The 57,671-nt window shown below is 58.4% G+C and carries 52 protein-coding genes (2 of these 52 only partly in view); 16 read left to right on the top strand and 36 right to left on the bottom strand.

Annotated elements, in window-relative coordinates; translation table 11 throughout:
• The 5 genes from ADG881_RS11660 to ADG881_RS11640 form a co-directional block, all read right to left on the bottom strand.
• Nucleotides 1-374: the 5' portion of an MATE family efflux transporter gene (locus tag ADG881_RS11660; protein ID WP_007150904.1), read on the bottom strand. Its footprint begins 898 nt before the window's first position; 374 of the gene's 1,272 nt are visible here — the first part of the coding sequence; it begins with the start codon at nt 372-374; its stop codon lies off the left edge, out of view.
• Between the two features lie 152 nt (nt 375-526).
• On the bottom strand, nt 527-1,609 hold the full coding sequence (locus tag ADG881_RS11655; protein ID WP_007151069.1) for a hypothetical protein: 1,083 nt from the start codon (nt 1,607-1,609) through the stop codon (nt 527-529).
• A gap of 135 nt (nt 1,610-1,744) precedes the next feature.
• Nucleotides 1,745-2,647, bottom strand: a complete 903-nt coding sequence (locus tag ADG881_RS11650) for an alpha/beta fold hydrolase (RefSeq protein ID WP_039926670.1) — start codon at nt 2,645-2,647, stop codon at nt 1,745-1,747.
• Between the two features lie 65 nt (nt 2,648-2,712).
• Entirely contained in the window at nt 2,713-2,997 is a 285-nt protein-coding gene (locus tag ADG881_RS11645; RefSeq protein WP_007150934.1) for a pyrimidine/purine nucleoside phosphorylase, read from the bottom strand.
• Nucleotides 2,998-3,059: 62 nt separating this feature from the next.
• The gene (locus tag ADG881_RS11640) at nt 3,060-3,446 is read right to left on the bottom strand and encodes an OsmC family protein (protein ID WP_007149540.1); all 387 of its coding nucleotides are present in this window, start codon (nt 3,444-3,446) and stop codon (nt 3,060-3,062) included.
• Nucleotides 3,447-3,543: 97 nt separating this feature from the next.
• Here ADG881_RS11640 and ADG881_RS11635 point away from each other — a divergent pair, with 97 nt between their 5' ends.
• Nucleotides 3,544-4,491 (top strand): pirin family protein, encoded by a 948-nt coding sequence (locus ADG881_RS11635; RefSeq protein ID WP_007150990.1) that lies wholly within the window; start codon nt 3,544-3,546, stop codon nt 4,489-4,491.
• Nucleotides 4,492-4,622: 131 nt separating this feature from the next.
• On the opposite strand, the gene ADG881_RS11630 is transcribed toward ADG881_RS11635, so the two are convergent.
• The 7 genes from ADG881_RS11630 to ADG881_RS11600 all read right to left on the bottom strand — a co-directional run bounded on the left by ADG881_RS11630 (nt 4,623) and on the right by ADG881_RS11600 (nt 13,403).
• Nucleotides 4,623-5,336: a DUF4397 domain-containing protein gene (locus ADG881_RS11630; RefSeq protein WP_083787481.1), complete on the bottom strand. Its 714-nt coding sequence runs from the start codon at nt 5,334-5,336 to the stop codon at nt 4,623-4,625.
• Nucleotides 5,337-5,445: 109 nt separating this feature from the next.
• Entirely contained in the window at nt 5,446-6,198 is a 753-nt protein-coding gene (locus tag ADG881_RS11625; RefSeq protein WP_007149680.1) for a hypothetical protein, read from the bottom strand.
• 2 nt (nt 6,199-6,200) lie between these two features.
• Nucleotides 6,201-7,316, bottom strand: a complete 1,116-nt coding sequence (locus ADG881_RS11620; RefSeq protein ID WP_007149841.1) for an AI-2E family transporter — start codon at nt 7,314-7,316, stop codon at nt 6,201-6,203.
• Nucleotides 7,317-7,396: 80 nt separating this feature from the next.
• The gene (locus ADG881_RS11615) at nt 7,397-8,374 is read right to left on the bottom strand and encodes a calcium/sodium antiporter (protein WP_007148973.1); all 978 of its coding nucleotides are present in this window, start codon (nt 8,372-8,374) and stop codon (nt 7,397-7,399) included.
• Nucleotides 8,375-8,547: 173 nt separating this feature from the next.
• Entirely contained in the window at nt 8,548-11,616 is a 3,069-nt protein-coding gene (locus ADG881_RS11610; protein WP_007149301.1) for an efflux RND transporter permease subunit, read from the bottom strand.
• 3 nt (nt 11,617-11,619) lie between these two features.
• Nucleotides 11,620-12,684, bottom strand: a complete 1,065-nt coding sequence (locus ADG881_RS11605; RefSeq protein ID WP_007151094.1) for an efflux RND transporter periplasmic adaptor subunit — start codon at nt 12,682-12,684, stop codon at nt 11,620-11,622.
• 272 nt (nt 12,685-12,956) lie between these two features.
• Entirely contained in the window at nt 12,957-13,403 is a 447-nt protein-coding gene (locus ADG881_RS11600; RefSeq protein ID WP_007149511.1) for a Dps family protein, read from the bottom strand.
• 309 nt (nt 13,404-13,712) lie between these two features.
• Between ADG881_RS11600 and ADG881_RS11595 the strand changes: the two genes are divergently transcribed.
• From ADG881_RS11595 to ADG881_RS11580, 4 genes are all read left to right on the top strand, one after another.
• Nucleotides 13,713-14,387, top strand: coding sequence for a hemolysin III family protein (locus ADG881_RS11595; protein ID WP_007150512.1), 675 nt, complete (start codon nt 13,713-13,715; stop codon nt 14,385-14,387).
• Nucleotides 14,388-14,487: 100 nt separating this feature from the next.
• Nucleotides 14,488-14,799: a metalloregulator ArsR/SmtB family transcription factor gene (locus ADG881_RS11590; protein WP_007151421.1), complete on the top strand. Its 312-nt coding sequence runs from the start codon at nt 14,488-14,490 to the stop codon at nt 14,797-14,799.
• Nucleotides 14,796-15,236 carry a YeeE/YedE family protein gene (locus tag ADG881_RS11585; RefSeq protein ID WP_007148816.1) on the top strand — a complete coding sequence of 147 codons (441 nt, stop codon included), beginning with the start codon at nt 14,796-14,798 and terminating at the stop codon, nt 15,234-15,236. The genes ADG881_RS11590 and ADG881_RS11585 overlap by 4 nt, the downstream gene beginning before the upstream one ends.
• Nucleotides 15,233-15,658 (top strand): YeeE/YedE family protein, encoded by a 426-nt coding sequence (locus ADG881_RS11580; protein ID WP_007151116.1) that lies wholly within the window; start codon nt 15,233-15,235, stop codon nt 15,656-15,658. The genes ADG881_RS11585 and ADG881_RS11580 overlap by 4 nt, the downstream gene beginning before the upstream one ends.
• Before the next feature lie 115 nt (nt 15,659-15,773).
• On the opposite strand, the gene ADG881_RS11575 is transcribed toward ADG881_RS11580, so the two are convergent.
• Nucleotides 15,774-16,256, bottom strand: coding sequence for a glutathione peroxidase (locus tag ADG881_RS11575; RefSeq protein WP_007150806.1), 483 nt, complete (start codon nt 16,254-16,256; stop codon nt 15,774-15,776).
• Nucleotides 16,257-16,411: 155 nt separating this feature from the next.
• Complete coding sequence (locus ADG881_RS11570) at nt 16,412-17,086, bottom strand: type 1 glutamine amidotransferase domain-containing protein (RefSeq protein ID WP_007150813.1); 675 nt, start codon at nt 17,084-17,086, stop codon at nt 16,412-16,414.
• 122 nt (nt 17,087-17,208) lie between these two features.
• On the opposite strand from ADG881_RS11570, the gene ADG881_RS11565 reads away from it, so the two are divergent.
• Nucleotides 17,209-18,561: a deoxyguanosinetriphosphate triphosphohydrolase gene (locus tag ADG881_RS11565; RefSeq protein ID WP_007150578.1), complete on the top strand. Its 1,353-nt coding sequence runs from the start codon at nt 17,209-17,211 to the stop codon at nt 18,559-18,561.
• A gap of 86 nt (nt 18,562-18,647) precedes the next feature.
• Here the strand turns inward: ADG881_RS11565 and ADG881_RS11560 are convergent, their stop codons facing one another.
• From ADG881_RS11560 to ADG881_RS11550, 3 genes are all read right to left on the bottom strand, one after another.
• Nucleotides 18,648-19,298, bottom strand: a complete 651-nt coding sequence (locus tag ADG881_RS11560) for a hypothetical protein (protein WP_007148852.1) — start codon at nt 19,296-19,298, stop codon at nt 18,648-18,650.
• Nucleotides 19,299-19,338: 40 nt separating this feature from the next.
• Nucleotides 19,339-21,525 carry a hypothetical protein gene (locus tag ADG881_RS11555; protein WP_007150627.1) on the bottom strand — a complete coding sequence of 729 codons (2,187 nt, stop codon included), beginning with the start codon at nt 21,523-21,525 and terminating at the stop codon, nt 19,339-19,341.
• A gap of 211 nt (nt 21,526-21,736) precedes the next feature.
• A complete protein-coding gene (locus ADG881_RS11550; protein ID WP_007149139.1) occupies nt 21,737-22,498 on the bottom strand; it encodes an alpha/beta fold hydrolase in 762 nt (253 codons plus the stop codon).
• Nucleotides 22,499-22,596: 98 nt separating this feature from the next.
• On the opposite strand from ADG881_RS11550, the gene ADG881_RS11545 reads away from it, so the two are divergent.
• Nucleotides 22,597-23,793 carry a helix-turn-helix transcriptional regulator gene (locus ADG881_RS11545; protein ID WP_039926667.1) on the top strand — a complete coding sequence of 399 codons (1,197 nt, stop codon included), beginning with the start codon at nt 22,597-22,599 and terminating at the stop codon, nt 23,791-23,793.
• Here the strand turns inward: ADG881_RS11545 and ADG881_RS17255 are convergent.
• The 5 genes from ADG881_RS17255 to ADG881_RS11520 all read right to left on the bottom strand — a co-directional run bounded on the left by ADG881_RS17255 (nt 23,732) and on the right by ADG881_RS11520 (nt 27,064).
• Nucleotides 23,732-24,268 carry an NUDIX hydrolase gene (locus tag ADG881_RS17255; protein ID WP_050760154.1) on the bottom strand — a complete coding sequence of 179 codons (537 nt, stop codon included), beginning with the start codon at nt 24,266-24,268 and terminating at the stop codon, nt 23,732-23,734. The two genes, ADG881_RS11545 and ADG881_RS17255, sit on opposite strands and share 62 nt — an antisense overlap.
• 116 nt (nt 24,269-24,384) lie before the next feature.
• The gene (locus ADG881_RS11535) at nt 24,385-25,287 is read right to left on the bottom strand and encodes an endonuclease/exonuclease/phosphatase family protein (protein ID WP_007151599.1); all 903 of its coding nucleotides are present in this window, start codon (nt 25,285-25,287) and stop codon (nt 24,385-24,387) included.
• 3 nt (nt 25,288-25,290) lie between these two features.
• A complete protein-coding gene (locus tag ADG881_RS11530) occupies nt 25,291-25,926 on the bottom strand; it encodes a thiol:disulfide interchange protein DsbA/DsbL (RefSeq protein ID WP_039926666.1) in 636 nt (211 codons plus the stop codon).
• Between the two features lie 167 nt (nt 25,927-26,093).
• Nucleotides 26,094-26,747 carry a cytochrome c gene (locus ADG881_RS11525; RefSeq protein ID WP_007148875.1) on the bottom strand — a complete coding sequence of 218 codons (654 nt, stop codon included), beginning with the start codon at nt 26,745-26,747 and terminating at the stop codon, nt 26,094-26,096.
• Nucleotides 26,748-26,770: 23 nt separating this feature from the next.
• Nucleotides 26,771-27,064 (bottom strand): cytochrome c5 family protein, encoded by a 294-nt coding sequence (locus ADG881_RS11520; RefSeq protein ID WP_039926665.1) that lies wholly within the window; start codon nt 27,062-27,064, stop codon nt 26,771-26,773.
• Nucleotides 27,065-27,404: 340 nt separating this feature from the next.
• On the opposite strand from ADG881_RS11520, the gene yihA reads away from it, so the two are divergent.
• Nucleotides 27,405-28,016 carry a ribosome biogenesis GTP-binding protein YihA/YsxC gene (yihA, locus tag ADG881_RS11515; protein WP_007149431.1) on the top strand — a complete coding sequence of 204 codons (612 nt, stop codon included), beginning with the start codon at nt 27,405-27,407 and terminating at the stop codon, nt 28,014-28,016.
• A 979-nt stretch (nt 28,017-28,995) separates the two neighbouring features.
• Here the strand turns inward: yihA and ADG881_RS11510 are convergent.
• The 6 genes from ADG881_RS11510 to ADG881_RS11485 all read right to left on the bottom strand — a co-directional run bounded on the left by ADG881_RS11510 (nt 28,996) and on the right by ADG881_RS11485 (nt 34,782).
• Nucleotides 28,996-29,328 (bottom strand): Na+/H+ antiporter subunit G, encoded by a 333-nt coding sequence (locus tag ADG881_RS11510; protein WP_039927428.1) that lies wholly within the window; start codon nt 29,326-29,328, stop codon nt 28,996-28,998.
• Between the two features lie 85 nt (nt 29,329-29,413).
• Entirely contained in the window at nt 29,414-29,683 is a 270-nt protein-coding gene (locus tag ADG881_RS11505; protein ID WP_007148419.1) for a K+/H+ antiporter subunit F, read from the bottom strand.
• The gene (locus ADG881_RS11500) at nt 29,677-30,171 is read right to left on the bottom strand and encodes a Na+/H+ antiporter subunit E (protein ID WP_007150422.1); all 495 of its coding nucleotides are present in this window, start codon (nt 30,169-30,171) and stop codon (nt 29,677-29,679) included. Before ADG881_RS11500 ends, ADG881_RS11505 begins: the two co-directional genes overlap by 7 nt.
• Nucleotides 30,168-31,649 carry a monovalent cation/H+ antiporter subunit D gene (locus ADG881_RS11495; protein WP_007148426.1) on the bottom strand — a complete coding sequence of 494 codons (1,482 nt, stop codon included), beginning with the start codon at nt 31,647-31,649 and terminating at the stop codon, nt 30,168-30,170. The genes ADG881_RS11500 and ADG881_RS11495 overlap by 4 nt, the downstream gene beginning before the upstream one ends.
• Nucleotides 31,646-31,984 carry a Na+/H+ antiporter subunit C gene (locus ADG881_RS11490; RefSeq protein ID WP_007151081.1) on the bottom strand — a complete coding sequence of 113 codons (339 nt, stop codon included), beginning with the start codon at nt 31,982-31,984 and terminating at the stop codon, nt 31,646-31,648. The genes ADG881_RS11495 and ADG881_RS11490 overlap by 4 nt, the downstream gene beginning before the upstream one ends.
• Complete coding sequence (locus ADG881_RS11485; RefSeq protein WP_007151250.1) at nt 31,984-34,782, bottom strand: monovalent cation/H+ antiporter subunit A; 2,799 nt, start codon at nt 34,780-34,782, stop codon at nt 31,984-31,986. The genes ADG881_RS11490 and ADG881_RS11485 overlap by 1 nt, the downstream gene beginning before the upstream one ends.
• 494 nt (nt 34,783-35,276) lie before the next feature.
• Here ADG881_RS11485 and polA point away from each other — a divergent pair, with 494 nt between their 5' ends.
• The 3 genes from polA (at nt 35,277) to ADG881_RS11470 (ending at nt 39,706) form a co-directional block, all read left to right on the top strand.
• Nucleotides 35,277-38,042, top strand: a complete 2,766-nt coding sequence (gene polA / locus ADG881_RS11480; RefSeq protein WP_007148892.1) for a DNA polymerase I — start codon at nt 35,277-35,279, stop codon at nt 38,040-38,042.
• 130 nt (nt 38,043-38,172) lie between these two features.
• Nucleotides 38,173-38,406, top strand: a complete 234-nt coding sequence (locus tag ADG881_RS11475) for a hypothetical protein (RefSeq protein ID WP_039926664.1) — start codon at nt 38,173-38,175, stop codon at nt 38,404-38,406.
• Nucleotides 38,407-38,476: 70 nt separating this feature from the next.
• A complete protein-coding gene (locus tag ADG881_RS11470) occupies nt 38,477-39,706 on the top strand; it encodes a hypothetical protein (RefSeq protein ID WP_156790400.1) in 1,230 nt (409 codons plus the stop codon).
• A gap of 256 nt (nt 39,707-39,962) precedes the next feature.
• On the opposite strand, the gene ADG881_RS11465 is transcribed toward ADG881_RS11470, so the two are convergent.
• The gene (locus ADG881_RS11465; RefSeq protein ID WP_156790399.1) at nt 39,963-40,805 is read right to left on the bottom strand and encodes an AraC family transcriptional regulator; all 843 of its coding nucleotides are present in this window, start codon (nt 40,803-40,805) and stop codon (nt 39,963-39,965) included.
• Between the two features lie 160 nt (nt 40,806-40,965).
• On the opposite strand from ADG881_RS11465, the gene ADG881_RS11460 reads away from it, so the two are divergent.
• Nucleotides 40,966-41,817, top strand: a complete 852-nt coding sequence (locus tag ADG881_RS11460) for a transposase (protein WP_007151573.1) — start codon at nt 40,966-40,968, stop codon at nt 41,815-41,817.
• A gap of 21 nt (nt 41,818-41,838) precedes the next feature.
• On the opposite strand, the gene ADG881_RS11455 is transcribed toward ADG881_RS11460, so the two are convergent.
• From ADG881_RS11455 to ADG881_RS11435, 5 genes are all read right to left on the bottom strand, one after another.
• Nucleotides 41,839-42,621, bottom strand: a complete 783-nt coding sequence (locus ADG881_RS11455; protein ID WP_039926662.1) for a hypothetical protein — start codon at nt 42,619-42,621, stop codon at nt 41,839-41,841.
• A 322-nt stretch (nt 42,622-42,943) separates the two neighbouring features.
• Entirely contained in the window at nt 42,944-44,350 is a 1,407-nt protein-coding gene (locus ADG881_RS11450; RefSeq protein WP_156790398.1) for a hypothetical protein, read from the bottom strand.
• Between the two features lie 51 nt (nt 44,351-44,401).
• Nucleotides 44,402-45,571 (bottom strand): hypothetical protein, encoded by a 1,170-nt coding sequence (locus tag ADG881_RS11445; protein ID WP_007150162.1) that lies wholly within the window; start codon nt 45,569-45,571, stop codon nt 44,402-44,404.
• Nucleotides 45,572-45,583: 12 nt separating this feature from the next.
• Complete coding sequence (locus ADG881_RS11440; protein ID WP_007150292.1) at nt 45,584-46,312, bottom strand: hypothetical protein; 729 nt, start codon at nt 46,310-46,312, stop codon at nt 45,584-45,586.
• Nucleotides 46,313-46,439: 127 nt separating this feature from the next.
• On the bottom strand, nt 46,440-47,003 hold the full coding sequence (locus tag ADG881_RS11435; protein ID WP_007151371.1) for a CoA pyrophosphatase: 564 nt from the start codon (nt 47,001-47,003) through the stop codon (nt 46,440-46,442).
• Nucleotides 47,004-47,312: 309 nt separating this feature from the next.
• Between ADG881_RS11435 and ADG881_RS11430 the strand changes: the two genes are divergently transcribed.
• The 3 genes from ADG881_RS11430 to katG (ADG881_RS11420) all read left to right on the top strand — a co-directional run bounded on the left by ADG881_RS11430 (nt 47,313) and on the right by katG (ADG881_RS11420) (nt 53,290).
• Nucleotides 47,313-47,519: a cold-shock protein gene (locus tag ADG881_RS11430; protein WP_007149147.1), complete on the top strand. Its 207-nt coding sequence runs from the start codon at nt 47,313-47,315 to the stop codon at nt 47,517-47,519.
• Between the two features lie 332 nt (nt 47,520-47,851).
• The gene (locus ADG881_RS17250; protein ID WP_050760153.1) at nt 47,852-50,560 is read left to right on the top strand and encodes a hypothetical protein; all 2,709 of its coding nucleotides are present in this window, start codon (nt 47,852-47,854) and stop codon (nt 50,558-50,560) included.
• A 471-nt stretch (nt 50,561-51,031) separates the two neighbouring features.
• Nucleotides 51,032-53,290 (top strand): catalase/peroxidase HPI, encoded by a 2,259-nt coding sequence (gene katG / locus ADG881_RS11420; protein ID WP_007151101.1) that lies wholly within the window; start codon nt 51,032-51,034, stop codon nt 53,288-53,290.
• Nucleotides 53,291-53,380: 90 nt separating this feature from the next.
• On the opposite strand, the gene ADG881_RS11415 is transcribed toward katG (ADG881_RS11420), so the two are convergent.
• Both ADG881_RS11415 and katG (ADG881_RS11410) read right to left on the bottom strand, forming a co-directional pair.
• Nucleotides 53,381-54,235, bottom strand: coding sequence for a crotonase/enoyl-CoA hydratase family protein (locus tag ADG881_RS11415; protein WP_039927422.1), 855 nt, complete (start codon nt 54,233-54,235; stop codon nt 53,381-53,383).
• Between the two features lie 417 nt (nt 54,236-54,652).
• Nucleotides 54,653-56,818 (bottom strand): catalase/peroxidase HPI, encoded by a 2,166-nt coding sequence (katG, locus tag ADG881_RS11410; RefSeq protein ID WP_039926659.1) that lies wholly within the window; start codon nt 56,816-56,818, stop codon nt 54,653-54,655.
• Nucleotides 56,819-57,123: 305 nt separating this feature from the next.
• On the opposite strand from katG (ADG881_RS11410), the gene ADG881_RS11405 reads away from it, so the two are divergent.
• A protein-coding gene (locus ADG881_RS11405) for an efflux RND transporter periplasmic adaptor subunit (RefSeq protein ID WP_007149883.1) crosses the window boundary here: on the top strand, nt 57,124-57,671 show its start. 655 nt of this gene lie beyond the right edge of the window; 548 of the gene's 1,203 nt are visible here — the first part of the coding sequence; its start codon is at nt 57,124-57,126; its stop codon lies beyond the right edge, outside the window.

Here is a 57,671-nt window from a genome sequence, read left to right as displayed (position 1 = left end):
CCACCGACCCACATGGCCGGCACCTGCAAGGCCCAGAAGGGCCGGATCATGGCGCGAATCTCTTCACTGGCGCCGAGCAACGCAAAGGCAGGCTCCTGGATCAACCACAGCACCAGCACCAGCACACCCTGCAGCACACCACCGCCGACCAGCACTAGCGCCCCCAGCCGGTTGGCCTGCTCCTGCTGGCCGGCACCGATGGCCCGGGAGATCAGCGCGGCAATGGCAATGCCGATACCCACCTGCACACCGATGACCAGAAATGCCAATGGAAAAGTGAACGACTGGGCCGCCAGCGGTGCCGTACCCAACCGGGCCACGAAGATACTGTCGACCAGATAAAAGCCCAGCAGGGACATCACGCCCATGGCCATAGGCCAGGTCTGCTGCCATAGCTGGCGGACAAGAGTCATTGTTGAGGGGCTGGATTCAGTCACGGGCGATCCGGGTCATGGAGGCATGGAGGGAAACGTGGCGAGAGTAACACGTTCCCCCGCAGGAGCGGCGTTCCTACGGGAGAGGATCTTTACAGCGGCTGCAGGCGGTCCACCAGTTTGCCGGTTTCCACCAGCTCCAGAAATTCATCTCCCAGCCGCTGGCTTTCGGTTACCGCCTTGCGCCAATACGCCTCACGGCCGGCATCATCGCCCAGGTAATGTTTGAAGTCCGTGCGGTCGGGCAGCTTGCCGTGGGGCAGGCTCGCCAGATACTCCCGGGATGGGGACACCAGCAACAGGCGTCGCAAGCGCTGAGGATCACCGTTGCGCCAGCGCAAGGGTTTGTCGAACCAGCCGGGAATCACCCGGTCGGTGAAGTGCGGGTACAGCACGATGCCGTCACTCTGGTACGGCAGGTCCAGGTGATAGTCGAGCATACCGCCATCGCGATACACACCATCCGGCGCACCGGGCAGGGTGGTCACGCCATCGAGCACCATGGGAATGGCGGCACTGGCCAACAACGCGGCGCGCAGATTGTCTGCCTGCAAATCCACATGGTGGGTGGTGAAATCATTGAGCGGGCCCATCGGCAAATCGTCCCCTGCCGGATAGACCAACCCACGCTCCATAAATAACCCCGTGGCACGGCGACTGAGCAGATTGGTACCGATCAACCCCGCCAGCCCGAGCCCCAGGCCGAGACCACCGCGACGGGCCATCAGCCCGCGGCTGCGAATCACCACGATCACCAGGCGATAATCCGGATTGTGCAGAACTCGCTGATCGCGATCCTGCAGCAGCTCCGACAACATCTGCTCGCAGCGATGGCTGACGTCTTTCGCCGTTATCCCCTTGGGAAAACGCTGCCGGGTGTAGAGGTCGGCCAGCCGGGACAGGCCACTGCGCGCATCATCGCCCATGGTGATGGCTGCAAAGCGCCAGCTGCCGATGGAGGCGCCAATCAAGGTACGCGGGCGTGGCGCCGCCGGCAGGAAGTCGCCGAACACCGCCTGATCCAGGCCGTTGATGCCCAGCGCCTTGGGGCCACCAGCCGCCCCGGGAACGATGTCCACGTCGGCGGCCCGCAGGCCATGCTCACGTAAATGCGCGATGGCATCACTGCCCGCGCGCAAGGTCAGCGCAGGGGCTGAGGTATGAATGGCGACCACCCGATCTCTCCGAATCCGCTCCAGAAGGGTTCGTATGCTAGCGAGAAATGCAGGCAGAGCGAAATAACATTCCACTATCAGAAAAGAGAAGCAGCACGCACCAAGCCGCACGCGACACGCAAAAGGGTCAGGCTATCACTCTGTGTCGGCCAGAAAGTCACCCAGTGCGCGGGTAAACGCCAATGGCTGGCTCATCAGCGGCACATGCCCCGATCTGGGCAGAACAACGTGGCGGGCACCGATCAACCGGGCAAACTCGGCCTGCCCCTCGGCGGGATACAGTGGTGAGCGGGCGCCGGTAATCACCGTGGCCGGCACACCAAAACCGGCCGCCGAGGGCCGGTAGTCATGGGCACCAAACAGGTAGGCATTCAGGTACGCACGGATATCCGCCAGTTCCGTCACCGGCAACACCCGCGCCCACAGCGACGACCAACGGGCCGTGGCGCTGAAGGCGGAATGCAGCCCCCGGCGCCCGGCGATCTGACCGAGGATATCTGTCAGTCTCAGCAGGATGGCCGCGCGCAATCCCGGCGCCAGGCTGGCAATGCGGCCCTGGTCCGGCGCACCGTCCAGCAGGGCCAGCAACTCGCGCAACTGGGCGTAGAAATGCCCCTGCCGTTCCCCGAACAGCCCGTGGGGCCAGTCCGCCTTGTTATCCGTGCAGGGCGACTGATCAATGTGCAGGTAGCGTTTTACCGGGGAAAAATCCCCATGAGCATGCCAATGCAGGCTCGTGGTCGCCCCCAGGGAATAACCCACCAACGGGAAATCCCGCAGGCCGAAATGGTGAACCAGATCTTCCATGTCCTGCATGTGATTGTGGAACACGTCCGCCTGGTTGAAACGGGCCGCAGCGGAACCGCCAGCACCGCGCAAATCGGGAATCACAAACTGGAAACGGCGCAGAAAGGGGAACACGAAGGGAAGCCAGTCACGCCCCTGCATTCCCAGGCCATGCAGCATCAGCACCGGCTGACCACGGCCCAGCAAACGCACGCGTAGCGTGGCGCCATCCCTGGCAGGAAATAATGGCATCAGGCTCCCCCTGGTGTTGGCGCCTGTTTTGACAGGCGCTCTTATTCTTCTACTGACCGATCGAATTATTCGCCGTACAGGCAAAGATAGGCCGTATCGATGGCCACTTTTACCTGAAATTTCTGGTTAGCCTCAATCTCGAAAGTCTCACCGGCAGCAAACGTCTGCCAGTCGGCACTGCCCGGCAGCTTTACTGTCAGGGCCCCGCTGGTCACAGTCATGGTTTCGTACTCACTGGTGCCGAATTCATAATCCCCCGGCGCCATCACACCCACGGTGGCCGGCTTGGACTCGGTTTGAAAGGCAATGGATGCCACCTTGGCATCGAAGTATTCGTTGACCTTGAACATACAAGGGACTCCGCTGATTCAATGGAGGCGCGAGTATGCCAAAAGCCGGGGCAAATCGCCGCTTATTTCCACATGCTGGTAATGGCAACGCCCTGCCGAACCGTTTTGGTCACCGGCGTTTTGGCGGCGATTTCCAGCAAGCGCTGCCGCTGCTCATCGCTGAGGGGTGCGCTGCAGACCAGGGTACGGTCGATATGCTCGCCGCCCTCTTCATCCCGGTAAAAATCCAGACGAACATCAATATCGCCCAGCTCCCAGCCTTTGCGCTCGGCATACATGCGCAAGGTAATCGAGGTACAGGCACCGAGCCCGGACAGCAATAGTTCATAAGGGTTGGGGCCGCTGTCTTCGCCCCCCATTGCCGCGCCTTCATCCGCGTTGAGTCGATGCTGGCGTACGTTGATTTGCTGGGCATAATGATGATGGCTGTGAAGGCTGACTGTGGCCATGAGGCGTGTCCTTTCCCTTGCTTTCCATTGTTGTCACCGCGTTCCATACTCGAAGCGCAGTGACACCCCGCACTTGGACTATGCCACGGAGACAGCCATGAGCAATACCCACGCCAGCGGCGAAACGGTGGAATGCCCCAACCTTGCCAGCCAGCCTACCCTTAAGCCCGTGGATTCGCGCAAAAGCATCCTCGGCAGTGGCCTGCCAATCATTCGGCATTTGCCCAGCCGCTCGCAACGGCTGATTGGTCCCTGGTGTTTTCTCGACCATATCGGCCCCACCGACCTGACCACCGATAACGCGGTCGATGTGGGCACCCACCCGCACATCGGGCTACAAACCGTGACCTGGTTGTTCGAAGGCGCACTGCTGCACAAGGACAGCCTGGGTTATGAGCAGGTTATCGCCCCCGGCCAACTGAATCTGATGACCGCCGGCCATGGCATCTGCCATTCCGAGGAAAGCCCGCCAGGATTCAGCGGCCCCATGCACGGCCTGCAATTTTGGATCGCGTTGCCCGCCGAGTATGAGGACACTCCGCCGGCCTTTGCCCACCACACCGACTTGCCCCAGTGGCAACAGGATGGCGCCGAGATCACTCTGGTGGTGGGAGAGCTGGCCGGCCACCGCTCTCCTGCGACGGTTTTCTCGCCACTGGTGGGCGCCGATATTGTGGCCACACAAGCCTGTCGGCTGACCTTGCCCGTCCCTGCCGATTTTGAGCTGGGGCTGTGTATCAATGAAGGCCATGCTGAACTGGAAGGGGAAACCCTGAAGACCGGCGAGCTCTACTATCTGGGCCAGGGCCGCGACACCCTGATTCTCACTCTCTCCGCCGGCAGCCGCATCATGCTGCTGGGCGGCGAGCCGCTGGGGCAGCCGGTACTGTTGTGGTGGAATTTTGTCGGGCGGGACCAAGAGCGGCTGAATCAGGCGGTGAGCGACTGGCAACAATGGCCCAACGATCGCTTTGGCGAGGTCTCCGCTTACCAGGGCGCACCGTTGACGGCGCCTACACTGGATCCGTCGGTGCGATTGAAATAAGCGCGGGGTAGATCGCCCTCCCCGGTAGGTCGAATTAGCCTGAAAGGCGTAATCCGACATTCAGCGATGAGGCAAATAGCAAGGTGGGTTGTCGGCTTACGGCTACGCCCTAAGCCGACTTACACAATCAATTAACTGCCTTCAACCTGCTGGCAGAACATCGCCATGTCGGGATCAGCAAACCCTTTGTGAGTAATGATGGCATCGTAAACCTTGCCTGCCTGAACCGGACAAGACACCGTCGCAATCAGGCTGTCATCCGCAGCATCTTTCACTTCCACTTCCAGACGGCTGCTACCATTGGGGGTATCCGAAAAATAAGCTGTGGCTTTGCCATACTGCAGATCTGGAATTGTGCCGATAGAGAAAGCAATGCCTGCCTGCTGACTCATGGCATGAATAAAGCGCACCCCAACGTTTGATGCCATCACAGAAGGCGTCTCTTGACGGAAAGCGTTCAGTAGCGGAGAGCTGTCTGCCAAATCCCCCATCAAGACGAGGGTGTAATTCCCACCCGCTGCCAGCGATATGTCTTTATCCGGTAAATCCACAGTGCTTCTGCGTGGCTGAAAATTGACGGTTTCGTTATCGGCATCCAGTTTCAGGTTCATCCCGCCTTGTTCATCGGTGGAATACCCCACATCTTCAAACAGCGGGTCTGAGGCCTTATTGGTGACCACATCCACACGAATACTTGCTGCATCCGGAGCGGTAAAATCCGTCAGCTGATTGTGGAAATAGAGACTGGCTGGTGCACGCAGCAAATCTTCCACGTCATCATCGGCACCGCCACAGCCGGACAAGACTACTGCGCTGGCTACCGCCAGCATTCCGATCATTCGCATAGATCCTCCCGAGGCAAACGCGAAAGGGGCATCGTAATCATACCGATGCCCCGTTTTTTGGTATTGGTTGGCAGTTCAGAGGTTTTTCGTAGTGAGAAGTTCCCGCCGCTCAGTTACTGAACGGCTGGCAATACAGGGAAATCTGGTCGTCGTCGCTGTCGAATTCCGTGTACGCAATAATGGCGTCGTAGCTGCGGCCGCTGCTGACGCTGCAGCTCACATCATCGATGATCACGCCCTGGGTTTCGTTGTTGACGGTCACCGCCAGGTTGCTGCCGGCACTCAGAGACACGTAGCTGCTGCCGTCGGCATATTCCAGCCCGCTGACCAACGCCTGGCCACCGGGGGCGCTACCACTGGCGGTGACGCTCAGCTCATCGCCAGACAGGCGTGACAGTGTGTTGATAAAACGCACCCGGATCTGCCCGCTGCCCACATCCATTTTCTGGTGGCTGAACGTTTTCAGCTGGCGGTTATCCAGGGTGGTATCGCCCATCAAAACCACCGTGTAGCGGTTGCCCCCGGTCAGTGTCCGGTTGATCGGGCCGTTAACCAGAGTGCTGCCAGAACTGACCCCGCGGGCATCGAACGCCACGGACTCACTGTCATCGTCCAGCTCCAGGCTGTTGGAACTCACGCTGCCCCGGGTGGTGTAATCCACACCACTTTCCACCGCAGTGGTCTGATTATCCACGAACAGGTCCACGGTAATATCGTCTTCGCTGCCGCCGCCCACCTGGGTGAGCTGGTTATGGAAGTACAGCTGGGCGCTGTCGTTGGAGAAAACATCCTCGTCTTCGTCACAACCAAAGGCGGATAACCCGGCCACGGAGGCCGCCAGCACCAATCGTAGAAAAATCATCGTTACGCACTCCCGGAAGGGGTCTCATCCGGCTCGCTTTCAACCGGCAATGCAGCGACACCTTCCTCGTTAAATTCACGGATAAAGATACCCCAGAATGCCACGAAAAGCGCCGCCAGCAACGGCCCCACGGCAAAGCCAGTAATGCCGAACATGGCCAGCCCGCCCAGGGTGGAAAACAACACCACATAGTCGGGCAGCTTGGTATCGCGACCCACCAGAATCGGGCGCAGCAGATTATCCACCAGACCGATGACGAACACCCCGAACAGAATCAGGATCGTCGCTTCCTTCATGTCCCCCACGGCGTAGAGGTACAGCGCCACGGGAAACCAGATCAGGCCCGCACCCACCGCCGGAATCAACGACAGCACGGCCATCACCACGCCCCACAGCAAGGCTCCGGGAATGCCCAGCCACCAGAAGATCAGGCCACCCAGCGCGCCCTGGGTAATCGCTACCAGCAGGTTACCCTTAATGGTGGCGCGGGTGACTTCGGCAAACTTGGCAAACAGCAACTTTTCACGCTCATCCCCTAACGGCAGGGCGCGAATCAGCATGGCCACCATGGAGTCGCCATCGCGGATCAGGAAAAACGCCAGGTACAGCATCAGGCCCAGATTGAGGAAAAACTGGAAGGTGTTCTGCCCCACCGCAAGCGCCCGCTTGGCGAGGAACTGGCCCGCCCCGGTGAATGCCTTGACCGCCTGTTCCTTGATTTTCTCCAGGTCTACATCAAAGCGCTCTGCCAGCGACTGCACACCCGGAAAGGCATGCTTGATCTTGTCCACATAGCTGGCCAGATCAATTTCCCCGCTTTGCACTTTCTGGAACAAGCCAACGCCTTCGGATACGAACGACGTGGCCACCGCCAGCACCGGGATAACGACTAACACCACGCACAGTAGCAAGGTGAACAACGCCACCAGGTTGCGCCGTTGCGGCCAGCGGGCCAGCAACCTTTTGTGGAAAGGATAGAAAATAACGCTAATGGCGCAGGCCCAGAAAATGGGCGCGAAGAAAGGCTGAATCAGCAGGGCAAAGACGGCGCTGACCGCCACCAGGGAGAACAGAAAAGCGCGCTGCTCCAGTTTTTCCGATATTCCCGTATCCCGCATACCCTGCCGCTTCCTTGTCTTTCGTCATTAGGTGTCATGCTATTAGCATCAGTGTCGGCCACTGCTTACGCCGGCGGGGATCAGCCCCCCGTCAGCATAGTCGACCCCAGATAGGCCATGTACGCCACATAAACCACCAGCAAGGCGATGCCGTTGTTCCGGGTAATTTGCCCTTTGCGCCCCCACAGGCCAAAACCCATGACGAACAACACCAGCGTCAGCCCCATCATCAGGGACCAGTCACGCTGCAGGACCCCCGCATCCACCGACATGGGCTTGATAGCGCCAGCGATACCGACCACCGCCAGGGTGTTAAACAAATTCGAGCCTAGCACGTTACCAAAGGCAATATCGTGCTCACCCTTGCGCACCGCCGCAATGCTGGAAGCCAGCTCCGGCAGGGAGGTGCCGATGGCGACAATGGTGAGGCCGATGATCAGGTCACTGACCCCCAGAGACTGGGCAATCAGCACCGCCCCCCAGACCAGCGCCCGGGAGCTGACCACCAGCAGGATCAGGCCCACGACCAGCCAGAACAGGGATTGCTTCAGCGGCAGCGGATGTTCTGCCAGGTCCGTTTCCACTTCCCCGGCCAGCACGTCCCCCTTGCCGGTCATGGCCGCATAAATGGACCAGCCCATCAGCACCGCCAGCACGCCAATCAATATCCAGGCGTCCATGCGGGAAATGTGCCCGTCGATAAGCTGGTAGCCCGCCAGCAAGGTGATCAGAGTGAGAATCGGCAGTTCTTTCTTGAGAATGGCGGAGTTCACCAGAATCGGACTCATCACCGCCACCACCCCGAGAATCAGGGCGATGTTGGAAATGTTGGAACCGTAGGCATTCCCCAGCGCCAGCGACGGGTTGCCTTCCAGCGCCGCCAGCGCCGACACCACCATCTCCGGTGCCGAGGTGCCAAAGCCGACAATCAGCATGCCGATCAACAACGGCGGCATGCCGGCGTGGGCGGCGGTGCCCGCGGCCCCTTCAACGAACTTGTCCGCACTCCATACCAGCAGTATCAGCCCGCCAATCACGGCGGCAATGGCCAGCAACATCGGCACTCCTTGGGATCATCAATGTGAGGTGTTCAATTTGGGATGGTCAATAATGTCAGGCGGGCACATTGTGGCAGAGAGGAAGGAGGCTGGCACCTCCAGAGACGCAACACTCATCATGCCCCATGCAGCACACCGCCAGGGGACGTGCTGCATGGGGCATGCCGCGTCATTCAGACATGCTGGTCCTTACCGGGTTTGATGCCATAGACGAGGGTGTAGAGCACCGGAATCACGATCAAGGTGAGCACGGTGGCGAAGCCCAGGCCAAACATGATCACTACCGCCATGGATTCGAAGAACGCATCGAATAGCAGCGGCACCATGCCAAGGATGGTGGTAATCGCTGCCATACACACCGGCCTCACCCGTGAAATGGATGCCAGCACCACCGCGTCGAATGGCTCCCGGCTTTCCATTTCCAGCTTGATCTGCTCCACCAGCACGATGCCATTTTTTACCAGCATGCCGGACAGGCTGAGGAAGCCCAGCAGCGCCATGAAACCAAACGGCGCATTCAGCAACAACAGCCCCATGGTCACCCCGATGATGGCCAACGGCACCGTGGCCCAGATCACCAACGGCTGGCGCAGGGAATCGAACAGCAACATGGTGATGATGAACATGAACAGGTAGCCCATGGGCAGGCTGCCAAAGACCGCTTCCTGGGCATCCCGGGATGCCTCGTACTCGCCGCCCCAGGTCAGGGAATAGCCCGGCGGCAGCTCCAGCGCTTCAATCTCCGGGCGAATCCGCCGCAGAACATGATCCGCGGTTTCCTCACCCAGTACATCCGGTTCCGCCTGCACGGTAAGCGTGCGCTTGCGGTCGCGGCGCATGACCAAGGCGTTTTCCCATTCGGTATCAAAATCACCGACCACCTGACTGATGGGGATATAGGTGGAGTACACAGGCGACCACACCTGCACATCATTCAGGTTATTGGCACTGAGTCGCTCATCGTCCGGTGGCCGCGCCACGATGGGCAGCAACTTGCTGCCGTCGCGGTACAACCCCACGGTACGGCCACTGAAGTTGAGCGCCAGGGTATTATCCAGATCCTCGCGGCTAATCCCGGCTCGGCGGGCCTGGGCTTCAAGAAACTGCGGCCGGATCACCTTTTCCTGCTGGCGCCAATCATGGCGAATGCTTTCCAGCGCACCGTCGGCGGCCATGATGGCCTGGGCCTTGAGCCCCAGATCACGCAATATTTTCGGATCCGGGCCGCTGAAGCGCGCTTCGATGGACGCCGCCGGGCTCGGCCCGATCATCAGGCGCTTCACCTTGGCGAAGGCCTGCAGGTGTTCCTCACGGATCAGATCACGGGTGGCCGCCAGGGCCGGATTAATACTCTCCCGATCCTTCACCTGAACAATCAGCTGGGCATAGCTGGGATAACTCTTTTCTGGCGCATAAGGCAGCATGAACCGCGCTGCCCCCTGGCCAATGGTGCTGGTCACCTGGGTGACGCTGTCCATCTCCAGCAACGACGCTTCCAGCTCACTCACCGCCTCACGGGTGGCGCGAATATCACTGCCCTGGGGCAACCAGTAATCCACCAGATACATGGGTGTATTGGAAGGAGGGAAGAAGGCCTGCTTGACGAAGCCAAAGCCCAGCACCGCCACCACCAACAGCACAAACATGCCTGACAGGGTTAACACCCGGTGATGAATAGCGCGATCCAGCAGGCGGCGATAGAGCACAAACACCCGCCCCTTGTAGGGATCTTCCCCTTCACCGTCTTCGCCACCCACGTCCTTGTCACTGAAGAACTGTTCGGCAAAGAAAGGGACTAGAGTGATAGCGGTAATCCAGCTCAGCATCAAGGAGATCAACAGCACCCAGAACAGGCTGTTGGTGTACTCCCCGGTGGAATCATCTGACAAGCCGATGGGGGCAAAGGCCATGATGGCAATCACCGTGGCCCCCAGCAGCGGCCAGATCGTTTGTTTCACCACCAGACTGGCCGCCTGCAATTTGGACAGGCCACGTTTCATGCCTACCAAAATACCTTCGGTAACCACGATGGCGTTATCCACCAGCATCCCCAAAGCGATGATCAGCGCCCCCAGGGAGATCCGCTGCAGGTCGATGGCCATCATCTTCATGAGGATGAAGGTGCCCAGGATAGTCAGCAGCAACACGCCGCCCATCAGCACCCCGGAACGCAGGCCCATGAATACCAGCAGCACGGCGATCACAATGGCCACCGCTTCACCCAGGTTGAGCATGAAGGCACTGACCGACTTATCCACTTCCTGGGGCTGGTTATAGATAGTGGCCAGCTCCATACCCACCGGACGCTGGTATTGCAGTTCCTTGAGGCGCTGATCCACCCGCGCGCCCACATCCACCACATTGATGCCGGAGGCAAAGGAAATACCCAGGGTCAGGGCCGGGCCGCCATTGAATCGATAAAGATGGTTGGGAACTTCGGCATACCCCCGCTCAATGGACGCCACATCACGCAGGTAAACCAGCTCATTCGCACCGGGCTCGGAAATCAGCAGGTTGCCCATGGCCTGGACAGAGGGAAACTCCCCGGTGGGATAAATGCGGATGTACTCATTTCCCACCCGGACCTTGCCCGCCGGGTTCACGGTATTCTGGGTTTGTAGCAAACCAAAGATGCGGTCCGGGCTGATCCCCAGCGAGGCCAGCCGGGCACGGGAAATTTCCACCAGCACCTGCTCCTCGCGCTGGCCACCAATCGTCACCTTGCCAACCCCTTCCACCAGCACCAGGTCACGGGTCAGATAGTCAGCATAATCCTGCAGCTCCTGATAGCTGTAACCTTCACCGGTAATGGCCATGAGGATGCCGTAAACATCACCAAAGTCATCGATTACCTGAATCGTGCCCGCCCCTGGCGGCAGCTGCGATTGCAGGTCGGTCATCTTGTTACGCAGCTCATCCCAGATCTGTTTTAACTCGTGCGCCTTGTATTTGGGCTTGATCTCAACCTGGATCTGGGACAGCCCGTTGCTGGAGATGGAAGTGACGTTTTTCACGTAAGGCAGAGTCTGGATGGCCTTCTCAACCGGCAGGGTCACTTCTTCTTCCACCTGCCGAGGTGAAGCACCGCCATAATGGGTAATGACCATGGCGATCTTGAGGGTGAATTCCGGGTCTTCCAGCTGCCCGAGGCGGGTAAAACTGATCACCCCGCCGACCAGCAGGATCACGGTGAACAACCAGCTCACCACTTTGTGGCGGATGCTGTACTCAGCGATATTCATCGATTACAGGCCCCGCTCTTTCACCAGTTCACGAACCTCCTGGCCTTCCTTGAGGTGGTGCACTCCGGCGCCGACCACCTTGTCGCCGGTTTCCAGCCCAGCGGTGATCTCAACGCCATTGCCAATCACCTGGCCAAGGGTCACCGGCACCGCCGACACCGTGCCGTCTTCCGGGTTGAACCGCCAAACGTGGGCACTGTCCTTGCCATCCGGATTAAACACTGCCTCCACTGGTACCTGGGGCCACGCAGTGGCTTTACGCATGATCTTGCTCAGATCGATGGCCACATCCACGCTCATCCCCGGCAACACCAGAATGCCTTCCGGGTTGGGCATGGTCAGGGTAATGATGTAGGTCTGGGTACGATCGTCAGCGCTGGCCTCATGCTCCTTGTAACTGGCCTTGAACACCTTGTCCGGGGCGCCTTCAAAGCGCAGCTCCGGCTGGTAATCCTCACCATCCTTTTTCAGGTTCGCCAAGAAACGCTCGGAGACGGCAAATTCGATATCAATATTCTTGTCGCCCTGCAGGTAAAGAATGGGCTGCTTGGCTTGCACGAATTGGTAATTTTCGACTTCGGTGCGGGCCACCGTACCACCGTAGGGAGCCTTCAAGCGCGTGTAGTTCACATTGTCCCGGGCCAGACTCAGGGCCGCCTGGGCCTGCCGGCGCTTGGCTTCAATTTCATCGAACTGGGCTTCAGAAATAACCCCCCGATCACGCAGACTGATGCCTCGCTGATACTGGCTTTCGGCCAGATCATACTGGGCCTGCCGATCGGCCAGTTGGTTCCTGAAATCCGATGGGTCCAGCGCGGCCAGCAACTGCCCTTTCTTCACCTGCTCGCCCGCCCGCACCGGGAAACGCTCCAGCTGACCGGACACCCGGAATGCCAGCTCGGACCCTTCTGTCGCCACCACCTTGCCCGGGTAGTGACGTAAAGCGCCATCGCCGCCATCAACGACTTGCAGCTTTACCGGTTGCGGCATGGGAGCATCCTGCTGTGGCTCATCACTGCAGCCCCACAGGGCCAGCGCCAGGCCCAGGGTTACCCAAAAACGTTGCATCGTGCTCTCCCCGATCTAAACGGTACTTATTAGTACCAATTGTCGCACAAGTACGCGCGTATCAGGTGAAGCTTTTTCACCCGCAGCGAGATTTTGACCTTATCAGACGATGGGCGCGCAGGCGTTAGCGGGCCAAGCGGCGAGCCAGGCAGGCTCAGACAGGGAACCGGCTCGGGAACAAACCCGGGCCAACAAGCGATGCACCACAAAAAGGGCCGACTGACGTCGGCCCCGGTAACGAGTAGAACACTGAATGTGTGCCCAGAGGGCGATCAGCCCAGGTGGGCGGACAACATCCAGGCGGATTTTTCATGAATCTCGATGCGGTCACTGGCCACCGCGCCAGAGCCTTCATCTTCATGCTCGCCTGCCAGCTTCAATACCCGATTGGCACGCTCGGCCACCGTGCGGTGGTCCGCAGCCAGCTCCTTGATCATGCCGGACGCATCCGGATCGCCCGTGGCGTCCTCCACCGTGGACAACTTGGCAAACTCCGCATAGCTGCCCGGAGCCTTCCAGCCCAGCGCGCGAATCCGCTCGGCAATGGTGTCCACCGCCTCCGCCAGCTCGGTGTACTGCTGTTCGAACAGCAGGTGCAGGCTATGGAACATGGGGCCGGTTACATTCCAATGGTATTTGTGGGTCTTGAGATAGAGGGTGTAACTCTCGGCCAGTAACTTGCTCAGTTCTTCCGCGACCTGCTTGTTGTGTTCAATCATGGAGTGTCTCCTTTTCCAGTATTGTCCTTGCCCGCAGAGCCAGGGGAGTGCCCGTTGTTTGCCGGGACTACCTGACACCATTGGGTCCGCAAAAGGCATTTCAATGGCGGCGCCCTTCCGGCCTCCTGCTTTTGTTTCTCCATAATGAGACGCGACGCCGCCACAGACGTTCCTGGACTGGCGAGGTATTTGCGTTATCGCTCACATAGGGAAATTCAATATGCCGCTCTGTCCGATTTGGCGCTTTACACTCAGGCCGGCGTCTCGGCATGATGCAACTTCTTCCCTCAACCGAAAGCAGATTCGCCAATGGCCGTAGCCCCCAATCCTGAACCGCCCTATTCGATTCTGGAGGAATGGCTCAATGGCCTGACCCATGGCATCGGCGCGGCGTTGAGTATCGCCGGCACGGTGATCCTGGTGGTGGCGGCCAGCCTGCTGGGGGACCCCTGGAAAATCGTCAGCTTCAGCATTTTCGGCGCCAGCCTGATTCTGCTCTACAGCGCCAGTGCGCTCTATCACAGCCTGCGCAGCCCGAAATGGCGCGCCGTATTCAAAATGCTGGACCACTGCGCCATTTACGGCTTGATCGCGGGCACCTACACCCCCTTTCTACTGGTCAACCTGCGTGGCCAGACCGGCTGGATTTTGTTTGCCGTGATCTGGGCCCTGGCCCTCACCGGCATCGCCCTGAAAGCGCTCTATGGTCACCGCTTCAAGCTCATGCGGGTGGGTATTTACCTGGCCATGGGCTGGCTGATTCTGGTGGCCTCCAACGACCTGACCAGCAAACTCAACGACACCGGCTTCTGGCTGATCCTGGCCGGCGGCATTACCTACACCGTGGGCGTCATCTTCTACTTGGCCGACCGGTTTATTCCCTTCAACCACGCCATCTGGCACCTCTTCGTCATGGGCGGCAGCCTCTGCCATTTCTTTGCGGTCTATTACGGAGTATTGCCGTTTACCGCACCCATCAGATGACGCAAATCACATATTATGAACATAATTCAAGAAAGTACTTGTGATTGCCTCAACAAAAATATACTTTTTATTTAAATATATATTGTTGGACCCGTGCACCATGCTCACTATCGACCCGGACGCCCTGCGCGACAATGCCGCCCAGGCCAGCCAGTTACTCAAAGCCCTGTCCCACCCAGATCGTCTGATGCTGCTGTGCCGCCTCGCGGAAGGCGAACGCAGCGTTAGCGAACTGGAGCCGCTCGTGGAGGTTTACCAACCCTCACTCTCCCAGCAGTTGGGCATCTTGCGCCGTGAAGGGCTGGTCAGCAGCCGCCGGGAAGGCAAGCAGATGTTCTATCAGGTCGCCAACCCGGACGCCCTGGCCGTGCTGAACGTGCTGTACCAACGCTTCTGCGGCGACACCCCATGAACATCGACTGGGGTGCCTTCACCCCCTGGACGTCCCTGGCTGGCGGCGCCTTGATTGGCCTGTCTGCCCTGCTCTTTCTGCTCGCCAACGGCCGCATTGCCGGCATCAGCGGCGTTCTCGGTGGCTTGCTGAGCCCCGGCGGGGACGGTCGTCATTGGCGAGTGGCATTCGTGCTGGGGCTGGTGCTCGCTCCGCTATTCTGGCGTCTGGCGGCAGACCTGCCACCGCTGGTCGTCGACGCGAACTGGCCACTGCTGATTGGTGCCGGTTTGCTGGTGGGCATCAGCACCCGCTACGGAGCCGGGTGCACCAGCGGCCACGGCGTCTGCGGCGTCTCCCGCCTGTCCCCTCGCTCACTGGTTGCCACCCTGGCATTCATGGCCAGCGGGTTTGCCACCGTGTACGTGGTTCGTCACTTGCTGGGAGCGCCGCTATGAACCGGTCATTGCTTACGGCTTTTCTCAGCGGTCTGATCTTTGGCGTTGGCCTGTTGCTGGCCGGCATGGCCAATCCGGCCAAGGTATTGGCCTTTCTGGATATTGCCGGTCACTGGGACCCGTCCCTGGCCCTGGTGATGGGGGGAGCCATTCCAGTGTCAGCCATCGGCTTCTATCTGGCTCGCCACCGCACCGCGCCACTGTTCAGCAAACGCTTTCAGCTACCCACCAACACCCGGCTGGACAAACGTCTGGTGCTGGGCTCACTGGGTTTCGGTGCAGGCTGGGGCCTGGCCGGCTTCTGCCCGGGCCCGGCACTGGCTGCCCTGGGTAGCGGCAATCTCAAGGGCATAGTCTTCGTCGCCGCCATGCTCAGCGGGATGGTGATCTTTGAAAGGCTGGAAAAGCGCAAAAGCGCGTAGAAGCAGTTGCGAGTTGCGAGTTGCAAGTTGCGAAGATCAAAACCGAAGGCCGCTAACCCTCAAAGGGTTTGTGCTGTTGCCTTTCGAAACTCACTCCTCGCAACTCGTCATTCCGTCAGGCTTCCAGCAACTTCTCAATATCCTTGCGGATGGCTTCCGGCTTGTCCGTGGGCGCGTAGCGCTTCACGACTTTGCCATCCTTGCCCACCAGGAACTTGGTAAAGTTCCACTTGATGCCCTTGCTGCCCATCACGCCCGGCGCGGCTTTCTTGAGGTAATCGTACAGCGGGTGGGCGCCACTGCCATTCACGTCTACCTTGTCGAACATGGTAAAGCTGACACCGTAGTTCTTTTCACAGAAGGCACCGATTTCATCCGCCGCGCCCGGCTCCTGCTTACCGAACTGGTTACACGGGAAACCAAGAATCTCCAGCCCCTTGGGCTGCAGGGTTTCATACAGACTTTCCAGTCCCTTGTACTGGGGGGTAAACCCGCATTTGCTGGCCGTATTGACGATCAGCAACACCTTGCCCTGAAACTCGGACAAGGACTTTTCTTCACCACTCAAGGTGGTGGCGCTGTAATCATAGATCCCCATGTTCTCTCCTGACGATGAAACCCAAACAATGAATAATACGGCGCCCGCCGGGAGTGGCAACCACCACCGCCACTCACCACACACCACCAAGGCGGTGGCCTAACAATACGGCATGCCCTGGCGGCCTGCGAGAGCACATTGTCTATCAGCAGGCGCTATTCGCTGTAAAGCTGCGCGATCACCGCCTCGGCCACCACACGGCTGGACTGTGGGTTCTGCCCGGTGACCAGTTTGCCGTCCGTGACCGCATGGGGGGTGAAATCGTCCGCCAGATCGAGACGGGCACCCAGCTCTTCAAGCCGGGTGGCCAACAGAAACGGCATGATCTCATCCAGCCCCACTTCCCGCTCTTCGCTATTGGTAAAGCAGGCCAGCGTCTTGTTCTGCACCAGTGGTGCGCGCTCTTCATTGCGCAAGCCCACCAATGCGGCGGGGCCATGACACACCGCCCCTAACAGGCCGCCCTGTGCCCAGGTCCGCTCCATGACGGCCGCCACCAGAGGGTTGTCCGGCATATCGAACATGGCGCCATGGCCACCGGGTACAAAGACACCGCAGTAGCCATCTTCCCAGACAGCTTCCAACTCCCGGGTATCCTGCAAGGCGGCAATGGCATCGGCCCAGGCCTCTTTCTCGCTGTCATCCGGCACCGAATTGGGATCCACCGGAATCTTGCCCCCTTTCGGGCTGGCCACCACCACGGGAATATTGTTTTCCCGGAACAACAAATACGGCACGGCGAATTCTTCCAGCCACAGACCGGTCTGTTGCCCCTGGCCCATTTGCGATGCACTGGTGACCAACATCAGCAGCGGTTTATCCAGATTCATAAATGCCTCCGAAAATTCGCAACGAGAGATGCAATATGCACAGAGGGTGTGGCACAAAGTCGTCGCATGCAAGGATAGCCTGCGTGTAGCATGTTGCGTGCAAGCGTGTAGCGGGGAACCTCATGGATTGGCATCAATTACTGAACAAGGCCCGCCTGGGCGGACGCAGCGCCAAGGATGAAAGTGGTCGTACCGCCTTTCTGCGCGACCACGACAAGATCATTTTTTCCGGCGCCTTCCGGCGGCTGGCCCGCAAGACCCAGGTCCATCCGCTGGCCACCAATGACCACGTGCACAATCGCCTTACCCACTCGCTGGAAGTTTCCTGCGTGGGGCGCACTCTCGGTATTCGCGTGGGAGAACGCCTGCAACAGCGCCAGCTGCTCCCCGACACCGTCAGCGCCACCGATTTCGGCGATATTGTTCAGTCCGCCTGTCTGGCCCACGACATCGGCAACCCGCCCTTTGGTCACACCGGTGAGCGCGCCATTCGCGCCTGGTTTCAGGAACGGGGGCAACGGTTTCTGGATATGCTCCCCGCCCACCAGCAAAGCGACCTGACTTTTTTTGAAGGCAACGCCCAGGGCTTTCGCATTATTACCAAAAGCGAATATCACCAGTACGACGGCGGCATGCGCCTGACCTACGCCACCCTGGCCACGTTTTTGAAATACCCCTGGCTGTCCGCCGATGCGGGCAGCGCCAGCAGCAAACCTGGCAAGTACAGCGCCTTTGTGTCGGAAACCGAGGCATTCCACGAAGTGGCTCATGCCACCGGCCTGCTTCAACACAGCCCCGGACGTTTTTGCCGCCACCCACTGGCGTACCTGATGGAGGCGGCCGATGACTTCTGCTACGCCATCATTGATCTGGAAGATGGCCTGGAAATGGATTTGCTGCACTGGGATGAGGTGTATGCACTACTGCAACCGGCCCTGCCAGACAGTGAGGAAGTACGCGAGCTGATCCATTCGGATATCCGCGATGGCCGCAAAGCTGCCCTGCTGCGAGGCAAGATTATCGAACGGTTTATCGAGGCAGGCGTAGAGGCATTTGTCGCCAATCACGAACGGTTACTGCAGGGGCGCATGGAAGGCGACCTGATCAGTCACTGCGAACCGGCGGTGCGCGATGTGGTGGAAAACGCCAAGCAACTTTCCCGCTCGAAAGTCTTCGAACATCCGCGAAAAATCGAACTGGAAATTGGTGCCTTTGAAGTGATGGGCGCATTACTGGATGGTTTGATAGAAGCCGCCGTATCCCATGCCTGCAACAGCACAAAAAACTATCGGCATGAACGCATTATCGATTTGATTGGCCGACACAGCTTTCCGGAAAACCTGGAGCAACTACCGGAACAGGAAAGAATTTATCAGTGCATCATGCGGGCACTGGATTTTCTGGCAGGCATGACGGACAACTACGCGACCTATTTGGCCAAGCAGTTTTCCGGGATGGCGGAAACACGCTACTAGCCGCCTGCTTTCCGCATCCCTGCAACGAAAAACGCCCTGACCAATCAGGGCGTTTCTCGTTTTCTACTCGTTTTAATCCTCGCAGCCTAGTCGGCCAGCCTTACACCCACTGCCACGAACGTCTCCAAACCGGAGGTACCGTCGCCTTCATCCAGGTCACCTCCTCCAGACGTGATGATCTTGCCATCAGAAGAGAGCGTGAAGGCTTCGGAGCCACCGTCGCTCCAGGTAACATTGAGCGTCTGCCCGGTTACGGACCAGGAACCGCCACCGGTTTCGTTATCATTCCAGGTATCAACATAGTGCTCACAGCTGAAACTCTCACCTTCGCCGCTACACTGATTGGCATCCAGACTGATAAACCGGCCCTGCTCACTGAACGTTTCGTTGAGCGAACCATCACTGTTGAACGTCAGATCGGCAGTGCCGCCGAAACGTTCCAGATTGGCACCCCCACCGTCATCCAGCTCGATGATACCGCCAGAAAAATACAGCTTGTAGGAAGCATCGCTAACGATGTCGTTCAGGTCTGCCACCTCACCGCTTGCTGCTTCAAGGGCGGTAATACGACTGTTGTTGTCGTTGATCGCAGTGATCAATGCCTGGAAATTGGCATCCACACCGGCCGCCGTTGCGGCCTGGCCGGATTGCGGTGCGGTATAACCCGTCACTTCAGAAGCCATCGCGTTGGCGCTCAGCACAGCAGCGGTGAGGCCTGTCAGAATCATCTTTTTCATGTCTCTTACCCTCTAAGGTTATGTCCTTTAACCAATGGCCTCACTGCCAGTTGGCTTGATCCCAGTTAAATTGATTCCAGACGGCGGCGGCGGGGCCGGATCCGTCTTCCACAAAACTCACACTCACAGCACAATCTTCAGTGATGACATCGGTGGTGTAGGTATTGCCCGCAAGCGTGCCGCCACAACCGGAGATCGTATTCACCTCAAAGCCTTCATCCGGCGTCACCGTCAGCTCGCGAGTCTCACCATGAACAATGTTTTCCAGGTTCTGCCCGACGATCATGCCGTTTTCGCCCTGCACCGTAGCCGTAACGGTGTACGTCTTCTGGGCAAAGCTGGCGGTTACCGAACAGGCTGCAGTAATCGTTGCCGTGGTGAAGGTGTTGCCATCCAGGGTTCCACCACAGCCGTCCACCCCGGTGAGTTCATAGCCATCATCCGCAGATACGGTAAAGACCTGGGTCTGGCCGTGATCGACCATGGGGTTGGCCGGAGAGAAGGAACCATTGGCTGCAATCGTGGTGATCGGGTACTGAATGGGTTCGAATTCCACGGCAACCGTACAGGCACCGGTGATACCGGCCGTAGTGAAAGTCGTGCCATCCTGTATGCCACCACAGCCACTGGCCACGGCAACCTGATGCCCCTCATCCGGGCTCAGTGCAAACGCGGTTGTGCTGCCGTGTTCGACCACCACCGTACCCGGCGACACCGTCCCGTTACCGCTCACCGCCGTATTCACGGTATAGCTCAACAGACTGAAGCTGGCGTCCACCTGACAGGCCGACGTCATCGGCCCTACGGTATATTCACCCGGCGACGCAGACGCAGCCACTTCACAGGCATCTCCCGTCACCGAATCCACCTGGAACCCGAAAGCCGGAGTGACCGTGAGCGTGCCATTCTGACCATGCGCCACCGTCAGGCTTTCCGGCTCGAAACTGCCGGTGCCGGCCGCCACATTGGTGGTTACCGCATATTCTTTTAGCGCGAACGCCGGCGTGATGGCGCAAGCGCCGACAATCGCTCCCGTAGTGTAGGTGGTGCCTGCCAGCGAACCGTCACAGCCTTCCACGCTGACAACGTCATAACCCTCATCCGCCACGATTTCGAACTGGGTGGTATCACCGTGATCCACCACCGCCGCCTCCGGCATCACCTGACCACCGGTTACGCTGGTGGTGCTGACGGTGTACTCATTGATGGAAAAGGTAACGGACAGATCACACTCGCCTTCAAGTGCACTGGTGGTAAACGACTGGCCATCCAGCGAGCCGGCACAACCGGTTACTTCATCGATGCTGTAACCGGTATCCGGTGTCACCGTGAAGTTCGCACTGGCCCCGCCCAGCAAGGACACTGACGTGGGCGACACGCTGCCGTTGGCACCCGCGCTGGCGGTTACCTCGAAGCTGGTCACGCCAAGTTCCTCGTTATCCTCGGCGTAGTCATTAATCGCGTCAGCCAGGTCCGCACTGCTGGTGGGCGGCAGGGTGCCGGCATTGTCACCGATGGTGATCGCACCACCGTTTTTCTTGCCGTCAACGACGCCATCCGAAGCATCGTCGATCAGGGCAATCACCGTTTCAAACGGGTCCGTTGTGCCGCTCAGATTGTTGGCCTGGGTGGACAAGCCCCCCAGCACGGCAGCGTACTGTTTTGCCGCCGCATCATCGCCACTGGTGGCCGGCACCGTGGTCAGCGGATCAAAGGACACACCCAGCACATCATCCAGCACATCGCGCCCGGCGTTCACGCCATCTTCCAGCGATGCACCGACATTGTCGGCAAGATGCTCACGGGCGGAGCGCACCAACAGTTCGCTCAATGGCGTAACCGCAGCGGTTTGTGCACCCTCAGGCAGGAAAGAATTAAGATTACCGGCCGTGACGTCAGCACCGGTTGCTTCATCCGTGTAGGTGCCGCCGCTGGATTCGATCAGTAGCGGTCGCGGCACAGAATCCGGTACCTGCACGGACCAGGAGCCATCCGCTTCGGTAACGATCGGGCCCGCTACCGCGTCGCCGGTTTTGTTGCCGGCCGCGTCCATGGCGTAAAGATAAAGAGTTGCGCCCCCGACAGGGCCCTTGGTTACCGCACCGGCTACGGTGGATTTGGGCGCCGCTGGCGTCGATCCTCCTCCGCCACTGCTACCACCACCTCCGCCGCAACCAGCAATGGCCACCGCCACTGCCAGGCCGGCAATTCTGAATGTTCCCTTCATGTGTGATATCTCCGATCACCCCAGTTTTTTGGTAGAACACCAAACTAAACCGAAGCCACAAGAGCGCACATCACCCATATAGGGTATGAAAATAAAAAATAATGCCGAACCGAAATAACGAAAACATGCACAACACAACCGCCGCCCCACTCATCACCCATCAAGCCTGCGGCGGTGAATAAACATGCGGTGGCGGTCCAGCCACGCCCGCTTAGCCGCAGGCCATCAACACCTTCGCAAGCGTATGCGCAAAAATGCCTGGCTGCTCCATTTGCGGAAAATGCCAGGTACCCGGCTGTAACCACTCGGTCACACGGGGCGCGCAACGCGCACGCGCGGCATCCCCGACAAGGTCACCGTTGATTGCATGAATCGGGCATTGGATATCCGAAAAAGCCGCCTCCGGGGACCAGCGCAACAGGTCAGACCACAGTGGCAATATGGCCTCCTGACGCGCCGCAGCCATATCATTCTCCAGACTCTGCCTGGCCTGCCCACTCAAATCCGGCCCCGCATTGTTGGCAACCAGGTTGGCAATGCCGGACGCAAAGTTTTCCTGAAAAGGCGTTTCAATCTGGCGTGCAGTGTCTTCGTCAAGATCCCCGTAGGGAATAACAAAGGTATCCACCAACACCACGGCTTTGACCAGCTTTAGCCGGGCCGCTTCCAGGACGACAGCACCGCCCATGGAGTGCCCCACCAATACCGGATTGTCGATGCCGTCCAGCGCCGCCACCAGCGCCCGTGCCTGCGCCGTCACCGTCCAGGCAGGCAAGGTAACATCGCGCGCGTCTCCATGGCCGGGCAGGTCCACGGCAATCAATCGCGTTCCATCCGGCGCCGAATCCAGCAGTGGCTGCCAGTGCTTGCGGTTGCAGGTCCAGCCATGCACCAACACCACAGGCTGCGTGCCGTTACCGGCTTCGGTGACCGGCAAAGCCTGTTCATCGTCGATTGTCAGGGTGGGTTCCACCGGTTTCTCCTGTTCACGAAATTGTGATCGAGTTTGTTTACATTCAATTTTCGACCGAGATCGGATAAGTTAGAGATTCACAAGGGGAACAACAACTCATGACTCAGCCAATCTTGGATGGATTGCTGGGCAACGAGCGCGGGGACCTGCTCGACACCCTGTATGAGGCGCCACAGGCTCCTGATGCCTGGCCGCGTTTCCTTGCGCAAGCCGTCAGCGCGACCCGGTCACGCTCTGCCCGCATGCTGGTGCTTGATCGCCGGGCACAGACTGTACTGTCCAGCATCAAGCACAACATTGATGACAGTGATCACCAGGCCTACGTGGATCACTACGTGAACGCCTGCCCGTGGCGCCCGGAATTGAAGGACAAACCTCCCGGCCAGCTGTACTCCACCTTTCTCGATTTTTCCTGTCGGCAAAAGGCCTTCTACAACACCGAATTCTACAATGACTGGGCCCGCACCCAGGATATCCACCATGGCGTGTGCGGCACCGTCTGGCAGGATGAAGACCATACCGTGCAGCTGCTGATTCAACGCACCCGGGATCAGGGCCACTACACCCGGGAAGAAACCGACCAGATCAATGACCTGGTCATGCATGTGCGCCGTGCCGTGCGGCTGCAGACCCAATTCAGCGCGCTCAAGCACCAGCAGCAGGCTCTGGAGCAGGCCCTGGACATTCAGGCACAGCCCTTTGCCCTGCTCGATGCGCAAGGCACCCTGGTGTATATCAGCCAGGAGGCGGAGCAACTGGTGGCCTCGCACCCTCACATCGCGCTGGAAAAACACAGGCTGACCTTCCTGGATTCCCGGCGACAGTGCGCGCTTTTACAGCAACTGGCCCAGGTCACTCACCCCAATCCGGCCCTGCGAGGCAGCGGCGAGGTCATTGCCATTCCGCTCAACAGCCACCTGACAACCCGCTGCCTGGTGTCCCCCATGCATCCCCATTCAGCCCCCAGCGGCTTCAATACGCACCCCACCCCCCTGGCCATTGTCTATTTCCAGGACCCACTGGGCGATATCGATATCGACCTGGACAGCCTGATGCAGCTGTTTGATCTGTCAGAAGCCGAAGCCCGGGTCGCCGCAGGCATTGCCCAGGGCCAGTCGCCACAACAGATTGCCGACAGCCATTTTCTGTCGGTGCATACCGTGCGTACCCAGCTCAAAAGCACATTCCAGAAAACCGGCACCATGCGCCAGTCCGAGCTTGCCAAGTTAATGCTTACTTCCCCTGCCGCCCGGCGCTGGCGCCGCCCCCCTGTGAATCTGAGCTGCTCTGCATAGCCTGGCGGGCCACCTTCAAAAACAGATCAAACTGATACGCAAAGCGCCAATCGGCCCGGCGTAAATCCGCCAGGGAGTACCAGCCGATATCACTGACCTCCAGGCGGGCCGCCGCCGGCAACGACAGCGGCACCTCCTCCTGCAAAGGCTCGGCGGGCATGCAACGATAGAGATGGAAGCCGTTCTTCATCACCTGCAAACGCTCCCCCACAACAACCTGCACCCCCGTTTCTTCCAGGGTCTCCCGGTGCGCCGTGCATTGGGCCAGCTCTTCCGGCTCCAGGGTCCCACCGGGCACCCCCAGCTTGCCGCCCCAGCGATGGGTAATCAGCAGTACCTGCTGGTCGCGGACGATCAGGCAGCCGGCATTGGCCCGCCGGTCATCTTCCTGCCCGGGCACACGGGGGCAATCCGCCAGCACCTGCAGAGGCAGCCATATCAGGAAAAAAATTATCAGGGCGCGGGAATTCATCATGAATACAGCCTGCCCCGTCACGATGACGGTGTCATGGCATTTTGGCGCAGGAAAGAGGAGCGATCACAGCACCACGATCTTCCTTCTACCTTCCTTTCGCCTTCCTTCTGCAGACTTCAGCTGATCAGCGGCAGGCGATGCTCCCGGGTAGCCGCGACAACCTCATCGGGAATGACGATTTCCGTGGCCAGGGGCAGGTGATCCGACAGCAGGCAGTCGGTCAGCACACGGGTATGCCGGCTTTCCAGATCCGGCGACAGCAGGATGTGATCGATATGGCGGTCCGGCGCCCAACTGGGGTACGTGTTGAGGTTATCCGCCTGCACGGTCTGCAACCCCAAGGCTGCCAGCGGCGAATTATCCAGATGAGTCAGGCGGCAATTAAAGTCGCCCATCATCACCACGTACTTGTAGTCCGCCAACAAGCGGGCCAGGTAGGACAACTGGGTATTGCGCACCTTCTCACCCAGCGCCAGGTGCGCCACGACCACAACCAATGGCTGGATCGGGTGGCCGTACTTGATCACGATGGCACCGCGACCGGGCAACCCGGGCAATCGGTGGTCGGTGATTTCAAACGGCTGGTGTCGGCTGAGAAAGCCATTACTGAACTGGCCAAGGCGGCCAAGATTACGGTTCAACTGCTGATGCCAGAAGGGGAAATCGGCCATGGACGCCAGGTGCACCAGCTGGTTCATGTTGCGCGAACGCAGGCTGCCGCCATCCACTTCCTGCAGCCCCACCACATCAAAGTGGCTTAGCACCTCGGCGATCTGCTCGATGGTTTCCACGCTGCGCGGATGCGCCACCAGATGCTTCCAGCTACCGGTGATGTAATCACCGAATTTCTGGCTGCCGATGCCTGCCTGGATATTGAAGCTCATCAGCTTCACGGTATCCGGTGGCAGTAACACTTCCCGGGTCTGGCGGGTCTTTCTTACGCCTTGCCTGGCGAAGGAAAAGCCCGCAGGGCGGGCTTTCCAGTCACGATAGGCCAGTCTGGCACGGTCCAGCAGCATGTATCAGCTGCCTTTCTTTTCCTTGTTCGCCAGGTACTCAATCACGGCGAACAACTCTTTATCGCTCTTCAGGTTCTCACGCAGCACCAGGTACTTGCCGTTCACCACGAAGTTCGGCACCCCGGGGATCTGGTATGCCTTGGTCAGCGCGTCGGCCTGACGGATCTTGGTGGACACGCCGAAGGAGCCGTACAGCTTGTTGAACTCGGCAGGCTCCACATCGTACTTGCGGAAGAAATTGGCCAGCGCCGGCTCATTGAACAGGGGCTCACGGTGCTTGTGGATCGCGTCGAACAGCGGACCGTGGATTTCATCTACCAGGCCCAGGGCTTCTTCCACGTAATAGGCACGGGCCAGCGGCTCGGCATTACGCAGGAACAGCACCGGGGTGCGCACATAGTTGATGTAATCGGGTTTGGTTTTCAGCCAGGCGTTAACCGAAGGCTCCAGGGAATAGCAATGCGGGCAGGCATAGGAAAAGAATTCCCGCACTTCCACCTTGCTGGGGTCATCCACGGTGCCCGGTACATCCAGAATCTTGTAGTGGGTATCAACCGCAAAACGGGTGTGGTCCTCAGCGGCAGCAACTCCGGTCGCCAGCCCCAGGCTCAGCAGCAAAGCCGTCACAATGCGAAACATGCAATCCTCTCCTTTCTTGTTGGTTTCCGCCCACTGAGACAACCCGGACGGCATTTTTCTCCCTGGATGAGTGCAATCGGCACTCAATCAGAGCCATATCTTTTCATGTTGGCCATAAAAAAGGCAGCCCGCAGGCTGCCTTTTCTACAAACCGTAACCCAACCGCCCTATTTGGACAGCCCGGAGATGAAGCTTGCTACGGCCTTGATCTGGGTATCGGTCATTTTCGCCGCCACCGTCTGCATCATGCCCGGCGCATCGTTATCCGAGTCATTGGTGCGCTTGATGATGCCGTCGCCCAGATCGTTACGACCTGCCGCACGGAAGGCCTTCAGCTGGTCTTCCACGTATTGGGCGTTCTGGCCAGCCAGATGCGGGTACTTGGCCGCATCAATGCCCTGACCCGCCGGGCCATGGCAACCGGAACAGGCCGGAATGTCGTTGGCCATGTCGCCACCACGGTAGAGCTTTTCACCCTGCTCCACCCAATCAGCGCTGGCCTGCCCGGCTTCCGGGGTCAGGCTGGCGTAGAAGGCCGCCACGTCCTGCATGTCCTGCTCGCTCATGCCGGCCACCTGGCCTTGCATAACGGCGTTTTCACGGGTGCCGGACTTGAAATTTTCCAGCTGCTTAACCAGGTACTCTTCCCCCTGGCCAGCCAGTTTCGGGTACGTCCCGGTAAGGGTCTTGTTACCATCCTGACCGTGACACGCGGCGCAGGGGGCGGCTTTTGCTTTGCCTGCCTCAGCATCACCGGCCGCCATGGCCTGGGTGGCTGCCACAGCAGCAGCCATCAGCACGAACAGTTTGAAAAACTTCATGGCCTATCCTTCAGTACAGCGTCTTATTTGCTTTTGGACATGTACTCAATCAGAGCACGGTATTCTTCGTCGCTACAGTCGTTGCACATGCCTTTTGGCGGCATGGCGTTGAACCCTTCCTTGACGTGTTTCACCAGCGTATCCATACCTTTATCCAGGTGTGGCTTCCAGGCGGCTTCATCATGGGAAATCGGCGCTCCAGCAGCACCGGAGGCATGACAGAATGTACAGCTGCTGTTGTAACGTTCCTCTACAGTCGCTGCACTGGCAGCCCCCGTAACCAGAACCATTGCAAGACCTGCTACAAAACCCTTCATACGCTACCTCTGCTATGCTGGCGTCGCCGCTGGCGAAGTCCGTTTGCCGCTACCGGCAAACCGTTGTAGAACGTCGGCCGCCCTCAACATACCGCTAAATATGCCGTTAAGGGGCAAGCGGCCGGGATTATATACCAGTCCGGTGGGCGCCGTCATATTCCATGTGAAGGGTAGGGGTATAGTCCGGTCAAGTCACGCCCGCACCAGCAAAACAGCGGCAATAAAAGACGAAAGTGCCCATACTCTGCGCACTCATTTGCTCCACCGCACGGCTATGCATTGCCAGCCGCATGCCAGACAGCAAGAATAGCCCCCTGATGTGACCCAAAGGCACTTTGCTATGCCCCTGCACCCCATGGAAAAAATGCTCCACCAGGCCCTGTTCCTGCAGAGCGCCCAGCGCCTGGACCAATGCCCGCCCGATGAAGGGCTGGAAGTGGCTTTTGCCGGACGCTCCAACGCCGGCAAGTCCAGCGCCATCAACCGCCTCACCAGCCAGCGCACCCTGGCGCGGACGTCCAAGACCCCGGGGCGGACCCAGCTATTGAACTTCTTCCAGCTGGACGAGGAACGCCGCCTGGTGGATCTGCCCGGCTATGGCTACGCCAAAGTGGCCAAAAGCACGCGCAATGAATGGCAACAGCACCTGGACCATTACCTGTCTGAACGCCAGGCGCTGGTGGGCCTGGTGCTGATGATGGACATCCGCCACCCACTCAAGGATTTCGACCTGCTGATGCTGGAATGGTCGGCCCAGGCCAACATGCCCATCCATATCCTCATGACCAAGGCAGACAAACTGAAATTCGGCGCCGCCAAGTCCACCCTGCTGCAAGTGAAAAAACAGCTCAAGGACCACCCGGCCCCGCTGTCCCTGCAGCTGTTCTCCGCCACCAATGGCACCGGCTGTGACGAAGCCTGGGACAAACTGGGTGAATGGCTGGAAGTATAGAGAAACGCTGCACGCGGTACGCTTCATGCAACAGGCAGAACAACGCCGCGCGTGTTGCGTGGGGCGTGCTGGCATGTTGCGGGGGATAAAAAAATCCCTGGCAGCAATCTTGGGGGAAGGGAACGACTGTGCTGCCAGGGAGGCTTGCCACCCTGGCCTCTTTGGGGGAAAAGGCCAGGGTTATACAGCGACGGATCGGTGAGGGTACTGGGGGATCGGGGGTTCCAATCCGTCGCTATGTAGTGAGAGTGCGCCTTTTGCGAAAAAGTTCCAGCCCCTGAAAGTATTTTTCTTCTCAGCTGTCGATCTGCGTCACAAAACTGGCGCATTACGGCATATGCCGCCCGGGTCCCAGGCAGGCAAAACCCTGCCCATGCACGGACAAAGCGTCTATCTCGCTGATCACTAACAGGTAATTGGCGGGGGAGATAAAACTGGCACAGCGCTTGCTTACTCTTTAACCAGCAGGCCCAATAACCTGCAGCCGGCAGAAATGTCAGGCAAAAAAAATCCCTGGCAGCAATCTTGGGGGAAGGGAACGACTGTGCTGCCAGGGAGGCTTGCCGCCCTGATTTCGGGGGAGAAATCAGGGACTCCAAAAAACTACGGATCAGCGAGGGTACTGGGGGATCGGGGGTGCCAATCCGTAGCTATCAATAGGACCGCCGCTTTTTTCGGAAAGTTCCAGGCGGTTTTATTTTTTACAAATTTTACCTTCCAGCCCAACAGCCCTCCGTAGGAGCGTCGCTGGCGGCGCGATAATCCCAGTTTCGAGGTACGAGAAGCGAAAACCAAGACTTCCAGTGAAGGGTTTTGATTTTCGAAACTCGCTTCTCGTTACTCGTCTCTTTCGGGAATCGCGCCGCCACCGAGCGCAGCGAAGGAACGCCCGCAGGGCGGCCCGAAGGGTGAGCGTAGCGAATAACCGACGCTCCTACGCTATGGGTATGCGCCTGGCAGCTAGAAGTTCGCAGCTCTCCTATTGCTTCCAGGGCTCTCCCCGTGTGCCTTTCATCCGCTTCAACTGCCGGTGCATGGCCGCCTTGGCCAGCATGTGCGCCGACACCGGGGCGGTGATGAACAGGAACAGGGTAATCAGCACTTCATGCAGCTGCAGCCCACGCTCCTGCCAGGAAAAGAACAGTAGCGACGCCACGATCGTGCCGCCCACGCCCAGGGTGGTGGCCTTGGTCGGGCCGTGCAACCGGGTATAGAAATCCGGCAGCCGGGCCAGCCCAATGGACCCCACCAACGCAAACACCCCACCAATAATCACACTGGCCGACACCAGCCACTCAATCAGAGAATCCATCATTCGCTCCGCTCGCCTGACGCTCGAAGCCCAATGCCAGACGCAAACCCACTGCGTCCAGCGTCAGGCCTCAGGCATCCGGCGTTCATTCAATAATATCCCCGCGGGTGACGTACTTCGCCACGGCCACGGTGCTGACAAAGCCGATCAGTGCGATCAGCATGGCGGCTTCAAAATAGAGTTTGCTGTCCACCTGGATGCCGTACACCACGATCAACGCAATGCTGTTGATGTACATGGTATCCAGTGCCAGCACCCGGTCCGGCAGTGACGGGCCGATAATCAACCGGTACAGGTTCAATACCCAGGCCAGGGTGATCAGCGCCAGGGCAATGGAAAGGGCCGTGTCTAGCATTCGAAAATCTCCTTCAGCGGCCGCTCATAGCGCTGTTTGATCTCTGCCACCAGCGCCGCCGCATCATCCACATCCAGGGCATGCACCAGCAGGGTTCTGCGGTCCGGGCTCACGTCCGCCGAGACGGTGCCCGGGGTCAGGGAAATGGTGCTGGCCAGCAGGGCGATGGCGAAGTCATCCTCCAGCTCCAACGGCAACTCCACAAACCCCGGCCGCAAGGAACGCAACGGCCCCAGCACCTTGATCGCCACAGACACGTTGGCCACCACGATGTCGTACAGCACCACCACCACAAAACCAAGCAGCCGCGGCAGGTTACGAATGCGCGGCACATTCGGCCAGAACGGCCGGGTCCCCAGCGGCAACAGCACAGCCAGAATGGCACCCAGCACCGCATGACCCGCAGTGAAACCACTGAGCAACATCCAGGCAAACCACAGAATCAGGCTCAGGCTGGGATACGGCAGCACCCGATACATCAGCTTCATGCGTCACCTCCCAGCACCGCAGACAGATACAGATCCGGATCGCGCAACTGGTCCGCCACCGCCGTGGTCAGCTGCAACAGCGGCTCCGCATACACCGTCATCAACGGGCTCAACAGCAGCAGCCACAGCACCGCCACCAGATGCCGGCGCGCCGGGCGCAGGCCACTGCCTTCCCCGGTGGTACGCCAGAACAACGTGGAACCAGCCCGGCTCAGGGCGATCAGGCCACACAGCCCCGCTACCAGCAGCAACACCCAATAGGCCGGGTCCGGCACACTGCGCAACAGGGCTACCTTGCCCACAAAGCCGGACAGCGGCGGCAGCCCCACCACAGCGATAGCCGCCACAAAGAACAGCACCGACAGCCGCCCGCCATTCAGAATCGCCGGACCAATCTGCAAATCGTCGGCCACCTCGCCACGGCCCCGGGCGATCAAATCCGCAAGCAGGAACAGGCCGCCGCAAATCAGGGTGGAATGCAGCAGGTAATACAGGGCCGGCCCCAGCGCCTCCAGCTGACCAAAAGCCAGCGCCGCCACCAGTGTGCCCACAGACATCACCACCAGATAAGACACCAGCGTGCCCAGCCGTTTCGAACCCAGCACACCGACACAGGCCAGCGCCAGGGTCACCAGGGCCAGCCACCACAGGGCCGACTGCCCCAGCCCCGCAAAGGGGCCATCGGCAAACGCCAGGGCGTACACCCGCACCATGGCGTAGAAGCCCACCTTGGTCATGATCGCGAACAGGGCCGCCACCCCGGCCGTCGCCCCGGCATAGGCCGCCGGCAACCAGAAATACAGCGGGAACAGGGCCGCCTTGAGGCCGAACACCACCCACAACATCAACACCGCGATATTCAGCAGGGTGGCGTCCGTTCCCGTCAGCGCCTGCGCCTTCACCGCGAAGTCCGCCATGTTCAGCGTGCCGGTGGTGCCGTAGATCAGCCCCAGGGCAATCAGAAACAGCGCCGAGCCCACCAGGTTGAGCACCACATAATGCAGCCCCGCTTTCACCCGCTCCGGGCCACGCCCGTGCAGTGCCAGCCCATAGGACGCAATCAGCAACACCTCGAAGAACACAAACAGGTTGAACAAATCGCCCGTCAGGAAAGCGCCGTTGACCCCCATCAACTGGAACTGAAACAGGGCATGGAAATTAGCGCCCCTGCGGTCATCCCCGCAGCAGGCATAAAGCAGGGCCGGGAAGGCCAGCACCGCAGTCAGCACCAGCATCAATGCGCTGAGTTTATCCAGCACCAACACAATCCCGAACGGCGCCTGCCAGTTACCCAGCGCATAGACGGTGATTTCCCCACCCCAGGCCTGATCGCCCAGAAAAATGGCTGTCGCCAGCATCGCCGCACAGGACAACAAGCCGGTGATCCGCCGCAGCCGGTGGCGCTCACGCACCTCCAGCAACAGCAACATGCCCGCCAGGGCCGGAATCAGAACCGGCGCAATAATCCAGTGATTCATGAACGGCCTCCGTCATCCGGCTTGCCGTCCACATGATCGTTATGCAGCTCGCCCTGGCTGCGCAACGCCAGCACCACCAGAAACGCCGTCATCGCAAAGCCGATCACAATGGCCGTGAGCACCAACGCCTGGGGCAGGGGATCAGTGGGGTCCGGGCTCATGCCGACCACCGCCACCTGGTTCATCTTCAGCCCGCCCATGGCGAACAGAAACACGTTCACGCCGTAACTCAGCAGCGTCAGGCCCATGACCACCGGGAAGGTCCGCGCACGCAGGCACAGATACACTCCGGACGCCACCAGCACACCAATAATGATTGCTACCAGCAGTTCCATCAGGCGTTCTCCCTCTTGTCATCCAGCAACGACAACTTGCCCAGATTGGCCAGCATCAGCAGCGTTGACCCCACCACCGTGAGGAACACCCCGGTGTCGAACAGCATGGCCGTGGCCAACTCAAATTTGCCGATCACCGGCAGTGACACATAGGTGAACGAGCTGGTCAGGAAGGGGTAGCCAAAGGCCCAGCTACCCACCCCGGTCAGCCCGGCCAGCAACACACCCAGCGCCACCACCGGGTGGTAATCCCCAGGCATGCGGCTATGCACCCAGCCCACGCCGGATGCGACGTATTGCAGCACCAGTGCCACCGAGGTGATCAAGCCCGCCACAAAACCACCGCCGGGCAAGTTATGCCCCCGCAAGAAGATGTACACGGCAATCAACAAAGCCAATGGCAACAGCGGCCGGGAGATCGTTACCAGCACCAGCGGGTGGGCGTCTTTTGCCCAGGGCCGCCCCAGCGAATCGTATTTGGCCGACGCCAGATTCAGATCCTTGAGCAAGGCATAAATGCCCATGGCGGCAATCCCCAACACGGTGATTTCACCAAAGGTGTCGAAGCCGCGGAAGTCCACCAGGATCACATTCACCACATTGGTGCCGCCCCCGCCGGACTTGCTGTTATCCATAAAGAACTGACTGATGGTGGCGGTCTCGCCGGTCATCACCAGGAACGCCAGCACCGCAACACCACTCCCCACAATAAGCGCAAGCAGCACATCACGGACCACCCGCACCGACGAGGATTCCACCTTGGTACGCACCGGCAGGAAATACATGGCCAGCATCAGCAGCAACATGGTCACCACCTCTACCGACAACTGGGTCAGCGCCAAGTCCGGCGCCGAGAAGCGCACGAACAGCAGCGACACCATCAGCCCCACCACACTCAGCGACATGATCGACGTCATCCGGTGTCGATGCAGGATGGTGGTCAGGAAAGCGGCCGCCACCAGCATGGCGGTACACAGAATCGCCACCCCATCCATGGGCAACATACCCACATCCAGGCTCAGCGCCGGCAAGTGCCACATCTGGGTGAGCAGAATCACCGCCACCAGCGTCACACCCCAGGCCACATAACTCTGCAACGAGCCATTCTGCAGCCGCCCGGTAACCGCACTGGCCAGCCGGCCCAGCTGCTGAATGCGCCCTTCGAACACCAGCTTGGCGTCCACCTCGGGCAAGCGCGCGTACAGATCAAACAACCGGCGCCGCTGGGAGTAAATAAAGATGCCACCAAACAAGGCAATAAAGCTCATCACCAACGGCAGGTTAAAGCCATGCCAGATGGCCAGGTGATACTCCGGCAGCTCGCCCCCCAGGGTAGCGGTGGCAGCCACCGCCAGCAGCCCGGCCACGGTGATCGCCGGGAACACCCCCACCGCCACACACAGCGCCACCAGAATCTCCACCGGCACCTTCATGTAGCGCGGCGGTTCATGGGGCGGGTATTTGGGCAGGTTGATGGGCTCACCGTTGAAGAACACGTCGTGAATAAAGCGCGCCGAATAGGCCACCGAGAACACCCCGCCCAGGGTCGCACCCAGGGGCAGCAACCAGCTCAAGGCCCCCAGCTGCTCAGACTGCAAGGTCTCGGTAAAGAACATCTCCTTGGACAGGAAACCGTTCAGCAACGGCACCCCCGCCATGGCCGCCGACGCCACCATGGCCAGCACCGCCGTATAGGGCATGTACTTCCACAGGCCATTGATACGGCGCATGTCGCGGGTGCCGGTCTCGTGATCAATGATCCCCGCGGCCATGAAAAGGCTGGCCTTGAAGGTGGCATGGTTAATGATATGGAACACCGCCGCCACGGCCGCCAGCTGGCTGTTCAGGCCGAACAGCAGGGTGATCAGGCCCAGATGGCTAATGGTGGAATACGCCAGCAGGCCTTTTAGATCGTGCTGGAACAGCGCCGCCGCCGCACCCCAGAGCAGCGTCGCCATGCCCGCCAGGGTAACAATCTCGAACCACAAATCGGTGCCAGCCAGCGCCGGATACAAACGCGCCAGCAGGAACACCCCGGCTTTCACCATGGTCGCCGAATGCAGGTACGCACTCACCGGAGTAGGTGCCGCCATGGCATGGGGCAGCCAGAAATGGAACGGGAACTGGGCGCTCTTGGTAAAGGCCCCCAGCAGCACCAGACACAGAATCAGCGGGTACAACTCACTGCCGCGAATCAGGTCACCGCTGGCCAGCACCTCGGTCAGTGAGAACGACCCCACCACATCACCGATCAACAGCACCCCGGCCAGCAGCGCCAGGCCGCCCATGCCGGTCACCGTCATCGCCATGCGCGCGCCCTTGCGGGCTCCGGTCTGGTGCCCCCAGAAACCGATCAGCAGGAAGGAACTAAGGCTGGTCAGCTCCCAGAACACCACCAGCAACAGCAGGTTATCGCTGGTCACCACCCCCAGCATGGCCCCCATAAAGAGCAGCAGGTAGGCGTAGAAGCGCCCCGCCTTCTCTTTGGCAGACAGGTAATAGCGGGCGTAGAGGATCACCAGCAGGCCGATGCCCAACACCAGAATGGCAAACAGCAACGCCAGGCCATCCAGGCGGAAGGCCAGCGACAGGTCCAGCGAGGGGATCCAGTTAAGGGTGCTGTGCAGGGTCTCCCCGGCGAACACCTGCTGGGCCGGCTTGAAAAGCAGCGCCAGCGCCAGCGCCGGCAGCGCCGCCGCCCCGCAGGCCAGCAAGGTGCGGTTCCCCGTTACGCGCTCCACCAATGGCGGCAGGAACGCGCCCAGAAAGGGCAACATCACCACAAAGGCAAGATTCATAGTCAATCCGTTGTCATTGTCACAAGGGCGGCAACCCGCCCGTTAGCTTGAACAGGGTGAACTAGAAAGACAACGGCGGATCAGGAAAATACGGACGACGTCCCCGGCGCGGGCACTGGGACAGGATGATGCGGCAGGGCTGGACCAAAGAAGCGGTCATAACATCCGTATCGATGATAAGGGACACCGAGTATGCCATGGGGGCACCGTGCCGGGCCAGAAGCGAGATACGAGATACGAAAACCTGAGCAACAAGCACCTGTAGGAGCACCTCTTGAGGTGCGAACCGAGCGCCAGCGAGGCTACGCACTTGCCGTCCACCCGCACAGGCAATACACCACCGCCGGCCAGCATCACCCTTCCCCACCGGTTTACGTTGCCCCACGCCGGGTTCGCACCTCAAGTGGTGCTCCTACAGTTAACCCCACGCCCTGCCGAATCCCGCCATTTCCGCTACACTCTCTGCATCTTTCAGTCAGCAGAAGTCGAGCCCCATGTCCGCAGCCGAAAAACCCATCATCCTGGTCGATGGTTCCTCCTACCTTTATCGCGCCTTTCACGCCCTCCCGCCTCTGGTGACCTCCAGCGGCCAGCCCACCGGGGCGGTGCGCGGGGTAGCCGCCATGCTGCGCAAGCTGATCAAGGACTACGACCCGCAATATATGGCGGTGATCTTCGACGCCAAGGGCAAGACCTTCCGCGACGAAATGTTCGAGGAATACAAATCCCAGCGCCCGCCCATGCCCGATGATCTGCGCGAGCAAGTGACGCCCCTGCACGACCTGATCCGCGCCATGGGCCTGCCGCTGATCATCGAAGACGGCGTGGAAGCCGACGACGTGATCGGCACCTACGCACGCATCTTCGGCAGCCAGGGCAAACCAGTGCTGATCTCCACCGGCGACAAGGACATGGCCCAGCTGGTCACCGAGCAAGTCACCCTGATCAACACCATGAACGACGCCCTCTACGACATCGACGGCGTGAAGAAAAAATTCGGCGTGGGCCCGGAACTGATCATCGACTTCCTTGCCCTCATGGGCGACAAGGTGGACAACATCCCCGGCGTGCCCGGTGTGGGCGAGAAAACCGCCCTCGGCCTGCTACAGGGCCTGGGGTCGCTGGAAACCATCTACGACAACCTGGACAAGGTGGCCGACCTCAGCTTCCGCGGCGCCAAGACCCTGGGCAAGAAGCTGGAAGACAACAAGGAAATGGCATTCCTTTCCTACCAGCTGGCCACCATCAAGCTGGATTGCGACGTCAGCGACGATCTGAACGAGTTAAAGCTGCAAACCCCGGACGCGGAAAAGCTGGCCGAATATTACCGCAGCCTGGAATTCAAAGGCTGGCTCAGTGAACTGCTGGAAGGCCAGGACCCGGCCGCTGAAGACGCTGGCAAGAAAGTAGAGCTTGAAGCCGACAGTGAGTCCGTACTGAGCATCGACAAGGAAGGCTACGAAACCGTCCTCGATGAAACCGCCCTCAATGCCTGGATTGACGCACTCAAGAACGCAGACGTGTTTGCCCTCGATACCGAAACCACCAGCCTCAACTACATGCAGGCAGAACTGGTGGGCGTGAGCGTGGCAGTGGAAGCGGGCAAGGCCGCCTACATTCCCTTCGGCCACAACTACCCGGGCGCTCCAGACCAGCTCGACAAGCAGTTTGTCCTCGATGCACTAAAACCGATTCTCGAAGACGACAACCTCAAGAAAGTCGGCCAGAACCTGAAGTACGACATGAGCGTGCTGGCCGAAGATGTGGGCATCACCCTGCGCGGCGTGGCCTACGACACCATGCTGGAATCCTACGTGCTTGATTCCGTCGCCACCCGTCACGACATGGACTCCCTGGCGCTCAAGTATCTGGGCCGCAAGACCATCAGCTTTGAAGAGATCGCTGGCAAAGGCGCCAAGCAGCTCACCTTCAACCAGGTGGGCCTGCACGAAGCCAGCCGTTACGCCGCCGAAGATGCGGACGTGACCCTGCGCCTGCACCAGACCCTGTGGCCCAAGCTGGAAAAAGAAGGCCGCCTGACAGAGGTATTCCGCGACATCGAACTCCCCCTGGTCACCGTACTCAGCCGCATCGAACGCAACGGCACCTACGTGGACGCCACCCTGCTCAAGCACCAGAGCCAGTTCCTGGCCAAGCGCATGGCAGAACTACAAGAAAAGGCCTGCGAGATCGCCGGGCAAGAATTCAACCTGAGCAGCCCCAAGCAGCTCGGTGAAATCCTCTACCAGAAGCTGGAAATCCCGGTCATCAAGAAGACCCCCAAGGGCGCGCCGTCCACCGCAGAAGCGGTGCTACAGGAGCTGGCCCTGGAATACCCCCTGCCCCAGGTGATCATGGATTACCGCGGCGTGGCCAAGCTCAAGAACACCTACACCGACAAACTGCCGGAGCTGATCAACCAGCGCACCGGCCGCGTGCACACCTCCTATCATCAGGCGGTGGCCGCCACCGGGCGCCTGTCTTCCAGTGATCCGAACCTGCAGAACATCCCGGTACGCTCTGAAGAAGGCCGCAAGATCCGCCAGGCCTTCCTCGCCCCCAAAGGGCGCAAGATCGTCGCCTGTGATTACTCGCAAATCGAACTGCGCATCATGGCGCACCTGAGTGACGACAAGGGCCTCACCGACGCCTTCGAAAAAGGCCTGGATATCCACCGCGCTACCGCCGCCGAAGTGTGGGGAAAAACTCTCGACGAGGTGAGCGACAACGACCGCCGCAACGCCAAGGCCATCAACTTCGGCCTCATCTACGGCATGAGCGCCTTCGGCCTCGCCAAACAACTGGGCCTGCCGCGCAAGGAAGCCCAGGAATACATCGATCTCTACTTTGAGCGTTACCCCGGCGTGAAAAAATACATGGCCGACACCCGCGCCCTGGCCGCAGACAACGGCTACGTGGAAACCGTCTACGGCCGCCGCCTCTACCTGCCGGAAATCCACAGCAAAAACGGCCAACGCCGCCAAGCCGCCGAACGCGCCGCCATCAACGCCCCCATGCAAGGCACCGCCGCCGATATCATCAAGAAGGCCATGATCAAAGTGCACGACTGGCTGGAAACCACCGACTTCGACGCCAAGATGATCATGCAGGTGCACGATGAACTGGTGTTTGAAGTGGCTGAGGATCAGGTGGATGATCTGGTCAGGGAAGTGAAGGCGCGTATGGAGTCAGCGGCGGAATTGAAGGTGCCGTTGATTGTGGATGCGGGGATTGGGGAGAATTGGGAAGAGGCGCATTGACAATAAAACAAAAACCGCAACCCTTATTCCATATCGGTATATGCAGTCAATGCAATAGTTGCTAGTGTTGTGCTATCTTCTCGTGCCCAAAAAATAACCGACTACGGATAGTCAAATTAAGGAGGACGCGGTGGATTTACTCATTAGCGGCATTGCTATTTTGATAGTTTGCGCTGGCATTGGTCACGTCCTGTTTACTATTAAAGTAGCGGTTAACGCCAAAAAGCTTGATGCTCAAGAAATGTCCAGCCGAAAACACGGCCTCTTTATCGAGCATGGCATGGTTTTCAACAAACAAGACGGCTCAGGCGTAACCCCTCAGCAGAAACTGTCAGACTACTTTTACGACTCGATATCGAAATAATTACATTACTCTCAGCTTTATCAAAGGTGGGCCCATCCGGGCCCACCTTTATTTTATGGGGTTAAAAAACATGGAAGAGCTAGTTGGGGATGGAGCCAACCTCAGCCACTATAATTATGTTGCGTGGATCCCATGCCTCAGCGGAAACTTGGTTTTTGACTTCATTGCTCCATGCCTCGGCCAAAACCATACACACGTTCCGATTTTTTCAAAGACAAAGACAAACCTTATCTACTCTGAAAAAGACTGGCAGGACAAACCTGCAGACTTAACAGGCAAAACAAGCATATTACTTCGCACCGAAGAGCATGGAGAAGTTCTAACTGGCGAGATACTTCTTGCCCCATCAGGAAAAGCAGCAGCGGATTGGAAGGTCAAACTTAGACATAAGAACATTCAAGAAAAAAATAGCTCCCAAGATTTCATCAATAGCTTACCTGCTCAAAGCAGGGCAAATGTATACGTCCTGGCTTTCTCCGTGCACAAATCGGGCATTACTTTTCTATCCACGAAGAAGATCAACACCCCCGATAACGAGCCACAAAGCGCATCAACTCTCGCTCGCCAAGCCTTTTATTTTATAAAGTACTGCCTACACAGACACAAGCACCACCCAAAATCGATCGATAGCATCACCACTACTGAAGAAATTTTTTCCGATAACGACAAACGCTCCCCTGCAAAAAAAATTATTGATCAACTAATAAGATCACTTGTCGAGCTGAAACGCCTGTACTCTGACCTTGGAAAATCCGAAGGAAATAGACACATTGGGTTAATCGCCTACACGAGATCGCTCGCTCAAATTATCAAAGAGCACAAACTGGAAAAGCCAGAATACTGCGACTCCATCTTGATCTATCTTGAAAACTTTGAAAAATCTTTTTCTGCCATAAGGCAAGAACGCCATGAAAAAAGCGAGAAAAAATCCAAGTCGATCACGCTATCTCTTCAAATAACATCATTTCTTCTAGCTTCATTTTTTGCATTCACGGTTATCTCCTTCAACCTACACCGACTAAAACCAGAAAAGCATCACGGCGAAATCGAGCCCTACCCCGAATTGTTCACCACTTTTTTCTCTGATTACCTAAACATTTATAACTGGTTATTCTTAACAGCAGGAATAACACTTCTAATTCACATTTATTTCTCTGGCTGGTTCGGAAAACTCAATCGAGTCGTTGTAAAAAGCTACTTCAAACAAGAAAGGTTTAGCTACCTGCGTGCAGCAGCCCACATCCTAGGATCATTCATAATAATCTCCGCCTCTCTGTGGATATTATTTGGCAGACAATGAACCAGCAAGGTCATGAGGGAGCCAGGGTCAGGTCTTGCATCGTGCATCCCTCACTATACGGCTCACGCTCGAACGGTGCAGCCCGAAGTAATCAGCTATCTCTTTAAGGTTAAACGCCCCAATGGCATGAGCCGCTGCGATGGCGCTATTACGGTTCGGGGCCGTCGACTCAAAATCCGCCAAGGGTTGTGCCACGCGGCGTTTCTGGATCGAGCCGAAATAGGGACACGAAATAGGGAGAAATAGGGGACACGCACTATGCCCCCTCTCGCCACTCCCCCGGCGATGTCCCCACCCACTGCCTGAACGCCCGGTTAAACGAACTCTGCTCCGCAAACCCCAGCAGCATGGTGATCTCGAACAGGGACAAAGACCGGTCGCGCAGGTAGCTTTGTGCCAGTTCCTGGCGGGTGCGGTCGAGCAGGCCCTGGAAGGTCTGACCGCCGGCGGTGAGACGGCGCTGCAGGGTGCGCACGGACAAGGCCATTTCGCTGGCCACTTCTTTTAGTGATACCCGCGCATCCGGTAGCAACCGCAAGAACACCTGCTGCACCTGAAAGGCAAAGGGATCGTTACCCGGCAGCGCATTGGACAAGGCCATGGACTGGCGATCGAGAATCTGGCGCAGAGCAGGATTTGCCGTGGGCAGGGGAATGCTGAGGTAATCCGCCGGAAAGCGCACCGACACATATGGCGCGGAGAAGCGCACCGGGCAACCAAAGAAGGCCTCGTACACTTCCGGGCGCTCCGGGGGCGGTGAGGAAAACGTCACTTCAACCGGATTGGGGGCACCCGGCACAATTTTCCGCAGGAAACTGATCAGCGCGGAAATGGCGGTTTCATCCACCAGCAGACTCAGGCTCATCCCTCCGAACATGGGCCAGCCAATTTCCGCCTGCTTCCCACGGATTACCACTTCCGCCATTTGAATCCCGTAGAACAGGGATTCAAACCGCTGATAGGCATACAGCGCCTGACCCAGGTTGTCGCTCGACTGCACCAGATAGCCCAGCACCCCCACATGCTCAGGCGTAATGCAGGCCCCGATGTCCAGCCCGCACCCGTCGACAGGCCGTACCGCGTATGCCCGGCGCAGCAAATCGAACCACAGCGGGACCCAGGGTCAGACCTCACATTTCACACACACTACCAGAAAGTAAGCATTCGCTTGCCAATTCGGCCGCCAGCGGCTGACAACGCTTTCCCAGCAGCCATGTCAGAATTCGCTACGAATTCCGAGACATGGAGGCTTGGGCCAGATGGCTCGACCGCTTCGTATTGAGTTCGCTGGTGCGCTTTATCACATCACGGCTCGGGGGAACGCCCGGGGCGATATATTCCAGGACGATACAGATCGGTGGCGGTTTCTGGATCTCTTGGCTGAAGCCTGTGAGCTATTCCACTGGCACTGCCATGCCTGGTGCCTGATGGGCAACCACTACCATCTGCTCCTTGAGACGGGCTCCGCGACGCTGTCAAAGGGCATGCGTTGGCTGAACGGGGTGTACACCCAATACCACAACCGCCGACACCGCCGCGTCGGCCACCTGTTTCAGGGACGCTTCAAGGGCATCTTGGTCGAGAAGGAAAGCTACCTGCTGGAGCTGGCCCGCTATATCGTCCTCAATCCAGTACGAGCCCGAATGGTCCACGAGGCAAACGAGTGGCCCTGGAGCAGCTACCGGGCGACCGCAGGCATGGAAGCATCCCTTCCCTGCCTGACCCGAGACTGGATTCTGCGGTATTTTGGCGACAAGTTTTCCACGGCTACCTGCCGGTACCAGCAATTCGTCCGGGAAGGCACGAACCAGCCGGCGCCTTGGGAACAACTGAAGAATCAGGTGTACCTGGGCTCCGATGCGTTTGTGGAGCGTGTACAGCAGCAGATTGATGAGGCGCAGCCCCTTGAAGACATCCCGAAGCTCCAGCCCCTTAAACCCGTTAAAGCTCTTGAGCACTATGAAGCGCAATTCCCCACACGAGATGAAGCAATGGCTCACGCATGGCTGGATAGGCACTATTCGCTAGAAGCCATCGGCAGACATTTTGGCGTTAGCCGAACTACCGTCAGCCGGGCGGTGAAAGCCTTTCGGGTGAAACGTGAAGTCTAACCCCTGCCTATGCTCTTAATCTCACCACTCTAAAGAAGAACCTTCCATGAGATCCTTCACATTTCTATTCACCATGCTCTGCTCAGGAATAGCTGAAAATATTTCCTCCATCCGTCTTTTGTCTTCCTCCGTCACTTCTCTTACCGTTACATCTGCCAATTCATACTCTCTAATATCCATTAAAGGCGAAGCAAAAAAGTAGTTTCCACCGAATCCAACCTCACCCCTTAATACCTTACTTCTAACTTCTCGACCGTTACTTCCATCGATAAGAACAAGAATCGCATGAACCCCTGCCCAACTCTTGCTGACCTTTCCACTAGGTCCTGCACTATAAATAGAAACACCCTCGGGAACATCCGCCGACTGAACAGCCGCCTTCACAGGAGCCATCAAGACAATGGCATCCAAATCATTTTCCGATGAAATATTTTTAAGATCCTCCTCCAAATACATAAATTTATTCTCACCAAACATAAAGGAAGAAAAACTCGCAGGCTTATCTTTTGTCAGCAAGGCAAACATTTCCTCTTGATTAAAATCCAAATCAACAACCTCATAATCGTACTGCAGCGCCTCACCAATCTTTTCCTGGAAAATGTCGTTTAAATCCACACCCTCTATCTCAACATTATTAACCTGGTTACCAAAGACGGTCATCCCCCGATGATAAAGCCCGATCTCACTTCCCATCAGAGAAATAACGCCCACTCTTTTAGGGCTCTCATCAAAGGTTGTACTTTTATATGCTTGGCACCCTGACACGACAATAGCCACGATGATAAAGGCAATTTTTTTATGCATAATCACTCCGAATGAAAATCAAACCCGTAACCCCCAAAGAACCTGGGGAACACACACAATTTCAAGCCAACAAATCAATGAGTTAGAAAACTTCGCCCTTGGAAACACCCCGCGTGCCCCCGATCATGCTGACATGGCAAGCTACGGAACCGAGCCCCCCCCCCCCAACCCTTCTTGTGGACTGAGACCCAGCACATTTTCTTTTTCTGGCACTCTAGTATATTCCCCATCCAGCTATCGATGAGAAAAGGGACACGCACATATTAAAGCTGTAAAACATGGCCTTATCTTTACCCTCAGGCCAAGCCAGCATCCAAGCCAGTTAAGGCAAATCAAACCGGCGCTCCAGCCCTGACAACGTGGCATTGGAAAAATACTGCAGTCCTTCTGCATTAAAGCCTGCAGGAAAACCGGCCACTGCCGCGCGGTAGGAAGTGCGTCGTGTCAATACCGGAGCTGGGTCTTCGGCAGACCGGGGCTTGAACACCTCCTCTTTTTGCAACCGATCGCCTGCGTAGGCAAAATCATGCTTGATTAGCGGTATGCCCGAGGTGTCTGGATAAAAAGTCGCTGTTAGCACGCGACCTTTTGCGTCGTGTTGATAATGGACGCCTTCATCCCCCGGCGCCTGCCAGGTGCTCTTCGGCTTGCCATCGGCCAGCCACTCATAGGTGGGGCCAGGGATTACCACGTCGTCAGCCGTATCCAACAGGCCATCCTCTCCTGCTTTACGGGTGGTGTAACCGGTCACCTGATCACGGGCATTGAACTGATATACCACCACCATCGGGGACGGCGCGCCGGAGATAAAGTCCTTGTCGATCTCGACCGTGTAGGTATTTAGCTCTCGATCCAGCGTGCGCATGCTGTGTTCAGTGTGGTTGAACACATAGCCGTGGTAATAATCCACTTCCCGCTCGACGCTATTGTCGGCGTAGGTGTAGCGCACTGTCTCGTCCAGCAATTTGCAGCTGCGATACTGTAACGTCTCAAGAGCGGCATTGGAGCCGGTCTCACAGGCATCGGCGAGCACCCCTGACGCAAAATCCGTTTCCAGAACATCGACCTCGATGGTTTCAGGCCTGCCTTCTTCATCCAGGGTGATCGTGGTCTGTTGGGATTGTCCTAACAGGCCATCCTCAAGACCATCCTGATACGCGGTGAGGGTTTGCGAATCAGTCACGACACTCCCTTCTCTCTCCCGAGAGAGCACCATCCGATACCCTCCATTCCCGTGGGGACAACGTGCCCCAGTGCAATATTCCTCACGGGTGACTCGATGATCGTCCAGTGAAGGGCAATACATGGCTTCGCCATCAGGCTGACCGGATTCGGCCAACGCTGCGGCACCGGTGGGTGAACGGGCTATGGCATGAACAGGCAGAAATCGTTGACGCGGCAAGGCACTGTCGCCTTCCTCATGGGCGATATATTCACACTCCAGGAACAGGGACTCCGTGTCATCGCCGGTATCCCAGAGACCGTCTTCGCCGGGGGAGAGATAGCGGGAACGCAGCAGGTCGGCTGTGCTGTAGTCGTACACCACCTTGCCGGTCAGGTTGCCGGTGCCCCTATCGAAATACTCGATCGAGGCCGGCACCACGGGAGAGGAGCCCGTCGACCCCGACGGCAGAGACGAAGACGAGCCGCCACCTCCGCAACCCGCCAGCAATAAACACGAGAACGTGGCCAACAGGCCGCCTGATTTGACGTAAAACGATTTCAGCATCCCAGCCTCGCCAATCCGTATCAGCGCGACAACCCGCGCAGTCTATTCTTATTACCCACAGCGCCCGTCTCTCAACGACTGAATCGTCTCCAGAGAGAAGTCCACAGGCGTATCGCCGTTCAGTGACACCGACCATATCCCTGCATCGCCATCCATCGTGATAACAGCGTTATTCCCCTCTGCATCCTGCAACTTGATCTGGCCAGCCTTGATAGACCGCTTACCGTTCAAAGGACTTGAATCGCGATTGCTCTCATCGATCACTAGATCTGACAGGGTCGCCACTGTTATCAGCCCCTCTGGGCATGAGGCTCGAACCGGATCGAGCTGCTTGGTGCCATAAGCGCCATTGACGCTCTCAATTCTATGCTCAGGAAATGGAAGCGCTCCATTCGGCGAAAGCGACATACTGAATCGTGCATCAGTACTTTCACCCAGCTGGAACTGGACAGCCGTGACTTCACCGCTGTCATCATATATCCAGGCAAACCTTTCCATTGAAAACTCTTCCAGACCAAGACCTGAAGAGCCGTACTCTTCCTCATCGCTATTTCGTGAAAGATGAACAAAAGCATGGCTATACCTGGCTTTCAGTAGCCGAGAGTTATCGAAGCTCGACAGCTGGTACACAAAGTGAGGCTGCTCACTGGAATCTCCATACCGGTCATAGGAGAGAAAATCGGTTTCCTCGAAAAAATCTCCCGATCCTTTACCCGAAACAGGAAAGCCACGTTGGCGAAAACCGGTTATATCGCCACTCAGGGTCAGATCATAGTCGCAGCCTTCCAGGCGATACGAGCGTACGCTGTGTAACGCCCCGGTAAACGGCGAACCCAGATCTTCCAGCGTGTACCCCTCCGTGACGTTCTCTCCAGCATTGAAGCAGCCCCGGTACTCATGTTGAGTAACGTCAACTCTATTTCCGATCTGATGATTGGTGTGATTCTTTACTGTTAGCAGGGAATCGTAATTATATGACCAACCGCCAAACAACAGCACCGCATCCTCTTCCGACGTTAACGTCGCCGCTGGCAAGGACTTCAATGGCGCTCGAAAGATTGCAGGCTCTGGAAAGGTCTGATCAGATTGACCGCCATCACTACCACCGCCCCCGCACCCCGCAAGCACAACACACCCCAGAAACAACCCCTTCAATCGCATCAAACTTTTATCCTTTGACCATTCCCAACCCATGACTAATACATGGACAAAGCGCCACATTTATCTGGCCATTTATTCGCAAGCGGCATCGAACTCGTCGATCACCTGTTCTATGTCCGCATCCATGCCGACCCAACCCACGACAAACATATCGTCCTGAGGAACCACCTCGAAGCGCAACCCCCGTCGCTCAAGAATTGCTACCAGAATACCTTTCTCTTCAGCGCTAACCGTCACTTTGGCAGGTCCGGCCTCCCCCTTAGAGAGATCCGGTTCCAGCGTCAGCACTTCGGCTGGATCACCATTAACCAGCGGCGCGCCATCAAACCCGGCCAGTACCTCGTCCACAGGAATTGGGCCTGCACCTGAAACCACGCCATCTCGAATAATGCGATTGCCTCGCTGCTGGGGTGGATCACCGGAAAAGATCAGCACGGCACCCTCACCAAGGTGGCGCAGTTCGCCATCCAGGTACTCCAGTAGCATCTTCTGGGTGTCGGTCATATAAATATCACCCACCTGATAAGGAGGACTGTCGTTTCCGAGACGGCTTTTGCGGTGGGTAACAACAGGGGTGACATTGCCTTGATCGTCAATGTCATAGCGAATGACCAACAGCGCGGATGCCTGGTGCAGCTGATCCTCATAGGAAAGACGATTAAATGCTTCCCATGAGCGATCCTCAATGACGGTAATTTCTCCGCTCTTTGGGATGGAGGACGTACCGCCAACATCTTGATCGCAGCCAATCAGAAGCAGAGAGAGACCGCACAGGAGGGCGGAGCCCAGAATCGTTTTCATTGATAATCCCTATCTTTTATTCCCTGGCAACGCCTGGAAGCTGCCCGCGACCCAATCTACCCGCAAAGCAAAAAATTGCAATAATGAAAGAAAAGAAGGGACACCCACTAACTCAACAAGAAAACCCTCACCGTCGCTCCAAAAACTCCACCATCATTCGGTAACTCAACCCCCAAATGCAGTAGCCCTGATAGCGGCAGCACGGCAGCGTCACCGCCCCCATTGGTGTGCGGTAGGTGAGGGTGCTGCGGTTATCCGGGTTGCTCAGAAATTCCATCGGAATCCATACCCCGTGGCGGGCTTCGTGGTTCAGGCGCAGCGCGTCGTCGCCCTGCCAGGCAAACACATGGGGCGTGACCACCATGGGCCGCCAGCGGCTGTGGTGGCGGGTTAGTCGGTCTGTCAGGCGCTCCTGGTAGTGCCCGCTCTGGTACAGGTCGAGCCCGGTTTCTTCAGCGGTTTCGCGCATGGCGGTGTCGCGGCTGGAGGTATCGCCGGTTTGCAGGCGTCCACCGGGGAAGGCCATGTCTCCGGACCAGGGGTCGCCGGGGCGATGGGCGCGCTGGATGAAGAATAGCTCGCCCTCGGTTATCCCCCCGCGATAAATCAACGCTACCGCAGCGCGGGTGACACGGCGCCGGAAGGGCAATTTCTGCGGGCGGGCTCTGTTGAGCCAGGTCAGTGGGGGCACGACGGCCTCTCTAATTGGCTAAATGCGCCCAGCATAGCACTCTGGCTGCTTTCACCACGCCAGGCCATGGGCGAGCAACGCCCCAAATCAGCGCTGACCGCCCTCCCCGAAGTCGATCCGGTACGATTTAGCTGTACACGGAGCAATAATAGGGTTATGTTCTGGCCCAGCTAAAAGATCGCGCTTGAATCACGTACTCCATTTCGTTGTTTACATTGTATAACTCGTCCTGCAGTTCTGAAGTCCAAGTCTCCGTTTTTCAGCTACACCCGCCGTAAAGGCAAAACTTCATTTTTCAGGATTAGAGATATGTCTACAGTTAAAGGCACCGTTAAGTGGTTCAACGAAGCAAAAGGTTTTGGTTTCCTGGAGCAGGAAAACGGCCCTGACGTTTTCGCTCACTTCAGCGCAATCACCGGTTCCGGTTTCAAAACCCTGGCCGAAGGCCAAGCGGTTGAGTTCACCGTGACCCAGGGCCCTAAAGGCCCGCAGGCTGAGAACATCGTCGCTCTGTAAGCGATCGTTCCAGTAGAAAAAGGCGCCCTCGTGGCGCCTTTTTTATTGCTTGCTGACTGACCCCGCCACCCGCAACGCGCCCTCAAAACACCGTTTCTCCTTTCTCCCCTCCCCCTTTGAATCGCGAAGCGCCCGCTCTACGCCCTGAACAACATTTTGAATTGCCTGTTTTTTGTTATCGCTTTTTATCCGATCAGGCATCCGTTTTGCCCAGAAACAGCCTCCCCCACCCGTTTTTGTAACCTTGCGTAAGCCACACCATTTTTGCCGTCATGGTTTGTTCATACCCACCCGTCAGCATCGGCGCGTTTTTAATGGGGGAGATCCTGATCATGTGGCGTACCGTTATTCTCAGTTTACTGGCAACCCTGCTGGCCGCCTGTGGCGGTGGTGGCAGCAGTGACAATACCAACCCGACACCCAACACGCCGCAGAATCAGGCCCCGACAGGCAGCCTGACCGGCGACAGCACCATGCCGGCAGGCAGCAGCCGCATCTTCCAGCTGCAAGCCAGCGACGAGGATGGCGAAATCATCAATATCGAATGGGCCGTGGAAGGGCCACTCGATATTGAAGCCACAACCGACGCATTCATTCAGGTTCATGCCGATGCGGTCGGCACGGATACTGCCGCCACCGTGATCGCCCGACTGCATGACGACGACGAGGCCACCACCACCCTTCGCCACCCTCTGACAGTGACGCCAGTCAGCACCACTGCACCCACGGTGGACGCAGGCATGGACCAACAGGTGGAGGAAACCGCCAGCTTCACTTTGCAGGGTGGTGCCACTGCCACCGGTGGCACCACTATTCGCCGCCTGCAATGGACCCAGCTCGAGGGACCTTCCGCCACCGTGGATGGCGCCAGTGATCAAAACCTGATGACCGCTACTGCGCCACAAGTGGATAGCGATACCGATCTGGTGTTTGAGCTCGAAGCCGAAGACAGCAATGGAAACCTCGGTCGGGACCAGGTAACGGTGACGGTCACCAACACCGTGAACAATCCACTACCGGTGGTCGATGCCGGGGCCGACCAGACGGCCACCAGTGGCGATGAAATCATACTGTCCGGCAGCGCCACCGATGACGGCGCCATCGCCTCGGTGCTCTGGGAAGTGACCGCCGGTCCCGCTGTTATCTTTCAGCCTGAAGATGACCTGAACACCCGTTTCGCTGCCCCCCAAGTGAGCAATGAAACCACCTTGGCAGTGACCCTCACTGCCACGGATGATCTGGGCGCAGAAGCCAACGACACCCTGACCATCACGCTCTCCCCGTTACCGGACAATAATGCCCCCACCGTGGACGACGCCTACGCAGACCCCGGCGTGGCCACCAGCGGTGAATCCATTCAGCTGATTGGAGAGGCCAGCGACCCGGAAGGCGATGCTCTCATGTACGTCTGGACTCAACTGGACAATGGCGCGCCGACGCTGGCCATCACCGATTCCAGCCAGGCAACCGCCTCGGTAACGCTACCCGAGCTGGATATGTCCACGACCTTTGCCTTTCGCTTCACCGCCAATGACGGCGCACAGGAGGCATATAGCGACATCACCCTGCAAGGCACGCCCACCACACAACCCTCACCCAGTGTACTGGAATGCCTGTTCCGCCCCCTGCAAAGCGGCTGCCCACTGGCCGTACTCGGCAATCTTCTCAACCCGGACAGCGTCAGCGCCTGTTTCAGCAACCCGAACTCGCCCGCCTGCCCCTTCTCCGGCCTGGCCAGCCTGGACGAAGACCTGGCCCACTGCTTCGAACACCCCGCCGACGATGGCTGCACCAGTCTGCTGGGGAAAATCACCGATCCTTTGTACGTGCTGGAAACCCTGCCCCCGCAGGCACCAACCAATATCTGCACCCCTGCCTACGACAGCCGCACTTTCGAACAGTACATCGGGGTATTGCATGCACACACCGGTTACTCCGATGGCGCTCTCAACTCTCGCCCTGCTGATGTATTCGAACGCGTAAAAGCGCAGGGGCTGGATTTCACCGGGGTCACAGACCATTCCGACAATGTACGGCTGCCGCTAACAGTAACCGGCGACTGCCTGTCCGAGGATTTTTTCCAGTGCCTGATCGCCGATGACGACGCCCCGTTCGACTCTTTCCGCAAGTGGGACGCCACGGCGGAACAGGCCGACGCTGCCAGCGACGAAAGCTTTACCGCCTTCCGCGGTTTCGAATGGACCTCCGACCGCTTTGGCCATATCAACCTGTTCTTTGGGGACAATGTGATCAACGCCAAAACCGGGCCCGGCTATGCCGTCTCCATGGGCCTGTTCTGGCAGTGGTTCAGCTACCCGGCACAATTCGGTGGCGGCGACGACGCCCTGCTGGTGTTCAACCACCCCGGTCGTGAGGACGCCATTGAAGGTATCGTGGAGCCCCTGGGCGGCGATCCCGCCTACACCTTCAATGACTTTCGTTATGTGGCCGCCGCTGACCGGCGCGTGGTGGGGCTGGAAGTGTTTGGCAAAGGCTCCGAGTACGATTCCGGCGGCCCCGGTGGCAGCTGGCTGTCCTACGCCCTGGACAAGGGCTGGCACGTGGGCGCGGCAGGCTCGGAAGACCACCACGATACCGAATGGGGCGACCCGGACCTGCCCAAAACCGTGCTGGTGGCCCGTTCGCGCAGCCGCGATGATTTACGCGAAGCCATGCAAGCCCGCCGCTTCTATGCCGTGGCCCAGTTCTATAACGACCTGCGCATGACCTTCACCGTGGATGGCTCGCCAATGGGTAGCCGCTTGCGTCGCCCGGCAGGCAGCCTACTGCCACTGTCGGCCAGCCTGACCCGCGGCGGCGGCGACTTTATTGGCATCGTGGAAGTGGTGACTCGCAACAACGCGGTAGTCGCGACTTTAACGGGCAACCACGTGGAAACCCTGGTGCCGGTCACTGACGAGGAAAGTTACTATTTCCTGCGCGTCCGTGATCCACAAACCGGTCGTCCAGTGGCATTCAGCAGCCCGATCTGGGTAATGCCCGGAGCCAGCGCTCTGCCGGTGTGCGAGGCCACGCTCTAGATCATCACAGTGATCGGATTAAAAAAGGCGCCCTCATGGCGCCTTTTTGCTATCGGGGCAGGGCACCGCGACTGCTATGAAACCACACCGCAATCTCAGTTCGCCCGCTACCCACTTCCAGCGTCACTACTCGCTTACACCTGCATCACACTCCCGGCTTGTAGCCACGACCATAGGCTTATTGACCACTTCAATAGGCGCAACCATACCTCCCACCCGAGCGGGCTCATCACCGCCCCCGGCATCCGATAAGCAAACATTCCCTCCCCACGATCGAGGCGCCTGTTCGGATCAGAGCAATGGAAAACGCCACTGCGCCAGCGGACTAGAAAGCATAGAAAATATTTACTGCCAGCAAGCCGCCAATCAAACCCTTTTATAACAACCATAGGGAAACAGCATTCCCGCCACAAAAGCGTAGCGCCTATATTTTTACGGATTTCGTTATTTGTTTTGCCAGAGGAGAGATCCATGAAAAAGCGCACAGTCACGTTAGCAGCAGCTATTGCCCTGGCGTCGGCATCGGCCTACGCCAGCCCCATCGGCCATTCCGGTGGCTACCATTCCAATTATCACAAGAGCGCTGCCCGCTCCCCCATGTCCAGCCCCTACTGGTGGCCCGAAGTGCTGGACCTGCGTCCGTTACGCCAGCACGCCGCCAAATCCAGCCCACTGAATAGCGACTTCGATTACGCTGAAGCCTTTGCTGAACTAGATCTTGAGGCCTTGAAGGCGGATCTGCGCCAGGTCATGACCGACTCCCAGGACTGGTGGCCCGCTGACTACGGCCACTATGGCCCGCTGTTTATCCGCATGGCCTGGCACAGTGCCGGCACCTACCGGGTGACAGATGGCCGCGGAGGTGCACGCGGTGCCCAGCAACGTTTTGAACCGCTGAACAGCTGGCCGGACAACGTGAGTCTGGATAAAGCCCGCCGCCTGCTGTGGCCGGTAAAACAGAAGTATGGCAATAACATCTCCTGGGCCGACCTGATGGTGCTGGCCGGAACTCTGGCCATGGAAGACATGGGCTTCAAGACCTATGGCTTTGCCGGCGGGCGCGTGGACGACTGGGAAGCAGACATCACGTACTGGGGCTCGGAAACCGAGTGGCTTGGTGACGAACGTCACGACGAAAACCGCAAGCTGGAAAAACCACTGGGCGCCGTACAGATGGGCCTAATCTACGTCAATCCGGAAGGCCCCAACGGAAAACCGGATCCGCTACTCGCCGCTCAGGACATCCGCCAGAGTTTTGGCCGCATGGCCATGAACGATGAAGAAGTGGTGGCATTGATTGCCGGGGGCCATAGCTTCGGCAAGGCCCATGGCGCCCACAAAGCGGAAGAATGCCTGGAAGCCGAACCCGCAGCCGCCCCCACTGAGCAACAGGGGCTGGGCTGGAAAAACAACTGCGGCACCGGCAAGGGCGCAGACACTATCACCAGTGGCCTGGAAGGCGCCTGGTCGGTGAACCCCACCGCCTGGACCACCCAGTTCCTGGATAACCTGTTCGCCTATGAATGGGTGCAAACCAAAAGCCCCGCCGGCCACATCCAGTGGATTCCCGCTAACGGTCAGGCAGCCAACCTGGTGCCCGATGCCCACATCGAAGGAAAACGGCACGCGCCAATCATGTTCACCACCGACCTGGCCCTGAAGTTCGATCCGGAATACAAGGAAATTGCCCAGCGATTCCAGAAAGATCCGAGCCAGTTTGAAGACGCCTTTGCCCGCGCCTGGTTCAAGCTGACCCACCGCGACATGGGTCCGCGTGCCGGTTACCTGGGCCCGGATGTCCCGGAAGAATCCTTGATCTGGCAGGACCCCATCCCCGAAGTGGATTATCCACTCATTTCTGACGGCCAGGCGAATGACCTGAAGGAAGAGATTCTCGCGTCCGGGCTGACGGTTCAGGAACTGGTCCGCACGGCATGGGCCTCCGCTTCCACCTTCCGTGGGTCCGACATGCGCGGTGGCGCGAACGGCGCCCGCATTGCCCTGGCACCGCAGAAGGACTGGCCGGCGAATAACCCGGAAGAACTCGACAAGGTACTCAACACGCTTGAAGAAATTCGCACTGAGTTCAACAAAGGCGGCCTGTTCCGCAACAGCGAGGTCTCCCTGGCCGACATGATCGTGCTGGGTGGTGCCGCAGCGATTGAGAAAGCCGCCGACGATGCCGGTTATGAGATTGAGGTGCCGTTCACACCCGGCCGTGCCGACACCACCCAGGCACTGACCGACGCGAGCTCCTTCGCCAACCTGGAACCCAAAGCCGATGGCTTCCGTAACTACTTCAGTGAAGACGCCGTCATGTCACCCACCAACAGCCTGGTCGACAAGGCCGATCTGCTGTCCCTGTCGGTTCCGGAAATGACGGTACTGGTTGGTGGCATGCGCGCCCTGGATGCCAATGCTGACGGCAGTGACCACGGTGTTTTCACCGACCAGCCCGGCACTCTGACCAACGACTTCTTCGTGAATCTGTTGGACATGTCCACGAAGTGGCAACCGTCCGCAGAGAACGAAGGGCTGTATGAAGGGATGGACCGCCAGAGCGGCGAGCAGAAGTGGAGCGCCACGCCGGTGGATCTGATCTTCGCTTCCAACGCGGAACTGCGCGCAGTGGCTGAGTACTACGCCCTGAACGATAACGACGATGAGTTCGTCAACGACTTTGTGGCCGCCTGGACCAAGGTGATGAACCTGGACCGCAACCGCTTCTAAGCAACCCTCGCTACCGGATACCCAAAAGGTAAAGGTAGCCTTTATAACGGCGGCGCAACTTGCGCCGCCGTTCTTTTCTGTAACCGTTCACTAGGCCTCAAACAATTCTTTAATCGGCACCAAATCCGGGTACTCAGCCTGTTGTTTTTGCGCCTGGGCCTGGAACGTCAACATCATGTCATCGGGGCGGAACATGCCCGCCTGCCAGGTGGCCATGTACTTGAGGCTGTCTTCCACACTGTGGTCGCGGCTGAAATTGAGCATTTCCTTGCAGCCGGTCACGGCCAGCGGGGAATTCGCCGCAATCTCCGCAGCAATGGCCATCACCGCCGTCAGCATATCCTCCGCGTTACCATAAACACTGTTGACCAGCCCTTGCTCCAGCGCTTCCCTGGCGCCGAACTTGCGACCGGTATAGGCCAGCTCCCGCACCAGGCCCTGGGGCATCAACTTCGGCAGACGCTGCAGCGTGCCCACATCTGCGGTCATCCCCAGCGGGGTTTCCTTGATGGTAAAGAACGCATCCTCTGTGCAGTAGCGGCTGTCCGCCGCACAGACCAGATCCAGTGCACCACCAATACATCCGCCCTGGATCGCCGCCAGCACCGGAATACGCACCTGCTCCAAGACACTCAGACAATCCTGCAGCTGCAGCACCACCCGGCGAAGGTTTTCTGCCATTCGCCCCTGGTCGCCACCCATGGGGGCGCCGCTGGGGTCGGAAAACACCGCCAGATCCATGCCTGCAGAAAAGTGTTTGCCGGTGGAAGAAATCACCACCACGCGAGCGTCTGTCCCCGTCTCGATATCCCGCAGGCAACGGGGCAACTCCAGCCAGAAATCCTTGTTCATGCTATTCAGCGCTTCAGGGCGACTGAACTGCACGTGAGCAATATGGTTTTCCACGGCAACATCGAACGAGCGGTATTCAGGTAATGCGGACACGGTGTTCTCTCCCATTGTTATAAGCACTCTTTGTATAAGCACCCTGCCGAGGCTTTCGGCATTTGCCTCACAGCCTTACCCAATCAGCCCGCATTGAACAGCCCCGATTACGCAATAAACTATGCTCAAGACGACATGCCTTGGAATAACTTTCCTGTTACCCAAGATACCGGGAATGGGGCCCGGTCGACCGCTGGATCCGTCTACTTGCAACGCCCTCGCTTCGCTCACCCTTTGGGCAGCGCGGAACTGCCTGCGTTACTCCGCTTTGCGGCATTCCTGCAGCTGGTTTTTTTCTGTTTGTGTGGCTTTCGCGGTTGGCGTTCGGCGTCGGGTATCCAAAGTACGCGATAAACCATAAAAAAACGGCGCGCTGTTGCCAGCGCGCCGTTTCATTTTGCAGTGACAAACAAGGCACTACTTCAGGTCAAAGCGCTCCAGTTCCATCACCTTGGTCCAGGCGGCCACGAAATCGTGGACGAACTTCTCCTGAGCATCGGCACAGGCATACAACTCCGCCAGCGCACGCAATACTGAATTGGAGCCGAACACCAGGTCCACACGGCTGCCGGTCCACTTCAGCTCACCGCTGTTGCGGTCGCGCCCTTCAAACGTTTCTTCATCGTCGGATACCGGCTTCCACTCGGTGCCCATGTCCAGAAGGTTCACGAAGAAGTCGTTGGTCAGGGTCCCGGGCTTGTCGGTGAACACACCCAGGTCGCTGCCACCGTAGTTGGCACCCAGCACGCGCAGGCCACCAACCAGCACCGTCATTTCCGGCGCCGTCAGCGTGAGCAGCTGGGCGCGGTCAACCATCAGATGCTCGCCGCCCATGGAGAAGCGTGCCTGCTGGTAGTTGCGGAATGCGTCCGCTTTAGGTTCCAGCGGTTCAAACGACGCCACATCGGTTTGCTCCAGGCTGGCATCGGTACGCCCCGGTGAAAACGGAACGGTGATGTCCATGCCGGCCGCCTTGGCCGCTTTTTCAATGGCGGCACAGCCGCCCAGCACGATCAGATCCGCCAGCGACACCTTCTTGTTACCGCTATTGAAATCGGCCTGAATTCCTTCCAGGGTTTTCAATACCCGGGCCAGTTGCTCCGGCTGATTCACTTCCCAGTCTTTTTGCGGGGCCAGACGGATACGGGCACCGTTGGCACCGCCACGCTTGTCACCGCCACGGAAGGTGGCAGCAGACGACCAGGCGGTGTACACCAGCTCGGACACACTGAGGCCGGAATCCAGGATCTTGCTCTTCAGTGCAGCAATGTCCTTGTCGTCCACCAGCTCATGATCCACCTCGGGCACCGGGTCCTGCCAGATCAGCTCCTCGTCGGGAATCTCCGGGCCCAGGTAGCGGGCACGCGGCCCCAGGTCACGGTGGGTCAACTTGAACCAGGCCCGCGCAAAGGCATCGGCAAACTGGTCCGGGTTTTCATAAAAACGCCGGGAGATTTTTTCGTAGGCCGGATCAAAGCGCAGCGACAAGTCCGTGGTCAGCATCATCGGCTTGTGCTTCTTGCTCTTGTCCTGGGCATAGGGCATCTGCGGTTCAGCGTCCTTCGCTACCCACTGCTTGGCACCGGCCGGGCTCTCGGTGAGTTCCCACTCGAAACCGAACAGGTTTTCAAAGAAGTAATGGCTCCACTGTGTCGGCGTCTGCGACCAGGTCACCTCCGGGCCACCGCCCATGGTGTCGTCACCCTTGCCGGCACCGACACTGCTACGCCAGCCGAAGCCTTGCTCGGCCAGCCCGGCGTCTTCCGGGTCAGGTCCGACTTTTTCCGGGTCACCGGCACCGTGGGCTTTACCGAAGGTGTGACCACCGGCAATCAGGGCAACGGTTTCTTCATCGTCCATGGCCATGCGCGCAAACGTCTCACGAATGTCGTGGGCGGCAGCCTTCGGGTCCGGGTCGCCATTGGGACCTTCCGGATTCACATAGATCAGCCCCATCATGGTGGCTGCGAGAGGATTCTCCAGGTCTCGCTTATCCGAGAACCGGGTGTCATTGGTGAGCCAGTCTTTTTCGCGGCCCCAGTACACGTCCTGATCCGGTTCCCAGGTATCTTCACGACCACCGGCAAAACCAAAGGTTTTAAAGCCCATGGATTCCAGTGCCACGTTACCGGTAAGAATGATCAGATCCGCCCAGGAAATCTTGCTGCCGTATTTCTGTTTCACCGGCCAGATCAGTCGGCGGGCCTTGTCCAGATTGACGTTATCCGGCCAGCCATTGAGCGGGGCAAAACGCTGCTGGCCGCGACCGCCGCCGCCACGCCCATCACCAATCCGGTAGGTGCCGGCGCTGTGCCAGGCCATCCGAATGAACAGCCCACCGTAGTGGCCGAAATCCGCCGGCCACCAGTCCTGTGAATCGGTCATTACCGCGTGCAGATCTTTTTTGACCGCCTCCAGATCCAGGCTATTGAATGCCTTGGCATAATCGAAATCCACATTCATGGGGTTCGACAGTGAGGAATGCTGGTTGAGTAGATCCAGACGCAACTGGTTGGGCCACCAGTCCTTGTTGGTTGTTCCACCACCCGCGGCATGCATCGGGCATTGACTTGCATCAGCCATGACTCTCTCCCTGTTTGAGTGTGTGTTAGCTGTTGATTCAGTTATATCCCTTAACCCTCGCCCCCGGCCAGTTGGCTTTGGCAAATGCGCCGATAGTTTTTATCAAACGCCATAGCCAGAACAATAGTTCAAATAGCCAATGCTCAGCTGTTGATAACGACATCGGCCGCCCCGCTGACGCCTTCTCAATATCCTATTCACAACGTCATTCTCTTACCACCATATGGTGGTAAGGTGACAATGCACACAACAACAAAGGGAACCGGTTGCCACGCGCAGCGGCCTGACACGGAGATTTCACCCCCATGCGTTTGACTCGTTTTGGTTTGCCCGTCCTGTTTCTCGCTTTAGCTGCCTGTGAAGAGCCGCCCGCCACCGAAGCACCGCCACCGGAAGTGTTTGTGGTCACCGCCAGCGAGCAGCTCTACCAGCCCGAACGCACTTTCACCGCCCGGATTGATTCGCGCAGTGACGTGAACATCACCGCTCAAGTATCCGGCAAGCTCACTGCCGTGCATTTCCGCGAGGGCGACACGGTGGAAGCCGGTGCGCCCCTGTTCGATATCGACCCGGCGCCCTATAAGGCGGCCCTGTCGCGGGCCAAGGCCGAACATGAGCGCGCCAAGGCCACTCTGGCGGAAGCCAAAAGCAACTTTTCCCGCGCCAACAAGCTGGTGGACAAGGGCTATATCTCCGATTCCGAATACGACACCCTCAAGGCCCGCCAGCAGGAAGCCGAAGCCGCCGAACAATCTGCCCGGGCGGCACGGGAAAGTGCCCAGGTGGATCTGTCCTATACCCATATCGAGGCCCCCCAGGCCGGTCGCGTAGGGCGCTCCATCGCCTCGGTGGG

The sequence above is a fragment of the Alcanivorax sp. DG881 genome, assembly GCF_000155615.1.
Classification (GTDB): Bacteria; Pseudomonadota; Gammaproteobacteria; order Pseudomonadales; family Alcanivoracaceae; genus Alcanivorax.
Note: the sequence above shows the minus strand (reverse complement) of the source record. Positions and strands in the feature narration are given on the sequence as shown.

Coding starts and splice junctions, on each gene's coding strand:
- ADG881_RS11565 (WP_007150578.1), top strand. CDS start 17,209: ATGGATTGGCATCAATTACTGAACAAGGCCCGCCTGGGCGGACGCAGC.
- ADG881_RS11575 (WP_007150806.1), bottom strand. CDS start 16,256: ATGGGGATCTATGATTACAGCGCCACCACCTTGAGTGGTGAAGAAAAG.
- ADG881_RS11535 (WP_007151599.1), bottom strand. CDS start 25,287: ATGCTGCTGGACCGTGCCAGACTGGCCTATCGTGACTGGAAAGCCCGC.
- ADG881_RS11470 (WP_156790400.1), top strand. CDS start 38,477: ATGGAAGAGCTAGTTGGGGATGGAGCCAACCTCAGCCACTATAATTAT.
- ADG881_RS11595 (WP_007150512.1), top strand. CDS start 13,713: ATGGCCGTAGCCCCCAATCCTGAACCGCCCTATTCGATTCTGGAGGAA.
- ADG881_RS11645 (WP_007150934.1), bottom strand. CDS start 2,997: ATGTTCAAGGTCAACGAATACTTCGATGCCAAGGTGGCATCCATTGCC.
- polA (WP_007148892.1), top strand. CDS start 35,277: ATGTCCGCAGCCGAAAAACCCATCATCCTGGTCGATGGTTCCTCCTAC.
- ADG881_RS11640 (WP_007149540.1), bottom strand. CDS start 3,446: ATGGCCACAGTCAGCCTTCACAGCCATCATCATTATGCCCAGCAAATC.
- ADG881_RS11445 (WP_007150162.1), bottom strand. CDS start 45,571: ATGTGGCGCTTTGTCCATGTATTAGTCATGGGTTGGGAATGGTCAAAG.
- ADG881_RS11455 (WP_039926662.1), bottom strand. CDS start 42,621: ATGCATAAAAAAATTGCCTTTATCATCGTGGCTATTGTCGTGTCAGGG.
- ADG881_RS11440 (WP_007150292.1), bottom strand. CDS start 46,312: ATGAAAACGATTCTGGGCTCCGCCCTCCTGTGCGGTCTCTCTCTGCTT.
- ADG881_RS11590 (WP_007151421.1), top strand. CDS start 14,488: ATGCTCACTATCGACCCGGACGCCCTGCGCGACAATGCCGCCCAGGCC.
- ADG881_RS11485 (WP_007151250.1), bottom strand. CDS start 34,782: ATGAATCTTGCCTTTGTGGTGATGTTGCCCTTTCTGGGCGCGTTCCTG.
- ADG881_RS11610 (WP_007149301.1), bottom strand. CDS start 11,616: ATGAATATCGCTGAGTACAGCATCCGCCACAAAGTGGTGAGCTGGTTG.
- ADG881_RS11510 (WP_039927428.1), bottom strand. CDS start 29,328: ATGGATTCTCTGATTGAGTGGCTGGTGTCGGCCAGTGTGATTATTGGT.
- ADG881_RS11630 (WP_083787481.1), bottom strand. CDS start 5,336: ATGCGAATGATCGGAATGCTGGCGGTAGCCAGCGCAGTAGTCTTGTCC.
- ADG881_RS11530 (WP_039926666.1), bottom strand. CDS start 25,926: ATGTTTCGCATTGTGACGGCTTTGCTGCTGAGCCTGGGGCTGGCGACC.
- ADG881_RS11520 (WP_039926665.1), bottom strand. CDS start 27,064: ATGAAGGGTTTTGTAGCAGGTCTTGCAATGGTTCTGGTTACGGGGGCT.
- ADG881_RS11505 (WP_007148419.1), bottom strand. CDS start 29,683: ATGCTAGACACGGCCCTTTCCATTGCCCTGGCGCTGATCACCCTGGCC.
- ADG881_RS11600 (WP_007149511.1), bottom strand. CDS start 13,403: ATGATTGAACACAACAAGCAGGTCGCGGAAGAACTGAGCAAGTTACTG.
- ADG881_RS11620 (WP_007149841.1), bottom strand. CDS start 7,316: ATGCGGGATACGGGAATATCGGAAAAACTGGAGCAGCGCGCTTTTCTG.
- ADG881_RS11585 (WP_007148816.1), top strand. CDS start 14,796: ATGAACATCGACTGGGGTGCCTTCACCCCCTGGACGTCCCTGGCTGGC.
- ADG881_RS11500 (WP_007150422.1), bottom strand. CDS start 30,171: ATGAAGCTGATGTATCGGGTGCTGCCGTATCCCAGCCTGAGCCTGATT.
- ADG881_RS11570 (WP_007150813.1), bottom strand. CDS start 17,086: ATGAATCTGGATAAACCGCTGCTGATGTTGGTCACCAGTGCATCGCAA.
- katG (WP_039926659.1), bottom strand. CDS start 56,818: ATGGCTGATGCAAGTCAATGCCCGATGCATGCCGCGGGTGGTGGAACA.
- ADG881_RS17250 (WP_050760153.1), top strand. CDS start 47,852: ATGTGGCGTACCGTTATTCTCAGTTTACTGGCAACCCTGCTGGCCGCC.
- ADG881_RS11635 (WP_007150990.1), top strand. CDS start 3,544: ATGAGCAATACCCACGCCAGCGGCGAAACGGTGGAATGCCCCAACCTT.
- ADG881_RS11545 (WP_039926667.1), top strand. CDS start 22,597: ATGACTCAGCCAATCTTGGATGGATTGCTGGGCAACGAGCGCGGGGAC.
- ADG881_RS17255 (WP_050760154.1), bottom strand. CDS start 24,268: ATGATGAATTCCCGCGCCCTGATAATTTTTTTCCTGATATGGCTGCCT.
- ADG881_RS11430 (WP_007149147.1), top strand. CDS start 47,313: ATGTCTACAGTTAAAGGCACCGTTAAGTGGTTCAACGAAGCAAAAGGT.
- ADG881_RS11555 (WP_007150627.1), bottom strand. CDS start 21,525: ATGAAGGGAACATTCAGAATTGCCGGCCTGGCAGTGGCGGTGGCCATT.
- ADG881_RS11495 (WP_007148426.1), bottom strand. CDS start 31,649: ATGAATCACTGGATTATTGCGCCGGTTCTGATTCCGGCCCTGGCGGGC.
- ADG881_RS11560 (WP_007148852.1), bottom strand. CDS start 19,298: ATGAAAAAGATGATTCTGACAGGCCTCACCGCTGCTGTGCTGAGCGCC.
- ADG881_RS11580 (WP_007151116.1), top strand. CDS start 15,233: ATGAACCGGTCATTGCTTACGGCTTTTCTCAGCGGTCTGATCTTTGGC.
- ADG881_RS11650 (WP_039926670.1), bottom strand. CDS start 2,647: ATGCCATTATTTCCTGCCAGGGATGGCGCCACGCTACGCGTGCGTTTG.
- yihA (WP_007149431.1), top strand. CDS start 27,405: ATGCCCCTGCACCCCATGGAAAAAATGCTCCACCAGGCCCTGTTCCTG.
- katG (WP_007151101.1), top strand. CDS start 51,032: ATGAAAAAGCGCACAGTCACGTTAGCAGCAGCTATTGCCCTGGCGTCG.
- ADG881_RS11460 (WP_007151573.1), top strand. CDS start 40,966: ATGGCTCGACCGCTTCGTATTGAGTTCGCTGGTGCGCTTTATCACATC.
- ADG881_RS11605 (WP_007151094.1), bottom strand. CDS start 12,684: ATGCAACGTTTTTGGGTAACCCTGGGCCTGGCGCTGGCCCTGTGGGGC.
- ADG881_RS11615 (WP_007148973.1), bottom strand. CDS start 8,374: ATGTTGCTGGCCATTGCCGCCGTGATTGGCGGGCTGATACTGCTGGTA.
- ADG881_RS11525 (WP_007148875.1), bottom strand. CDS start 26,747: ATGAAGTTTTTCAAACTGTTCGTGCTGATGGCTGCTGCTGTGGCAGCC.
- ADG881_RS11450 (WP_156790398.1), bottom strand. CDS start 44,350: ATGCTGAAATCGTTTTACGTCAAATCAGGCGGCCTGTTGGCCACGTTC.
- ADG881_RS11490 (WP_007151081.1), bottom strand. CDS start 31,984: ATGGAACTGCTGGTAGCAATCATTATTGGTGTGCTGGTGGCGTCCGGA.
- ADG881_RS11625 (WP_007149680.1), bottom strand. CDS start 6,198: ATGATTTTTCTACGATTGGTGCTGGCGGCCTCCGTGGCCGGGTTATCC.